The 57117-nt window shown below is 45.3% G+C and carries 59 protein-coding genes and 1 other annotated feature (2 of these 60 running past the window's edge); of the genes, 25 read left to right on the plus strand and 34 right to left on the minus strand.

Going from position 1 to position 57117, the window contains the following annotated elements; genetic code table 11:
• Positions 1 to 674, minus strand: the 5' portion of a protein-coding gene (locus tag AC07VD_RS03750) for a GNAT family N-acetyltransferase (RefSeq protein WP_125121061.1). It extends 472 nt beyond the left edge of the window; the window shows 674 of its 1146 coding nt (coding positions 1–674); its start codon is at positions 672 to 674; its stop codon lies off the left edge, out of view.
• 227 nt (positions 675 to 901) lie between these two features.
• On the opposite strand from AC07VD_RS03750, the gene ywcE reads away from it, so the two are divergent.
• A complete protein-coding gene (ywcE, locus tag AC07VD_RS03755) occupies positions 902 to 1165 on the plus strand; it encodes a spore morphogenesis/germination protein YwcE (RefSeq protein WP_003227411.1) in 264 nt (87 codons plus the stop codon).
• Between the two features lie 41 nt (positions 1166 to 1206).
• Here ywcE and qoxD read toward each other — a convergent pair whose 3' ends face one another.
• The 4 genes from qoxD to qoxA are packed head-to-tail and all read right to left on the minus strand — an operon-like array spanning position 1207 to position 5153.
• Positions 1207 to 1581 carry a cytochrome aa3 quinol oxidase subunit IV gene (qoxD, locus tag AC07VD_RS03760; RefSeq protein WP_015384989.1) on the minus strand — a complete coding sequence of 125 codons (375 nt, stop codon included), beginning with the start codon at positions 1579 to 1581 and terminating at the stop codon, positions 1207 to 1209.
• A 1-nt stretch (position 1582) separates the two neighbouring features.
• Positions 1583 to 2197, minus strand: coding sequence for a cytochrome aa3 quinol oxidase subunit III (gene qoxC, locus AC07VD_RS03765; protein ID WP_003227409.1), 615 nt, complete (start codon positions 2195 to 2197; stop codon positions 1583 to 1585).
• Positions 2198 to 2210: 13 nt separating this feature from the next.
• Positions 2211 to 4160 (minus strand): cytochrome aa3 quinol oxidase subunit I, encoded by a 1950-nt coding sequence (gene qoxB, locus AC07VD_RS03770; RefSeq protein WP_003227407.1) that lies wholly within the window; start codon positions 4158 to 4160, stop codon positions 2211 to 2213.
• A gap of 27 nt (positions 4161 to 4187) precedes the next feature.
• Positions 4188 to 5153, minus strand: a complete 966-nt coding sequence (gene qoxA / locus AC07VD_RS03775; RefSeq protein WP_010886637.1) for a cytochrome aa3 quinol oxidase subunit II — start codon at positions 5151 to 5153, stop codon at positions 4188 to 4190.
• 515 nt (positions 5154 to 5668) lie between these two features.
• On the opposite strand from qoxA, the gene AC07VD_RS03780 reads away from it, so the two are divergent.
• Positions 5669 to 5914, plus strand: a complete 246-nt coding sequence (locus tag AC07VD_RS03780; RefSeq protein ID WP_009968363.1) for a GlsB/YeaQ/YmgE family stress response membrane protein — start codon at positions 5669 to 5671, stop codon at positions 5912 to 5914.
• 70 nt (positions 5915 to 5984) lie between these two features.
• Here the strand turns inward: AC07VD_RS03780 and galT are convergent, their stop codons facing one another.
• The 4 genes from galT to slrC all read right to left on the minus strand — a co-directional run bounded on the left by galT (position 5985) and on the right by slrC (position 9855).
• Positions 5985 to 7526, minus strand: a complete 1542-nt coding sequence (gene galT, locus AC07VD_RS03785; RefSeq protein WP_212128916.1) for a UDP-glucose--hexose-1-phosphate uridylyltransferase — start codon at positions 7524 to 7526, stop codon at positions 5985 to 5987.
• A 3-nt stretch (positions 7527 to 7529) separates the two neighbouring features.
• Positions 7530 to 8702, minus strand: coding sequence for a galactokinase (locus AC07VD_RS03790; RefSeq protein WP_494721539.1), 1173 nt, complete (start codon positions 8700 to 8702; stop codon positions 7530 to 7532).
• 80 nt (positions 8703 to 8782) lie between these two features.
• Positions 8783 to 9166, minus strand: a complete 384-nt coding sequence (locus AC07VD_RS03795; RefSeq protein ID WP_003227398.1) for a GtrA family protein — start codon at positions 9164 to 9166, stop codon at positions 8783 to 8785.
• 17 nt (positions 9167 to 9183) lie between these two features.
• Positions 9184 to 9855, minus strand: a complete 672-nt coding sequence (gene slrC / locus AC07VD_RS03800; protein ID WP_003227396.1) for a transcriptional regulator SlrC — start codon at positions 9853 to 9855, stop codon at positions 9184 to 9186.
• A gap of 354 nt (positions 9856 to 10209) precedes the next feature.
• On the opposite strand from slrC, the gene slrA reads away from it, so the two are divergent.
• From slrA to AC07VD_RS03815, 3 genes are all read left to right on the plus strand, one after another.
• The gene (gene slrA, locus AC07VD_RS03805; protein WP_003243648.1) at positions 10210 to 10368 is read left to right on the plus strand and encodes a transcriptional regulator SlrA; all 159 of its coding nucleotides are present in this window, start codon (positions 10210 to 10212) and stop codon (positions 10366 to 10368) included.
• 442 nt (positions 10369 to 10810) lie between these two features.
• Positions 10811 to 11119 (plus strand): DUF485 domain-containing protein, encoded by a 309-nt coding sequence (locus tag AC07VD_RS03810; RefSeq protein WP_003227392.1) that lies wholly within the window; start codon positions 10811 to 10813, stop codon positions 11117 to 11119.
• A complete protein-coding gene (locus tag AC07VD_RS03815; RefSeq protein WP_326224479.1) occupies positions 11116 to 12657 on the plus strand; it encodes a solute symporter family protein in 1542 nt (513 codons plus the stop codon). Before AC07VD_RS03810 ends, AC07VD_RS03815 begins: the two co-directional genes overlap by 4 nt.
• A gap of 11 nt (positions 12658 to 12668) precedes the next feature.
• Here the strand turns inward: AC07VD_RS03815 and AC07VD_RS03820 are convergent, their stop codons facing one another.
• The 7 genes from AC07VD_RS03820 to cidR all read right to left on the minus strand — a co-directional run bounded on the left by AC07VD_RS03820 (position 12669) and on the right by cidR (position 19800).
• The gene (locus tag AC07VD_RS03820; protein WP_014478353.1) at positions 12669 to 13289 is read right to left on the minus strand and encodes a DsbA family oxidoreductase; all 621 of its coding nucleotides are present in this window, start codon (positions 13287 to 13289) and stop codon (positions 12669 to 12671) included.
• Between the two features lie 89 nt (positions 13290 to 13378).
• Positions 13379 to 14629, minus strand: a complete 1251-nt coding sequence (gene efeB / locus AC07VD_RS03825) for an iron uptake transporter deferrochelatase/peroxidase subunit (RefSeq protein ID WP_494721538.1) — start codon at positions 14627 to 14629, stop codon at positions 13379 to 13381.
• 18 nt (positions 14630 to 14647) lie between these two features.
• Positions 14648 to 15805 (minus strand): iron uptake system protein EfeO, encoded by a 1158-nt coding sequence (gene efeO, locus AC07VD_RS03830; protein ID WP_015384997.1) that lies wholly within the window; start codon positions 15803 to 15805, stop codon positions 14648 to 14650.
• On the minus strand, positions 15802 to 17247 hold the full coding sequence (efeU, locus tag AC07VD_RS03835; RefSeq protein ID WP_129092801.1) for a ferrous ion permease EfeU: 1446 nt from the start codon (positions 17245 to 17247) through the stop codon (positions 15802 to 15804). The genes efeO and efeU overlap by 4 nt, the downstream gene beginning before the upstream one ends.
• A gap of 156 nt (positions 17248 to 17403) precedes the next feature.
• The gene (gene thiE / locus AC07VD_RS03840) at positions 17404 to 18072 is read right to left on the minus strand and encodes a thiamine phosphate synthase (protein ID WP_494721537.1); all 669 of its coding nucleotides are present in this window, start codon (positions 18070 to 18072) and stop codon (positions 17404 to 17406) included.
• On the minus strand, positions 18069 to 18887 hold the full coding sequence (thiM, locus tag AC07VD_RS03845; RefSeq protein ID WP_129092803.1) for a hydroxyethylthiazole kinase: 819 nt from the start codon (positions 18885 to 18887) through the stop codon (positions 18069 to 18071). The genes thiE and thiM overlap by 4 nt, the downstream gene beginning before the upstream one ends.
• A 7-nt stretch (positions 18888 to 18894) precedes the next feature.
• Complete coding sequence (cidR, locus tag AC07VD_RS03850; protein ID WP_003227377.1) at positions 18895 to 19800, minus strand: cidABC operon transcriptional activator CidR; 906 nt, start codon at positions 19798 to 19800, stop codon at positions 18895 to 18897.
• 105 nt (positions 19801 to 19905) lie between these two features.
• Here cidR and AC07VD_RS03855 point away from each other — a divergent pair, with 105 nt between their 5' ends.
• The 4 genes from AC07VD_RS03855 (at position 19906) to AC07VD_RS03870 (ending at position 22488) form a co-directional block, all read left to right on the plus strand.
• Complete coding sequence (locus tag AC07VD_RS03855; protein WP_003227375.1) at positions 19906 to 20292, plus strand: CidA/LrgA family holin-like protein; 387 nt, start codon at positions 19906 to 19908, stop codon at positions 20290 to 20292.
• Positions 20274 to 20951: a CidB/LrgB family autolysis modulator gene (locus AC07VD_RS03860; RefSeq protein ID WP_003227371.1), complete on the plus strand. Its 678-nt coding sequence runs from the start codon at positions 20274 to 20276 to the stop codon at positions 20949 to 20951. The genes AC07VD_RS03855 and AC07VD_RS03860 overlap by 19 nt, the downstream gene beginning before the upstream one ends.
• Positions 20952 to 21054: 103 nt before the next feature.
• On the plus strand, positions 21055 to 22257 hold the full coding sequence (locus AC07VD_RS03865; RefSeq protein ID WP_129092804.1) for an MFS transporter: 1203 nt from the start codon (positions 21055 to 21057) through the stop codon (positions 22255 to 22257).
• A gap of 33 nt (positions 22258 to 22290) precedes the next feature.
• Complete coding sequence (locus AC07VD_RS03870; RefSeq protein ID WP_003227367.1) at positions 22291 to 22488, plus strand: YwbE family protein; 198 nt, start codon at positions 22291 to 22293, stop codon at positions 22486 to 22488.
• A gap of 33 nt (positions 22489 to 22521) precedes the next feature.
• Here AC07VD_RS03870 and AC07VD_RS03875 read toward each other — a convergent pair whose 3' ends face one another.
• The gene (locus tag AC07VD_RS03875) at positions 22522 to 23709 is read right to left on the minus strand and encodes a class I SAM-dependent rRNA methyltransferase (RefSeq protein ID WP_124059408.1); all 1188 of its coding nucleotides are present in this window, start codon (positions 23707 to 23709) and stop codon (positions 22522 to 22524) included.
• A 120-nt stretch (positions 23710 to 23829) separates the two neighbouring features.
• Between AC07VD_RS03875 and glxA the strand changes: the two genes are divergently transcribed.
• Positions 23830 to 24210, plus strand: a complete 381-nt coding sequence (gene glxA / locus AC07VD_RS03880; protein WP_003227362.1) for a glyoxalase GlxA — start codon at positions 23830 to 23832, stop codon at positions 24208 to 24210.
• Positions 24211 to 24248: 38 nt separating this feature from the next.
• On the opposite strand, the gene AC07VD_RS03885 is transcribed toward glxA, so the two are convergent.
• Complete coding sequence (locus AC07VD_RS03885) at positions 24249 to 24926, minus strand: DUF2711 domain-containing protein (protein WP_124059410.1); 678 nt, start codon at positions 24924 to 24926, stop codon at positions 24249 to 24251.
• 77 nt (positions 24927 to 25003) lie between these two features.
• Positions 25004 to 26338, minus strand: coding sequence for a PTS cellobiose transporter subunit IIC (gene celB, locus AC07VD_RS03890; protein ID WP_124059412.1), 1335 nt, complete (start codon positions 26336 to 26338; stop codon positions 25004 to 25006).
• A gap of 227 nt (positions 26339 to 26565) precedes the next feature.
• On the opposite strand from celB, the gene epr reads away from it, so the two are divergent.
• From epr to sacY, 3 genes are all read left to right on the plus strand, one after another.
• Positions 26566 to 28503 (plus strand): minor protease Epr, encoded by a 1938-nt coding sequence (gene epr / locus AC07VD_RS03895; protein ID WP_124059414.1) that lies wholly within the window; start codon positions 26566 to 26568, stop codon positions 28501 to 28503.
• A 426-nt stretch (positions 28504 to 28929) separates the two neighbouring features.
• On the plus strand, positions 28930 to 30309 hold the full coding sequence (sacX, locus tag AC07VD_RS03900; protein WP_124059416.1) for a SacY negative regulator SacX: 1380 nt from the start codon (positions 28930 to 28932) through the stop codon (positions 30307 to 30309).
• 53 nt (positions 30310 to 30362) lie between these two features.
• Positions 30363 to 31205: a transcription antiterminator SacY gene (gene sacY / locus AC07VD_RS03905; RefSeq protein WP_003244589.1), complete on the plus strand. Its 843-nt coding sequence runs from the start codon at positions 30363 to 30365 to the stop codon at positions 31203 to 31205.
• A 52-nt stretch (positions 31206 to 31257) separates the two neighbouring features.
• Here sacY and AC07VD_RS03910 read toward each other — a convergent pair whose 3' ends face one another.
• Together AC07VD_RS03910 and AC07VD_RS03915 are read right to left on the minus strand one after the other, a co-directional pair.
• On the minus strand, positions 31258 to 32118 hold the full coding sequence (locus AC07VD_RS03910) for a glycosyltransferase family 8 protein (RefSeq protein WP_015714932.1): 861 nt from the start codon (positions 32116 to 32118) through the stop codon (positions 31258 to 31260).
• Between the two features lie 109 nt (positions 32119 to 32227).
• On the minus strand, positions 32228 to 32941 hold the full coding sequence (locus AC07VD_RS03915) for a YwaF family protein (protein ID WP_124059418.1): 714 nt from the start codon (positions 32939 to 32941) through the stop codon (positions 32228 to 32230).
• Between the two features lie 149 nt (positions 32942 to 33090).
• On the opposite strand from AC07VD_RS03915, the gene ywaE reads away from it, so the two are divergent.
• The 3 genes from ywaE to ywaD all read left to right on the plus strand — a co-directional run bounded on the left by ywaE (position 33091) and on the right by ywaD (position 36621).
• The gene (ywaE, locus tag AC07VD_RS03920) at positions 33091 to 33606 is read left to right on the plus strand and encodes a tyrZ transcriptional regulator YwaE (RefSeq protein ID WP_019712840.1); all 516 of its coding nucleotides are present in this window, start codon (positions 33091 to 33093) and stop codon (positions 33604 to 33606) included.
• Positions 33601 to 33815: a binding site (T-box leader), on the plus strand. (Overlaps the previous gene by 6 nt.)
• Before the next feature lie 41 nt (positions 33816 to 33856).
• Positions 33857 to 35098 carry a tyrosine--tRNA ligase gene (gene tyrS, locus AC07VD_RS03925; protein ID WP_494721536.1) on the plus strand — a complete coding sequence of 414 codons (1242 nt, stop codon included), beginning with the start codon at positions 33857 to 33859 and terminating at the stop codon, positions 35096 to 35098.
• A gap of 155 nt (positions 35099 to 35253) precedes the next feature.
• Positions 35254 to 36621, plus strand: a complete 1368-nt coding sequence (ywaD, locus tag AC07VD_RS03930; protein ID WP_217017270.1) for an aminopeptidase YwaD — start codon at positions 35254 to 35256, stop codon at positions 36619 to 36621.
• 48 nt (positions 36622 to 36669) lie between these two features.
• Here ywaD and AC07VD_RS03935 read toward each other — a convergent pair whose 3' ends face one another.
• The 6 genes from AC07VD_RS03935 to AC07VD_RS03960 form a co-directional block, all read right to left on the minus strand.
• Positions 36670 to 37509, minus strand: a complete 840-nt coding sequence (locus AC07VD_RS03935; RefSeq protein ID WP_019712842.1) for a helix-turn-helix transcriptional regulator — start codon at positions 37507 to 37509, stop codon at positions 36670 to 36672.
• A 67-nt stretch (positions 37510 to 37576) separates the two neighbouring features.
• Positions 37577 to 37960 carry a carboxymuconolactone decarboxylase family protein gene (locus AC07VD_RS03940; RefSeq protein WP_019712843.1) on the minus strand — a complete coding sequence of 128 codons (384 nt, stop codon included), beginning with the start codon at positions 37958 to 37960 and terminating at the stop codon, positions 37577 to 37579.
• 6 nt (positions 37961 to 37966) lie between these two features.
• Positions 37967 to 39160: an MFS transporter gene (locus AC07VD_RS03945; protein WP_217017272.1), complete on the minus strand. Its 1194-nt coding sequence runs from the start codon at positions 39158 to 39160 to the stop codon at positions 37967 to 37969.
• Positions 39161 to 39288: 128 nt separating this feature from the next.
• Entirely contained in the window at positions 39289 to 39921 is a 633-nt protein-coding gene (gene ywaC, locus AC07VD_RS03950; protein ID WP_003244564.1) for a GTP pyrophosphokinase YwaC, read from the minus strand.
• Between the two features lie 141 nt (positions 39922 to 40062).
• Entirely contained in the window at positions 40063 to 40998 is a 936-nt protein-coding gene (locus AC07VD_RS03955; protein WP_015714937.1) for a 1,4-dihydroxy-2-naphthoate polyprenyltransferase, read from the minus strand.
• A gap of 163 nt (positions 40999 to 41161) precedes the next feature.
• Positions 41162 to 41296 (minus strand): hypothetical protein, encoded by a 135-nt coding sequence (locus AC07VD_RS03960; protein WP_003227332.1) that lies wholly within the window; start codon positions 41294 to 41296, stop codon positions 41162 to 41164.
• A gap of 149 nt (positions 41297 to 41445) precedes the next feature.
• Here AC07VD_RS03960 and AC07VD_RS03965 point away from each other — a divergent pair, with 149 nt between their 5' ends.
• The 7 genes from AC07VD_RS03965 to AC07VD_RS03995 all read left to right on the plus strand — a co-directional run bounded on the left by AC07VD_RS03965 (position 41446) and on the right by AC07VD_RS03995 (position 47820).
• Positions 41446 to 41595, plus strand: coding sequence for a teichoic acid D-Ala incorporation-associated protein DltX (locus AC07VD_RS03965; protein ID WP_003227330.1), 150 nt, complete (start codon positions 41446 to 41448; stop codon positions 41593 to 41595).
• A gap of 17 nt (positions 41596 to 41612) precedes the next feature.
• Positions 41613 to 43124 carry a D-alanine--poly(phosphoribitol) ligase subunit DltA gene (dltA, locus tag AC07VD_RS03970; protein ID WP_217017274.1) on the plus strand — a complete coding sequence of 504 codons (1512 nt, stop codon included), beginning with the start codon at positions 41613 to 41615 and terminating at the stop codon, positions 43122 to 43124.
• On the plus strand, positions 43121 to 44308 hold the full coding sequence (gene dltB / locus AC07VD_RS03975) for a D-alanyl-lipoteichoic acid biosynthesis protein DltB (RefSeq protein WP_003227327.1): 1188 nt from the start codon (positions 43121 to 43123) through the stop codon (positions 44306 to 44308). The genes dltA and dltB overlap by 4 nt, the downstream gene beginning before the upstream one ends.
• 16 nt (positions 44309 to 44324) lie before the next feature.
• A complete protein-coding gene (dltC, locus tag AC07VD_RS03980; protein ID WP_003227325.1) occupies positions 44325 to 44561 on the plus strand; it encodes a D-alanine--poly(phosphoribitol) ligase subunit 2 in 237 nt (78 codons plus the stop codon).
• Positions 44561 to 45739, plus strand: a complete 1179-nt coding sequence (dltD, locus tag AC07VD_RS03985; RefSeq protein ID WP_144500462.1) for a D-alanyl-lipoteichoic acid biosynthesis protein DltD — start codon at positions 44561 to 44563, stop codon at positions 45737 to 45739. The genes dltC and dltD overlap by 1 nt, the downstream gene beginning before the upstream one ends.
• A gap of 90 nt (positions 45740 to 45829) precedes the next feature.
• Positions 45830 to 46588 carry an SDR family oxidoreductase gene (locus tag AC07VD_RS03990; RefSeq protein ID WP_041850366.1) on the plus strand — a complete coding sequence of 253 codons (759 nt, stop codon included), beginning with the start codon at positions 45830 to 45832 and terminating at the stop codon, positions 46586 to 46588.
• A gap of 140 nt (positions 46589 to 46728) precedes the next feature.
• A complete protein-coding gene (locus tag AC07VD_RS03995; RefSeq protein ID WP_003244231.1) occupies positions 46729 to 47820 on the plus strand; it encodes a branched-chain amino acid aminotransferase in 1092 nt (363 codons plus the stop codon).
• Positions 47821 to 47853: 33 nt separating this feature from the next.
• On the opposite strand, the gene licH is transcribed toward AC07VD_RS03995, so the two are convergent.
• The 7 genes from licH to AC07VD_RS04030 all read right to left on the minus strand — a co-directional run bounded on the left by licH (position 47854) and on the right by AC07VD_RS04030 (position 54205).
• Complete coding sequence (gene licH / locus AC07VD_RS04000) at positions 47854 to 49182, minus strand: 6-phospho-beta-glucosidase LicH (RefSeq protein WP_003244285.1); 1329 nt, start codon at positions 49180 to 49182, stop codon at positions 47854 to 47856.
• Entirely contained in the window at positions 49179 to 49511 is a 333-nt protein-coding gene (gene licA, locus AC07VD_RS04005; RefSeq protein WP_003227313.1) for a PTS lichenan transporter subunit IIA, read from the minus strand. The genes licH and licA overlap by 4 nt, the downstream gene beginning before the upstream one ends.
• Positions 49512 to 49529: 18 nt before the next feature.
• Positions 49530 to 50888, minus strand: coding sequence for a PTS lichenan transporter subunit IIC (gene licC / locus AC07VD_RS04010; protein WP_014481302.1), 1359 nt, complete (start codon positions 50886 to 50888; stop codon positions 49530 to 49532).
• Between the two features lie 15 nt (positions 50889 to 50903).
• The gene (gene licB / locus AC07VD_RS04015) at positions 50904 to 51212 is read right to left on the minus strand and encodes a PTS lichenan transporter subunit IIB (protein WP_003218755.1); all 309 of its coding nucleotides are present in this window, start codon (positions 51210 to 51212) and stop codon (positions 50904 to 50906) included.
• Between the two features lie 128 nt (positions 51213 to 51340).
• Positions 51341 to 53266, minus strand: coding sequence for a transcriptional regulator LicR (gene licR / locus AC07VD_RS04020; protein ID WP_217017276.1), 1926 nt, complete (start codon positions 53264 to 53266; stop codon positions 51341 to 51343).
• 161 nt (positions 53267 to 53427) lie between these two features.
• Positions 53428 to 53553, minus strand: a complete 126-nt coding sequence (yxzF, locus tag AC07VD_RS04025; RefSeq protein WP_003218759.1) for a small protein YxzF — start codon at positions 53551 to 53553, stop codon at positions 53428 to 53430.
• A 61-nt stretch (positions 53554 to 53614) separates the two neighbouring features.
• On the minus strand, positions 53615 to 54205 hold the full coding sequence (locus AC07VD_RS04030) for a DNA-3-methyladenine glycosylase (RefSeq protein WP_029318640.1): 591 nt from the start codon (positions 54203 to 54205) through the stop codon (positions 53615 to 53617).
• 128 nt (positions 54206 to 54333) lie between these two features.
• Here AC07VD_RS04030 and katX point away from each other — a divergent pair, with 128 nt between their 5' ends.
• Complete coding sequence (gene katX, locus AC07VD_RS04035) at positions 54334 to 55977, plus strand: catalase KatX (RefSeq protein WP_494721535.1); 1644 nt, start codon at positions 54334 to 54336, stop codon at positions 55975 to 55977.
• A gap of 101 nt (positions 55978 to 56078) precedes the next feature.
• Positions 56079 to 57117, plus strand: partial view of an MFS transporter gene (locus tag AC07VD_RS04040; RefSeq protein WP_345805785.1) — the 5' portion only. 161 nt of this gene lie beyond the right edge of the window; 1039 of the gene's 1200 nt are visible here — the first part of the coding sequence; the start codon lies at positions 56079 to 56081; the stop codon falls past the right edge of the window.

Here is a 57117-nt window from a genome sequence, read left to right on the forward strand (position 1 = left end):
CTGTTCAAATAAACAAATTCCTCAACCCGCATCGTTTTATTTTTGATGTCATACACAAGATATCCACAGGGCACCCCATCTTCAGAGATGTACATAGCTTTCATTCCATGGATCTTCTCTGTCCAATGCTCCTTTGAACGCTTCATCAGCCCATTATGCTTCGTTCTGTACTGATTATAGATGGCATTCACTGCATCTGTTTCATCCTTTTGAAGCCTCCTCACGTCCCCAGGGGCATCGCCTAGTTTTTGAAACTGTTCTTTAAGGTAAGTCAGGCGTTTTTGATAGAAACAGAGTTCCCAGCCAAATTTGCGGTAAAAGGAGATCAGGAACGGATGCAAAAAGCTGATGGTTTGGTTTCTTTTCTTCATAACCGCTAGAGCGTCTAGAATAAGTTCCTTTACTGTTCCTTTTCTTCTGTATTCTGGCCAGGTTGCTACCCCTGCAATACCTCCCATCTTCATCTCCTGCTCTTCCAGCATAACAGAAAAGGGAATGATGTGAAGCTTAGAAAGGAGTTTCTCTTGTTCTTTGATTCCGATGATGTAATGGTTCTCTAAAGCTTTTACTTTCTCTTCTCGTTCCTCAACACTAAGTTCTTTCTGAAAAGCATATTCAGACATACTGATTACTTCCCGCCAGTCTTCTTTTTCAAGCTTTATTACCTGATACATCTACATTCCCCCTGTTCTAAAAGAAAGCTCCGTACAATCTCCTATCTTATAAAGCATAAAAATAAGACAATAGGTCTAACTCATTTTCACGAAAACGTGTATCAATTTCTGGAAAACATGGTATAATAATTGTAACAGAATGTTCAAAAAACAATCACAAAACAGACACAACTCAGTTCCTCTATTTCATTTTTGTAAACGTTATCACAAAATGAAAGGAGACGGGTATGATGGACATGTTTTTTGCTTACTTATTGGTTGCCAGCGCAACGCCTCTCTTTATTTGGCTTGATAACAAAAAAGTCGCACTCTCAGCTATTCCGCCAATCATTTTAATGTGGGTATTCTTCTTCTTTTACGCAACAGAAAGCCTTTCTCCACTAGGACACACTCTCATGATTATCTTGTTTGCCGTCAACGTCATTGTCGCTCATATCGCCGCATTTATCATTTACGGCCTTCCGTATCTTCGCAGAAAGCGAAGCAGCTGAAGACAGCAAAAAACCCTCTTCCAATGAAGAGGGTTTTTGTATTATTCGTTATGGCCTGAATGCTCTGAGTGTTCAGCGCCTCCAGGAGGATTTCCGTCCATATGGTCACCATGGTGATAGTGAGCCGCGAAAATCCAGATGGATCCAAGTACGATAACGATCGCGCCAAAGAATCCGAACAGCGTGTTTCCAACTTGGATTGTGCCGTTTTCGCTCTCTGTCATGTGCATGAACATGAGAAGCTGCAGCGCCGCCTGAATGAAGGCGAAACCGAAGATAATCCAAAGTTTTGCTGATGAGCTCAGGTCAGTGTACACCGCTACCCATAGAGCCAGCAGGGTCAAAACGATAGACAGTGCAAAACCTACAATGTGCTTCCATGGAAAGTGACTGTGTTCAGCAGATTTGTTTGCCATTTTACAGACCCCCCAATCCCATGAGATAGACACCTGTAAAGATGAAAATCCATACAACATCTAAGAAGTGCCAGTACAAGCTTGAGATAAAGATTTTAGATGAAGTTTGCGGAGTTAAGCCGCGTTTCTTCAACTGAATCAGAATTCCTGTGATCCAGAAAATCCCGATTGTTACGTGAGTTCCGTGAGTTCCAAGTAAAACAAAGAATCCAGACCAGAACGCACTTGTACTGAGAGCCGCTCCTTCATGTACATAGTGAACAAACTCGTTGATCTCGCATCCGACGAAGCCGGCACCGAGAAGAAGAGTGATAATTGTCCAAATGACTACGCCTTTTAAACTTCCGCGGCGCATTTCATGAACAGCGATCCCGCAGGTAAAGCTGCTGATCAGCAGCAAGAACGTCATAATCATTACCAGATTGACTTCAAATAGTTCGTCTGGCAAGACACCTCCAGCTGTTCTGTTTTTAAGAACGAAGAAGGTTGCAAATAGTGTTGAGAACAACACAATTTCTGCCCCTAAAAAGATCCAAAACCCGAGAATATTAAGTCTGCCGGTTTCAGATTGATATTCCATAGGCGCGTTAGAATTGCCGTGTTCTGCATGTTCCATAACTCACGCCTCCTTATTCGGAAATCTTTCTTTCCGTCTCTTTTATTTCATCAACACTAATGTAGTAGCCGTTGTCGTATTCGAATGAACGCAGAACCATGCAGAGCAGGACTCCGATCAATCCGACTACGCCCATCCAGTACCATTCAAATACCAGTCCAAAGCCAGCGAGACCGAAGGCAACAGACATAAAGAACGGTCTGCCTGAGTTGCTTGGCATATGGATTTTCTTGAATTTGCTTTCAGGGTATAATTCAGTTTTTTCTTCTTTCATATGCAGGAATGCATCTTGAGATTTGACTTCAGGAAGCACCGCAAAGTTGTAATGCGGCGGAATCGCAGAAGAAGTCGCCCAATCAAGCGTACGTCCCACACCCCATGAATCTCCGCTGATTTCACGAGTAGAGTAACGGAAGCTGTAGTAGATGTTATAGCAAAGGATTAAGAATCCTACACCCATCATGAAAGCTCCGACAGTTGAGATAAAGTTCAATGTTGTCCAGCCGTCGTTCGGTCCGTATGTGTAAATACGGCGAGGCATGCCTTGAAGCCCCAAGAAATATTGCGGGAAGAAACAAATATTGAACCCGATCATAAAGATCCAGAAGAACCATTTTCCGATTCTTTCGTTCAGCTTGTGGCCGAACATTTTTGGATACCAGAAAATAAATCCGGCGAAACAAGCAAATACAGTACCCGCGATCAGCACATAGTGGAAGTGAGATACAAGGAAGTACGTATTATGGTATTGATAATCCGCTGCTGCCATCGCAAGCATAACCCCTGTAACCCCGCCGATAACGAAGTTAGGAATGAACGCAAGCGCCCACAGCATAGGTGTTGTAAAGCTGATTCGGCCTTTATACATTGTAAAGAGCCAGTTAAAGATTTTAACCCCGGTTGGGATTGAGATTGCCATTGTCGTAATTGAGAAGAATGAGTTAACGGACGCACTGTTCCCCATTGTGAAGAAGTGGTGAGTCCAAACTAAGAAACTCAATACAGAGATGGCGATAATAGAACCAACCATCGCTTTGTAACCAAACAATTGTTTTCTTGCAAAGCTTGAGATGATTTCTGAGAAAATACCAAACGCCGGAAGAATAACGATATATACTTCAGGATGTCCCCAAATCCAGAACAAGTTAGCCCAAAGCATCGGCATACCGCCTGCTTCCAATGTGAAAAAGTGAGCGCCGAACAAACGATCAAATGATAAAAGTGCTAATGCTACTGTAAGTACAGGGAACGCAAACACGATAATAACCATTGTGATCAGTGTTGTCCATGTGAACATTGGCATACGCATTAATGTCATGCCTTTTGTTCTCATTTTTAAGATTGTTACCATAAAGTTGATCCCTGTCATCAGGGTACCGATACCGGCAATCTGAAGTCCGAGGAGGTAGTAGTTCTCACCCGGCCCAGGGCTCATGTCGTTACTTGCAAGCGGCATATAACTCGTCCAGCCTGCGTTCGGAGAACCTCCGATAACGAAAGAAATATTGAAAAGCATCGCCCCTACAAAGAACGTCCAGAAGCTCAGGTTGTTCAAGTAAGGGAACGCAACGTCGCGGGCACCGATTTGAAGAGGTACAACAACGTTGATAAGACCGATTAAGAACGGCATCGCCATGAAGATGATCATGATTGTACCGTGAGTTGTAAAAATTTCATTATAGTGGTTTGAGTCTAAAAAACTGTTATTCGGAAGCGCTAGCTGGGCACGCATCATCAGACCGTCGACACCGCCGCGGAATAACATAATTACAGCAGATATAATGTACATGATTCCGAGTTTTTTATGGTCAACAGTAGTTATCCATTCAGACCACAGCCATTTCCACTTTTTGAAGTAAGTCAGTACAAAAATAATGGCAATGGTTGAAAGCGCAATGGAAACTTGTGCGCCCAGAATTAATGGGTCACCAGTTACGAAAAATTCGTCCCATTTGAATTTCATGCAGGCTTCCTCCTTTCCTGATCAATATCATTCTTCTGTATCATCAGACTTCTTAAATTCGTTTTTCTTTACGTTTTCAAACGGATCTGTTTTAGAGTGCGGTGAAACGGCTTGATAGCCAAGGCGTTTGCGCGCCTCCATCGCGTACTCAGCGTCTTGTCCGTGATCAACGTATTTCAAGTGAGTAGAAGAGAACGTTAATTCGTCCACATTTTCAGGAAGCATCAATTCATCATACTTCTCTTTTGTCAGCTTAGGAGCCTCGTTCTGAGTCTTTTTCACCCAGCTGTTAAAGTCTTTTTCTGTAACTGCATTCACATCAAACTCTTGGTCTGCAAAATGTTCACCTGTGAAGTTCGCGTTGCGGCCTTCGTAAGTACCCACTTTGTCAGCCTGTAAGTATTGATCCATCAGCATTCCTGCCATCGCATATTTTTGCCCTCCAAGCTGAGGAATCCATAGCGAAGCCATTGAATCTGCAGATGAGATTTTGAACAAGATCGGGCGGTCGACAGGAATGTTTAAGTAGTTGACCGTTTCAATATCCTGTTCAGGGTAGCTGAATACCCATTTCCAGTCTACCGAAGTAGCATAAACAACAAGAGGCTCTTTATCTTTTGTTGCTTCAGGAGCTTTTTCTAACGAATATATCGTCTGTACTGTTGGCACAGAAAGTGCAATGACGATTAAAATTGGGATCACTGTCCAGACTACTTCTAAAAACGTGTTACCGTGAATTTCTGGGTTATAAGATCCATTATCTTTGCCTTTACGGTCGCGGTATTTTACTAAAATAATGGTAAATAGAACAAAGACGACCCCGACGATAAACAGCATAAATCCGATAGATAACAGGATTAAATCACTTTGCTGTTCAGCTACAGGTCCTTTCGGATCTAGTACTGAAGCATTGCTGCATCCCCCAAGGACGAAAACCACAGTTAACAGCGCTAATACAAGCAACGGTTTTAATGCTCTGAACAAGAAGATCACCATCCTTCCTATTGATGTAATAAATCTGAAGTGCATACTTCCTCAAAATCTTTTCTCTACTTTGTTATGCTATCAAAAACTTCACTTATTAGCTTTATTTTTTTATAAACTTCATCCCATTTTCGCTTAAATGTCATAAAATCGACAAAAATTGCTCCAACTTTATTCACATCTATCGCTTAAGATGAAAAGTTTCTAGTTATTTCCGCATATAAGTAAAGAAAAGATGATGAAGAACTAATTCTGACAAATAAAGGTTTACCACAATAAAAAACTTAGGTCAATCAAAAATTTCATTTTGTTAAACTTTCTAGATAGAAATTATTTTTTCCTTGTCTAGCATCTTTTCACACGGTTACCATTTTAACGCATCAAATATTGAAAGAAAAGGCGCAATGAAGAGCCAATATGCTCTGAATTGTCCGTATTTTTTAATGAGAGCATCCAGTTGTTTATCTTATACAAAAAAGAGGAATGATATAAGCAAATAAATAAAAAATAGGATGTGTTGCATGATGAGTTTTCTTATTTCACTTATCGTCGCTATTATTATCGGATGGCTTGGAAGCCTGTTTGTAAAAGGAGATATGCCCGGAGGAATTATCGGGTCTATGATCGCAGGTCTTATTGGCGCCTGGATCGGACACGGGCTGCTTGGAACATGGGGGCCGCACCTAGCCGGATTTGCCATTATTCCAGCGGTAATCGGTGCAGCCATTGTTGTCTTTCTAGTAAGCCTGTTAACCAGAAAAAGAGGATAAAAGCAGCAGCACCCGAAGCGTCAGCGCTTTGGGTGTTTGTTTTGCCATAAAAATCGAAAAAGCCTCAACCCTAGCGGTTGAGGCTTTTGACTGGTTTGACGCCCAACTGGTCGATAAACCTTCTGAAGGCCTGTTTTCCTTCTGTTGTCTGTTTAAACACACCGGCGTGTTCAAGAATGCGAGCGAATACATGTCCCAGCTCTTCTTTTATGACTAGATCTGCATTCTCTTTTGTTATGGTTCTTTTTTCCATCATCCGAATAGCCCACTCACTATGTTTTGCCGTGAGCGGATTTTGTTCTAAAGCTGTTTTCGGATCAGCAGAGCATAGCGCCGCTGCCGTTTCTTTCATTTCCTCCTGTAAGCGGCCCGGCAATATCGCCAATCCCATGACCTCAATCAGGCCGATATTTTCTTTTTTAATATGGTGAACTTCCTTATGGGGATGAAATATCCCTAATGGATGCTCCTCATCCGTCCGGTTGTTCCTCAGTACGATATCGAGTTCGTACAAGCCTCCCCTGCGCCGCGCAATCGGTGTGACCGTATTATGGGGCGTATCGCCTGTATAGGCGGCAATGGCGGCTTTTTCATCGGAATACGTCTGCCACGTGCGGAAGATATGGTCAGCAGCTTCGGCGACGTGACCCGGTTCGTCTCCTTGGAGCCTGAGCACAGACATCGGCCACTTCACTAAGCCCAGCGACACGCCGGGATAATCTTTTAATTCATAAACGTCTTCCGCTTCTGCACGTGCCATTGGAAAATCATGCGCGCCGCCTTGGAAATGATCATGGCTTAGGATGCTGCCGCCGACAATCGGCAGATCCGCGTTTGAACCGATAAAATAATGCGGATACTGCCCGAGAAATGACAGCAGCCTTTCAAATGTTTTTTTGCTGATCTCCATCGGTTCATGTTCACCTTTTAAGACAATGCAGTGCTCCGGATAATAGACATATGGCGAGAATTGCAGGAACCATTGTTCGTCCTCAAGGGTGACCGGAATGATTCTGTGATTTTGCCGGGCTGGATGATTCACGCTTCCCTCGAACCCGACATTTTCTTTACACAGCAAACACATCGGATAATTTGTCTGTTCCTGCTCTTTTGCAGCCGCAATCGCTTTCGGGTCCTTTTCAGGCTTTGATAGGTTAATGGTCATTTCCAGTTCGCCATATTCGGTCGGCACCGTCCAATGAACATTTTTGGCGATTCTGTCAGTCCGTATATAATAGACATCCTCTGAATATTGATAGAATTCCTTTGTCGCCTGTTTTGGGCCGTATAATGCTTTTGTCTCTTCAAATTTGCGAATGACCTCTGACGGAGCAGGTACAAAACAGCCCATCAGCTTTGCGCTGAGCAGGTCACGGTACGTATCTGTATCCGCTTCCATTCGGCCGGTTTCGGCAGCCCATTTATAGATGGGAGCGAGCAAGTCCGGCAGGCTTTGTGACTGCTTGATGCAGATGCCGGAGACCGGCTCGGGATGTGTGATGGCCAGCGCTTCATAAAGACGGTTTCTCGTATATTCCCGATCCCAGATCGAAATCAATTTTCGTTCCAGGCCATACTCAAGCAGCTGTTCCAGATGTTCAATAATACTCATATGTCACTCCCCCTTTAGTTCTCTCGCTCCCTCTCCGATATCCGCGACATAAAAATCCGCTCGGAGCCCTGTTTTTTCTTGATATCTGTCTCCAACCTTCTGAATAAAATCATCAACGAACTCATCTTTTACTATGCTGATGGTGCATCCGCCAAAGCCTGCTCCCGTCATTCTTGACCCAATTACACCTTCGTGATCCCATGCCGCAAACACAAGCTCATCAAGTTCAGGGCATGTTACTTCATAGTCATCCTTCAATGAAAGGTGGGATTCCTTCATTAACTGCCCGATTTCATCTATATTGTTCTCTTTGAACATATGGGCCGTCTTAATAGCACGATGATTTTCGTATACAGCGTGCTTTGCCCGGCGTCTGTTCGTTTCATTTTGGATCAGGCTGGAATGCGCATCGAAATCAGAAGGCTTGATGTCGCCCAGTGCGGCAATATCGAGGCCTTTTTTCAGATCAAGCAATGCATCAATGCATTCTTGGCGTCTCGTATTATAGCTGGAGTCAGCCAATGTCCTTTTTTTGTTCGTGTTCGCGATGACCAGCGCGAGGCCTGAGACATTGAGTTTGCTATATTCATAGTCAAGCGTGTCGCAGTTCAGCAGCATCGCATGATGTTTTTTCCCCATTCCAATTGCAAATTGGTCCATAATTCCGCAATTGACGCCGATAAAATGGTTTTCCGCATGCTGCGCCATTTTCACAAGCTCAAGCGCATCTACTTCAGGATGAAAATAGCTTTGGAGCACGACCCCCATCAGCAGTTCAATAGAAGCGGAAGACGACAGCCCCGCCCCGTTTGGAATATTCCCTGAAAATACAATGTCAAAGCCATGGGGAACTGCATATCCCCTCTGTTGAAATTCATAAATCACGCCTTTTGGGTAGTTCGCCCAGTCGTCTTCTTTTTGATAGCGAATATTGTCAAGGCTGCATTCCTTGATGCCTGCGTTTTTAAAGTTATCTGAATACATCCGGACAAGCCCGTCTTTTCTTTCTGCAACAGCAGCATATGTACCCATTGTCAGCGCGCACGGAAAGACATGCCCGCCGTTATAGTCTGTATGTTCTCCAATCAGATTCACTCTTCCAGGTGCGAAAAAAAACCGTAACCCCTCTTTTTCTCCGAATACACTTGCAAATATCCCCTTTAGCTCTTCCCGCATGTGCAATCACCTTTCTGGTTTTTATTTTTTATTCCCCTTATTTCTCCATAGAAAACGGCAGATCATATGCTGCAGTCCTCTCATACCCCTTCTTCCTTTGTTTTTTTAAAGACGAGCCATTTGCTCGCAACATAGTTGACGACAACAATGACCGCGTTGTCGAGTATTTTGGCCAAGGTTTCATTTGTATTGAACTGGCCGACAAGAATGATCATCATGCCTAAATCTATGCCGAGAGACAGGACCCGAACGCTGAAAAAAGCAGTGAGCTCTTTCAGCAGGCTCTGCAGATCATGTGTTTTTTGCTGAAACACATATAATTTATTTGTTATGTAAGCAAACAGCACGGACAAAATCCAAGCGGCGACAGTGGCGGCTTTGTAATCCACATTCATGATCTCTACCAATATATAAAAGCTGGCGATATTCACAATGGTTGTGAAAACCCCCATAATGATATACATAATTATTTCTCTATACTTCACTGATGTTCCTCGCTTTCTGAAAAACTTTTCAAAATTCTTGGCCTCTCGTGCTCTCTGTCTAAAGTAAAAAATACCGAGAGTGCGTCTAAAAAGCTGCGGAAGGTGGCTGGCTGGCCCAATACATATGATTGTTTGATGATTCCGTCGAGGACTGCACATATTATTTTAGCCGTATATTCAGGATCAATACAGGCGTCAATCAGCTTTCTCTCCTTCAGCCACTTAATATATAACACATTTTCTTCCACCCACAATTCGTACAGCCGGACATAGGCCTTGCATTTCTTTAAGACTTTATATGTCGGCATGTTCATGGCAAACGAGGTGATGTCCCACGACGGCTTATTTATGTAATAGGAATAAAGCAGTTCTGCAGCGTGTTTTGCAGCCTCGTCCAATGTCAGCGATTTCACTGACTCCCGCTCCATTTGATCAAGATACCCTATAATGATCTTTTTTTTCATCTGACGTTTTTCGAGAAGGTACAGCAGAAAATCGTCCTTGCTGACAAAATGAACATAAAATGCTCCTTTGCTGTACCCGGCGGCTCTGCTGATATCTTCTACAGAAACCGGATCATACGCTCGGTCAATCAACAAATTCACGCCAGCGTCTATAAAACTTTCAAATGTTGCTTCTCTTTTAATTTGAAATTTGTTTTTTTTCATATTTTTCTCCTGGCGGTAATGATTACCCTTATCTTACACCGGATCAATCTTTAGCGGTATTTATTTCTTTGAACGGTTATGCTATTCGGTTTCCCAGGGGTCATTTTTAATAGGCTAAATGATTTATTTTCATTTACATACTATCCAGTCAGTATTTAATTGTTTATTATTATAAATAAGGTCCATTGGTTATATTAGTCATTTTTTTAGGGAATAGGTAGGTGGTTTTTCCTTCAGTTTGTGAACACCGAGCAACTATGTGTGAAATTTGTTGTACTCGCCTCATCATCGCGCTGGCTTGTCTTTTATTGCCCGCATGTTGCAGGAAAACATTTTATACAATTGGAGGTTACTATGAAAACTCATGTTAAAAAAGATTTGGACAAAGGTTGGCATATGTTAATTCAAGAAGCTAGATCCATTGGATTAGGCATTCATGATGTGAGGCAGTTTTTAGAATCTGAGACAGCATCGAGAAAGAAAAACCACAAAAAAACCGTCCGGCAAGACTAGTCCGAACAGGCGGATCTATTTACCTCTGGCTTTTCTATCACCTGATCTGAGTTTTCACCATATCCTCTATTCAAAAGCAAATCGCTGCGCTGAGCTTGAGGACAAACGGTGTGTCAGCTAACTACGACAGACAGCCGGTGATGCGATCACCTCTTGGCACATGCATTGTCATAAAGAGGTGATGCGAACATGATAACCGTGCTCTGGTAAACAGCAGCTTTGCTGAGAACAAGCTGCATTCGGTGAGGTTTTGAAAGCAAACTCGTTTATACACGGCCGAGCTTGAAAACCTTCGCCTGTCTTTAGACCACTGTGTTCACCTCTTCACGACTTCCTTCTTTTTTCATCCTCCAGATATTGTTCAACGCATAAATCGGACTTTCAGTACATACCTATTGGTGTACCTTTTTGCTTACGTTTAGCGAATAAAAGGAGGAAAGCCATGTACAAAGCTGATTATAAACAGATTGCTGCAACGCCGTCTTTTCAAGCTTTTTTAAAGCAGAAACGCGCTTTTATTGTTCCTTCTGCGATTTTCTTTTTTGTTTTTTATTTTTCACTCCCTGTTTTGACATCTTATTTCACCTTTTTGAATGCACCGGCCATTGGAGCTGTTTCATGGGCTTGGCTGTTCGCCATCGCCCAATTCGCTATGACCTGGATACTGAGTACTGTGTATTCCCGGAGAGCCGCCCATTTCGATAAGTATGTAAGCGCTTTAAAAGAGGATCTGAAGGGTGAACAGACATGAATATGACTGCTTTTTTATTATTTTTGGCGATTGTTGGCCTGACGCTTATTATCACGTATTTTGCCGCGAAGCGGACGAAAACGACGAGTGAGTTTTATACGGCGGGCGGCGGGCTCACCGGCGTTCAGAATGGACTGGCAATTGCCGGTGACTACATGTCTGCCGCCTCGTTTCTCGGGATTGCCGGAATGATTGCGTTATATGGATTTGATGGCTTCTTTTACAGTATCGGTTTTCTGGTGGCTTATCTCGTTGTCTTGTACATCGTGGCGGAGCCGCTTCGGAATCTTGGAAAGTACACGATGGCAGACATGATTGCCGCTCGCTTTAAAGAAAAGAAAATCCGCGGTGTCGCGGCTCTCAATACCATTGCCATCTCTACTTTTTATATGATCGCCCAGCTCGTGGGGGCGGGTGCGCTGATCAAACTGCTTCTAGGGCTGGATTATACCGCGGCTGTCCTCATCGTCGGAGTGCTGATGACCATTTATGTCGTGTTTGGCGGCATGATCGCGACAAGCTGGGTTCAAATTATTAAAGCCGTTTTGCTGATGGCCGGCACACTCGTGATTTCGATTATCGTGTTTTCAAAATTCGGCTTTAGCCTTAATACCATGTTTGAACAGATGAAAACGGCTACTCCGCTGGGCGCTGATTTTTTGAACCCCGGAAATAAATACAAGGTGCCGCTTGAGACCTTGTCGTTAAACTTGGCACTCGTGCTGGGAACCGCCGGGCTTCCGCATATATTGATCCGGTTTTATACCGTTAAGGATGCCAAGACGGCCCGTACATCCGTTGTGTCAGCGACATGGATTATCGGTGTGTTTTACATTATGACGGTGTTTCTCGGCTTTGGTGCCGCGGCATTTGTCGGTTTTGACGCGATTACGGCGGCTGATCAAGCGGGAAATATGGCGGCTCCGCTTTTAGCAAAAGCGCTCGGAGGAGACTTTCTGTTCGCGTTTGTATCAGCCATCGCCTTTGCCACCATTTTGGCTGTCGTGACAGGGTTGGTGCTGTCTGCCGCCTCAGCATTTGCCCATGATATTTACAGCCAGATTATCAGAAAGGGAGAAGCAACTGAAAAAGAACAAATGAAAGCGGCCAGATGGGCTTCTGTCGCCGTGTCAGTACTCTCGATTCTCCTTGCGATTTTTGCACAATCCTTAAATGTAGCGTTCCTTGTTGCACTCGCGTTTGCGGTAGCCGCCAGCGCAAACCTTCCGCTGATTGTGTTTACAGTCTTCTGGAAACGATTCAATGCCTCAGGCGCTTTATGGGGCAGCCTGACAGGCCTGATCAGCGCGCTTGTGCTGGTGTCGATGAGCCCTAGTGTGTGGGACCCGGCCGGAGGTGCTATTTTTACCGGTGATCCGCTCATTCCGCTGTCTAATCCAGGGATTATTTCCATCCCGCTTGGCTTCCTCGGCGCGTGGCTCGGAACGGTGCTGTCGTCTGATAAAACAATTGATGAAGATACGTTTGCGGAAATACAGGTGAAGGCGCATACTGGCATCCATATGGAACAGGAGTAAAAAAGCTCTCTTTATAGAGAGCTTTTTCCTTGTCTTTTCTTCTGTTCGTCAGAAATCGCTTTTTCAAATACATCCTTGCCGGCAGCACCTGGAATTACAGTGTCGCCGATAATAAAGGTTGGAACGGCTGTGATGTCAGCCTCTTCATAAGCGTGCTTCAAGGCTTGGCGCTGCACGTCCTGATATGTTCTTGTTTCCAGTGCTGATTTGAATGATGCACCGTCTAATCCCACTTCCTCGGCGAGCTTCGTCAAGATGTCAATATCGCCGATATTTTGGCCCTCTTGGAAAAACGCCTGAAAGACACGGGTGTTGTATTCATGTCCTTTATTGTATTCCTTCGCAAAATGGAAGCCTTCAAACGCAAGGTCTGTATACGGATGGGGCGAGACGTTTGGAAAATTGATCTCGACCCCTAATTTCTCCGCCATTGGCTGAATAGATGTCTGCCACATGTACTGTTTGGAAGGATCATTGACCGGATCAAGCTGAGGAGATGGGCTTGGGCGCAGTTCAAACGGCATCCACTCGACTTCAACATCCTTTCCTTTTATCGCTTCTTCAAAAGCGGCTTTTCCAACAAAACAAAATGGGCAGACGTAATCTGAATAAACTTTAATGTGTACTGTCATGATAATCTCCTTTCGTATAAATTGATTTTAAACTGTAACAATTAAAGTTACAACTGTTTTTTAAATAAAGAAGCCGATTTAGGCTTCTTTTATGATTCCAGCAAACGCTGGGCAATATATTCTCCTTTTTTGCAGCCGCCTGGGCATGCATATAAAGCAGAACCGATTGTTTGTGTATATTCGTTTAACGCATCCTTTGCTGAAAGAGCCTTCAGCATCGGGATAAACTGATTGTCGGGATTTTTTTGAAAACTGATAAACAGGAGACCTGCATCCATATAGCCGGTTTTCGGATCAAGTCCTTCTGTGTAAGAGAAAGCTCTTCGCAAAATTTGTTTTCCCGTAGATTTCGCTAGACTGACGTGTGAATTAGACGGAATTTGATTCAGCTTCACGGGATCTGTTTCCTTTTTCTGCCCAAAAGGCGCCCCTGAGCTTTTTCTGCGGCCGAAGGTATCCTCTTGGTCCTTAAGGGAAGAGCGGTCCCATATCTCAAGGAACATTTTGATTTTCCGGAAAGCCATATAGGTGCCGCCCGTCATCCAGTCAGGCTCACCGGACTGAACCCACACGATCGAGTTCATCAAGCTGTCATCCTCCGTGCTCTGGTTGCCTGTTCCATCTTTAAACCCGAAGAGATTGCGCGGTGTTTCGCCATTTTTTCCTCCGCTTAAAAAGCCTTTGTTCACAAAGCGGACCTCACAAGTGCCGACCGCTTGATTTAGCAGGTTACGTAGCGCGTGAAACGCCACTTGCTCGTCGTCTGCACATACTTGAATGCAGATGTCCCCGCCTCCCTGCTTTTCATCCAGGTTGTCATTGGGCATCGCTGGAAGAGCGGCTAGGTGCTTCGGTTTTTTGCTTTTCAGCCCGAAGCGGTCCTTTCCGTCTTTTTCAAAAAAGCCAGGACCAAATCCGAATGTGACCGTTAAGTTGGAAGGGGATAAATCAGCAGACTCACCTGTATCCTGCGGCGGCAGATATTGATTTCTCTGCTCAGCTGACATTTTCTTGCCAGACGTCAGCATCTGTGTGAGACTTGTCCAGTTTCTAAATAACGTAATGATGTCGCTTTTGTCTTTTGCTGTTACATCCAGCGCAGCAAAATAGACATACGTTTGATGGGTAGTTGTGATTCCGGCCTGATGCTTTCCGTAAAACGGAACGACCTGATCATCCTCTTTTTCATCCTTTTTCGATGACTTGGCCGCGGTCTGCACAAGCGGAGCGAGTCCGCCGAGTCCGCTGGCACCAATCGCAACGGCTGCCCCCGCCATTGCCCCCCATTTTAAAATGTCCCGTCTGTGAATTTGTTCTGGCTTTTTTTGTTCATCGCTCATGCTGTTACAAAACTCCTTTTATAGCACATTCGCAATCTTCGACATGGTTTCAGAAAGAGTCGTCAGCTTTGTGCTCAGCTCTCTGATTTGCTTTTCACTTAATTTATCATAAGACGTATAGGACTGATCATTTGTTTTGTATTTTGCCATTAAAACTTCAAATTCGCTGAACTCCGTATCCAGTTTTTCCGTCAAGTCGGAGTGATCTTTTACAAGCGCGCTTTTCACTGTTTGATAAACGGCTTCGGAGCCTTCCACATTTGCCATAAGGTCCACTAGATCAATTCGTGAGTAGCGCTCTTCTTCTCCCGTGATTTTCGAAATTCCGGCTTCGTTCAGAAGCTCCATCGCGCCTGCAACAATTTGTTCAGGTGTTAATTTCAGTGATTGAATTGAACCGTCAAGCTCTTTTACATCCTTGAGAAGCTGGTCAGCTGTTGCCTTTTCCCCGGAAATATCTTGATCCTTCCAAATGGCCTTCTCAAGCTTATGGAAGCCTGTCCATTTGTCTCCTTCTTCAACATCGTTTTCTCGAGCATCAATTTTCGGGTCAAGATCTCCAAGGCTTTCAGCGATCGGTTCGATACGCTCGTAATAAACACGCGCTTTCGCATATAACGTTTTAGATTTTTCGATATCGCCGGATTTCACAGCACTCGTAAATGCTTCAGTCGCTTTGACAAGCTGGCCACTCTGCTTTTTGACATAGCCTTTATACTCATCCGCTGCTTTTGCCAGCTGATCGCTAGCCTTTTTGCCGCTCTTCTTCGCTTCTGTCAGGTCTTCTAAGGACGCTTTCAATGACTCGGATTCTGTCTTGATTTTTGCTGTATCCGGTTTGTCTTTTTGCGCTTCTGTGTAGATTGGCTGAAGATGTTTTTCGATTTCTGTATATTCGAATGGATAGTCGCTGCGAATATCGTTTTCAAAGGAAAGCCAGTAGCTGTTTAACTCTTTCCCCTTCTTTTCAATCTCTTTTTGGTCTCCTTTTTCCGCTGAGTCATTCAGCTTGGAAATGATGGTTTCCATTTTATTTACGGATGCGGTGATTTCTTTAGTGACCCCGCTTTTTTCAGATGAAGCTTTTTCTTTGGTTGAAGATGTGTCGTTGGCTCCGCAGCCTGCGCACAGCGCAAGGATGCATCCGGCTGATACAGCGATTTTTGTGAAATTCATTTTGTCAGTTCCTTTCCGTTTGTAAAATGTTTTGCCGCTTCTGAAACAAGCGCAATCAGTAAAAAGAGTAAAATCAATATTTGCGGAATCGTGCTGTACACAGACGGATAAATTCCTAGCACCGATACAGACGGCAGCCAGCTTTCTGCATCAGACGGAAGAATGCCCGCCAGTTGAAGGCTGTGAACGCCGGTTCCGAGAAATTTCACGCACATATACAGGACAACCGCCATTGATAGAAGAAAAAACGGCTTCAATGGAATGCGCATTCCGAGCTTGATCATCAGAACACCGACGATGACGAGAACGATAAGCCCTGCGGCAGTTCCGCCGATCAGTTCAGTGAGCGGGAGCTTCCCGACAAGCCCGATGAAAAAGATGACCGTTTCGAGACCTTCTCTTACAACTGCCAGAAATGCAATGAGCGCAAAGGAAAGCAGGCTTCGTTTTTTTAGTGCCTGTGACTTCTGGATATTGATTTTTTCTCTCCATTTATCCATTGAGGCATTTCTGTGCAGCCACACCCCGACATACAAAAGCATGACAGCGGACAGTACGCCGGTAACGCCGCCAAGCAAGAAATTGTTTTCTCCGAATACACTGGAGGAGAACAGAACCGTGACACCGATGCCGGCTGCTAAGGAAACAGCCATGCCGGCGGACGCTCCGCCCCAGATCCATGTCGAGGAACGCGTAACCCGCGCTTTTTTTGTCATGGTTAATAGCGCTCCGATGACAAGGAGGGCCTCCATTCCTTCACGAATCGGGATCAGCGCCGCATCCCACCAGCTGTAGCTGCTTGAAGCGATCGGCTCGAGCAATTGAATCATTTCGTCAATTTGCTTTGATACCTTTTCAGGATGGCTGCCGATCTCCGCCTTCATCAGAGCCAGATTTTCCTCCGATGTCGTATAGGCTTCTTTCGATTGGGAAACGACGTCTCCCTCAACAGCGAGCCAGGATGTAACTAAATTGTCGATTGCGGATGACGCTTCATCCAATTGCTTTTTTTCTATGAACTGTTTTGTGTCTTTCAAGCTTTGTATATAGGCTGTTAAGGACGCCCTTGATTGACCTGAGGATGTCTTTTTCAGCACGACAGCCTGCTGATAGGTTTCTAAATGAGACGCAAGCTCTTCAAGCTGTGTTTTGAGCTTACCTGCGTCTTGATTGATAAAAGAAAGAGAAATCATCGCGATATTCGCGTCCATTTCACTGTGAAAAGAAAGGTTTTCTTTCTTAATAGAAGGTTCTTCTTTTTTCCACTTCGCTTTGAAGGTTTCAAACGTTTGTTGTGCCGAATCCATATCCCCGTCTTTTACGGATTTGATCATTTGCTTGTTTAATTGAATTAATGCGGCGATCGGATCATCTTCCGCATGTGCCGCAGAACCGAAAACCATCAACAAGCTGAATAGAATAAGTGCCAGCCCCCGAGCCATCATGTTCCTCCTATAATTGAAAATGATTATCATTGTATAACATAATCATAGCCAGTTCCTGTCCTTTGTCAATTAAAATTTGAAGGTCTGAAAACCTTGATGGAAAGCAAAAAAGCTGTCCTTTTACAGAACAGCCTTTTGAAGGAAGAAGAACGTTTATCTTCTTGTTTTATACGTTTGAATTTCTTCATGAAACTTGAATGCAGCACTCTCAGGATCCTCCGCCTGACTGATGGCGCTGATCATACTGACACCATCGGCCCCCGCTTGGATAACAGGTGCGGCATTATCTATTGTGATGCCGCCGATGCCGACAATTGGAATGCTGATGCCTTGACGGCGCACTGCTTCGATAAGAGATACACCCTGTACCGCTCTCGTATCCTTTTTCGTTTCAGTCGGATAGATCGGCCCAAGCCCGACATAATCCGCTCCGTCTTCTTCGGCTTGCTTCACCTCAGACATCGTATGAGCGGAAACGCCGAGAATCATATCACCTATGGCAGCTCTTACCTCTTTCGCATTTGCGTCTTCCTGGCCGATGTGGATACCGTCAGCTTTCAGCTTCAGAGCCAATTCCAAATCATCATTGACAATGAACGGAACACCAGCTTCACGGCAGGCTGCCTGCGCTTTTTCAGCAAATTCAATCCGAGCCTCTCCTGTCAGCGCATCCCCGCCTTTTTCACGGAACTGGTACAGGGTGGCACCGCCTTTTAACGCTTTTTGTACAACTGCAACAGGATCGGCTTTCGTATTGTTTGACCCCATAATGAAGTAAACAGATAAAAACTCTTTCATCATTTCCCGAGAAATACGAGTCATGAGACAGTCACCCTTTCTATAGTCGCCCATTCTTGGACGTCTTGTTCAGTAACAGTTGAAAGCTTGTTCAACAATTCAATCTGAAAGCTTCCAGGGCCTTTGTCAGCCGTCTGCTGTGCGGCAAGCTGAGCTGCGACTCCATACGAGGAAATGGCCGCGATAGCAGCAAACAATGGATTTTCTTCCACAGCGCAAAACGCACCGACGACGGAAGTCAACAGGCAACCAGCGCCTGTCACTTTTGTCAGCAGCTTGTGGCCGTTATGAAGGGTATATACATTTGATGTATCGGCAATGACATCGACTTCACCAGTAATCGCAATGACCGTGTTTAGCTTTTGTGCCGCTTGCTGAACCAGCCGGATGATGTCGCCTCCGCCTTCACCCGCATCAACACCTTTGATCCGCCAATCCGTCACACCGACGGTATGGGCAATTTCCGCCGCATTTCCTCTGATTGCAGCAAGGCGAACCTCACGAATGATGTCACGTGCCGATTCAGTTCGGAACGGTGTTGCTCCGGCACCGACAGGATCAAGAATGACGGGAACGCCATGTTCATTAGCTGATTTTCCCGCGATGATCATCGCTTCGACTGACTCCTTGCTCAGTGTTCCGATATTTAAAACGAGTGCACCCGCAATTTTCGCCATATCGGCGACCTCTTCTTTTGCGTACGCCATAACGGGCGATGCGCCGAGGGCGAGCAGGCCGTTTGCTGTGAAATTCGTTACGACATTGTTGGTTATGCTATGCACCAGTGGGCTGTGCCGGCGGACAGCCGTAAGACATTTTGCTGCTGATTGTGCATCCATGTTTGCATCATCCTTTACTATCTTTTTTCGGGTCCCATAAATACGATTTCGTATGTTCGAGCCAAGCTCTGGCGGCAAACGACAAGTACCGGTCCTTTCTCCAAATAATGGCGAGGTGCCAAGGGATGACCGGATCAACAAGCGGAATGACTTTCACTTTTTCCGGGTCAAGGCCGCGGCAGATCCGTTCCGGCAAAAGCCCGATCCCAAGGTTGGCTGATACCATCTCACTAATAAAATCCCATTGTGATGTTTCATAAATGATATGGGGTCGGAACCCAGCCTTGATACATTCCGTCATAATTCGGTTGTGCAGGACAAAATCCTCCCTGAAGAAAATAAAAGGCTCGTCCTTCAACTCACGCAGCTGACATTCTTTCTCATCAGCCAGCCGGTGGGAAGGGTGAACGACAAGCATTAAGGTTTCTTTTACGATTGTAAACGAATGAAAGATATCTTCGTTTGCAGGAAGGACCACAACGCCGATATCAAGAGAGCCGTCCCCGACACCTTCTTGGACTTTTATAGAACCGTCTTCGACTAGCTGAAAGGTGACATTCGGATAGTTTTCACGGAAATCGCCGAGCACTCTCGGGAAAAACCCCGATCCAATCATCGGCGGCAGTCCAATCCGTACGTGCCCTTTCTTGACTTCCATAATATCATTTAATTCTGACGTCAGGTTTTGAAATGATTTAATGATTTCCTGCGCCTGCACATACATGCTATGACCGGCATCAGTCAGTTCCACCTGCCTGCCGTTTCGGTAAAACAGTTCAATTCCGAGCTCTTCTTCTAAATTTTTGATCATTTTTGATATCGTCGGCTGAGAAACATAAAGGGATTGGGAAGCCTTCGTAAAACTTTTTAAACGGGCGACTTCCAAGAAATATGTTAAATGGCGGATATCCATGTGCTTCACCCTTTCTATAGACAAAAGGAATACTTCTTATTCTTAATATATATTTTACCTATAGCGAGACCTTATGTACAATAAGTATATAAGGGAGGCATCAATATGAAAAAACTGTTGCTAACCGTTATTCAAATCGCTCTGTTATTTATATTTGCTCGGCTGATTAATTGGGTGACAGCCCTTCTTCATATAAATATTCCCGGCAGTATAATAGGGATTGTGATTCTTTTCACATTATTGCACTTTAACATTATCAAGCTTGAATGGATAGAGCTTGGTGCAGCGTGGCTTCTCGGGGAGCTGCTTTTATTTTTTATCCCGTCTGCCGTCGGAGTGATTGAATACGGAGACATTATGTCGAAATTTGGTGTCAGCATTCTGCTTGTTGTCATCATCAGCACGTTTGTCGTGATGGTGTCTACAGGAACGCTTACACAACTCATTGCAAAGAGAAAGGAGAAAAAGCATACGTGTTCATCGGAATTGTAAGTTTGTTTTTAACGGTTTTGGTGTATTTAGGAGCAAAAAAGGTATATCAACGCTTTCCGCGTGTTTATACGTCGCCGCTATTGGTGACGCCCGCTGTGTTAGTCGGTCTGCTGCTGCTGGTGAATGTCCCGTACGAGTCCTATAATCTCGGCGGCGGATTGCTGACCGATATGCTACAGCCGGCCACCGTGGCATTCGCGATCCCGCTATATAAATATTTCCCTGTTTTAAAGAAATACGCAGTGGAAATTATTTTGAATGTGGCCGTCGGTTCATGCATCGCGATTATTTCTACCGCTCTTATTGCGAAATGGCTTCACCTCGGCACCGGCTTAATTGACAGCCTCGTCCCGAGATCAGTGACAACGCCGATCGCGATGAACGTATCTGAAATGATCGGCGGAATGCCTGCCGTCACAGCCGTGTTTGTGATTTTAACCGCTTTGCTCGGCACAGTGATCGGCCCGATGGTCATCCGTTATTTCCGCATTGATAACGAAATTGCGCGGGGCGTGCTGCTTGGCACAAGCGCGCACGGAGCGGGAACGTCAAAGGCATTTGAGCTTAGCTCTGTGTCCGGCACGATTTCCAGCGTATCGATGATCTTAGCTGCGATTATGACGCTTTGCGCGGCGCCGTTTTTGCTTTCATTTATGTAAAAAACTGTCCTCTCGAGGGCAGTTTTTTTTATGTGCTTCCCCTTATTGAAAAGCTGGCGAATTCCAATATAATGTATTTGTGGATACCAAAGGAGGCACCCTGATGCACAACTTGCAGGTGAGGCGGCATTACGCCGCGTTAAAAGGATTTTATTTGTTTGCTTTTCTCGGTACGGGCAGCATGATTCCCTTACTCAGTATGTATTTAACGAAGGAACAGCATTTAAGCGGATCACAGGTCGGCTTGATCATGTCACTGGGCCCGATTGTGATGATTTTCTTTCAGCCGTTTTGGGGCATGCTGAGCGACTATACGCAAAAAACGAAAGGCCTGCTGGCGGTTTGCACATCAATCACAGGCATCATTGGATTAGCCTATATTGCATTTGACAGTTTCCCTCTGTTTATTTTGATTGCGGCCTGTTTTGCAGCCTTTCAAAGCACGATTATTCCACTTTCGGACAGCATTTCACTAAGGTACACACAAGAAACAAACGGCAACTACGGCGGAATCCGCCTGTTTGGTTCTCTCGGCTTCGGCGTCGCGGTGTTTGCCATGGGACAGGTGACGAACCAGCTGTACCCCATTCACGTGATCTTTATCTTTGGCTGTGCCTTTCTGTGCATTGCCGCCATATTGGCTTCACAAATGCCCGGCCAGCAGAAAACAAAAACAAAGGTCAATATCCGCAAAGGATTCCGGGAGCTTATCAGCAACAAAACCTTCCTCATCTTTATGATCATCACCTTTACGACATTTGCTCCAAACTTAGCGAACAATACGTATTTCAGTCTTTTTCTGGACAAAAGCGGCGCATCTCTCTCCGCTATCGGCATTTTATTTTTCATCGGCGTGATTTCAGAAATACCATTTATGCGGTTTGCCCAAACATTTATAGATAAAATGGGGCTGCTCAACGTCATTATGCTGTCAGGCGGAGTCTCATTATTCAGGTGGGCGCTCTATTTCACGGCGCCTTCACTATGGATCATTTATGCGACGGTCTTTCTTCAGGGAGTGGCCATCGGTTTATTTATCCCGGCGGCGCTTCAATATGTGAAAAAGATTACCCCAAGACACGTTGAAGCGACGGCGCTGACCATGTACGCCGCCATAGGCAACGGGTTCGGCAACTGGTTCTGCACATTTGCAGGCGGGTACATTTTTGACTACGTGTCGATTTTCGCGGTCTACATGCTTTTTGGCATTCTGAGCATAGCAGGCTTTGGCCTGACATTATATTTAATGAAGGCTGAAAAAAACAAACATACACTTCATCAGCCGGCTGTTACTTTTAAACCATAATGACTATAATGAACAAAAGAAAGGATGTGCGTTATGAACGGGCAAGAGCGAAACAGCATTTCGAAAGGGTTGCAGGTTGATATTGTATTGAAAGCAGATCAAAAAACAGGAAAACTGACGAGAGGGACAGTGAAGGATATTTTGACGAAATCAAACTTTCATCCGCATGGCATTAAAGTCCGTCTTGAAGATGGCCGCATTGGCCGCGTCCAGCAGATCATTTCTACATAAAAAAAGCTGCCCCTGAACAGGGCAGCTTTTTCATTATTTTTTCTGCAGAAGGACCACTTTCAGGTAGTTGCCTTCCGGAAATGCCGAAATCGTTTTGAAATCCTCCGGCAGCGTAAATTCCTCAATGATGGTGTAGCGTTCGTTTGTTTCTTTAAATGCGGCATCGATAAAGCCTTTGAATTTCTTCATGCCAAAGGCGCTGCTGTTTGTAGAGGCAACAATGACACCCTTGTCAGCAGTGATGGCGATCGTTTCCTTCAGCAGGTTTTTATAATCCTTGGCCGCGCTGAAGGTGCGTTTTTTTGTGCGCGCAAAGGAAGGCGGATCGAGAATAATCAGATCAAAGCGCAAATCCTTTTTTGCAGCATATGAAAAATAGTTAAACACGTCCATCACTTTAATGTCGTGCGCTTCGTAATCCAGCTTGTTCACGCTGAATTGCTCGATCGTTTTGGCCAGACTTCGGTTTGCCACGTCGACGCTTGTTGTTTTCTCCGCTCCGCCAAGCGCCGCCGCCACGGAGAATGCACCCGTATAAGAAAATGTATTTAAAACGTTTTTCCCTTTTGCATAGCGGTCTCTGATCGCCTTGCGCACATGTCTCTGATCCAAAAAGATGCCCGTCATGGCGCCTTCATTCAGATCCACCGCGTATTGAATGCCATTCTCCTGGATGATGATCGGGAACTCGCCTCTTCTCCCTTTCACGAAGTCATCATCTTCAACGTATTGTCCAGCCGTGTCGAAGCGTTTCTTCTCGTAAATCGCTTTATAATCAAGATCCATCTCATCCAATGCGGAAATCAGCATGTCTTTAAAGGTGTAAATTCCCTTGCTGTACCATTGAATCAGCAGGTAGCCGTCATAATAGTCGATGGTGACGCCGCCGACACCGTCGCCCTCACCGTTGAACAGGCGGAAAGCTGTTGTATCTTGAGCCTCAAATAGTTTGGCGCGCGCTTGGGCCGCTTTTGTTAATTTGGTGAGAAAAAATGCCTGGTCAACCTGTTCATATTTATTGCGGGTAAGCGTCCAGCCGACCCCTTTGTTTTGCAGGCCATAATAGCCCCGCGCGAGAAACTCGCCGCTCTCAGACACGATATCAACGAGGTCTCCTTCTTTCATGTGCCCCGCACTCCCTGCGAGAGCTTCTTTTTCGATAAGGGGATAGCCTTTTTTGATTTTGGCAGCGTGTGCTTTCTTTAGGGTGAGTAGCTTCATATATGTCGTCCTCTTTCTGTTTGCTTTCTCTTATCGTACCACAAAACGCCAAGATGTCTGCATTGACAGAAAGGAAAGGTTTTTCTACGATAGACAAAAAGAGTTTCGAGGAGGAGCAGCATGCCAAAACGAATTGACCATACAGGCATCATGGTAAGAGATATTAACGCGTCCATCACATTTTATGAAGAGGTACTCGGCATGAAATTGAAGGATCGCATCACACACACGAACGGTGTAATCGAGCTTGCATTTCTTGGCTTTGAAGACGGCCCGGAAACAGAAATTGAACTGATTCAAGGCTACAGCAGCGAGCTTCCCGCTGAAGGAAAAGTGCACCACATTGCCCTGCTGACTGATGACATCGCGGCTGAATATACAAAAGCGGAAAAAATGAACGCAAAATTTATCGACGAGGAGATCACAACACTTCCAAACGGATACCGTTATTTCTATATCGAAGGCCCTGACGGTGAGTGGATTGAGTTCTTTCAGCGATAAAAAAAAAGAACGTACATTTTGTGATGTACGTTCTTTTTTTATCTATACCAACTGATATACGTTGACTCATCGCAAATCATGGCTTCCCAGCCCATACGCTGAACCAGGTCATTGATGTTTTTATCTTTTGCTAAGAAGACATTAATGAATGAGTCATACACACTCATAAACACAAAGTCCATTTTCTCATCAGTCAAAACGAGCTCTGCTGCGGCTCCATCAAGAACCGTCCGCAAGTTGGCCTCAGTTATGTCCAAAACGCCACGGTTTTCCACAATCGGTTCTGCGTAATAAAACCGATTGGGTCCGTTCGCACCTAACACCTTTACCAAACTCGGAATATGAAAATTTGAAATATGATCCTCACTGGGATAATAGAGGTCTCCACTTATGTTTTCATGTAACACCTCAGCCAAATCCTCTCTCGCGAACTCGTCCCTTAAAGCGCCTATCGACGTCATTAAAGCCAGCGCCAGCTCAGCATGTGTTTGAAAGCCGCAAGAAGACATAACCTTCTTCCAGGAAACAGCCTTGCCTTTTTCTCTGATTTCATCATCGTTTGGATAAATATGCTCGTAATCATGTTTTCTCTTTGCTTTCTCCCATCCTTCAGGCATTTGGATAAAAGGAGAAAAAATAAGAGCAGCAGATGAGTATTCAACAGGTATTTGTTGTAAGATCGGTGATTCGTCATCGAACCATATATAATCTAGCATGCGCACCTCCTTTACATATTCTAACATTCCCTTTCATTTGAAAGAAGATGATCAGCCTATGACAGGCTGATCATCTATCACATCACATTTTTATCCCCAGATTCAACCGCACTCTCTTCCCGCCATTTTTGATGATCCCATATTCTGAAAAACGGATAGTAGATGGCACAGGTGATCAGCAGATTTACCAGCTGCATAACGGCGCCCGACACCTTTCCGCCTGTCGCCAGGTAACCTGATATGAGCGGCGGCATCGTCCATGGCACCGCGATTCCGGCCGGTCTTGCCACCAGCCCGGTGCTCATGCCGATATAAGTCGCGGTAATCGTGAGGAGCGGTGCAATGATAAATGGGACAATAAGGAGCGGATTCATGACAATCGGCATGCCGAAAATGATCGGCTCGTTGATATTAAAAAGCGCGGGCCCAATCCCTAATCGGCCAAGCTGCTTCATTTGTTTGCTGCGAGATCGGACAAGCATCGTCAGGACAAGCGCCAGTGTCGCTCCGCTCCCGCCGACATTGATCCAAATTTGAAAAAACTGAGTCGTAAAAACACTCGGCAGCGCCTCGCCCGCTTGGAAAGCAAGACGGTTGGCATCCATCGCGCCGTACCAAATCGGCGACATGATTCCGCCAATGATGGAAGCCCCGTGAATCCCGCACGACCAAAGCAGCATCTGTACAAATTCAGCAATCAGGCTTCCGCCGAGACTGCCGCCAAGGATGGAAAGCGGTGTGCCAAGCAGGTCTCCTACGACATTGTGCAGACTCTGAAAAGGTGTCATTTCAATCAGAAGACGCGCCAGCCACACGAGAAACACAATGATAAAGCCGGGAATCAGCGCGACAAACGATTTGCTTACCGCAGGCGGCACACCGTCTGGCATTTTGAAGACGATATTTTTTTGAATAATGTACCGATAGATTTCGGTTGAAAACAAGGCGATCAGCATGGCGACAAATAAGCCCTTGCTGCCAAGCAGCGTGATCGGGATTCCGCCCCCTACCATGATGGACTCCGTTGAGCCATCCGGTGTAAACGGCACCTCAAACGGCGTTGCCAATAGAAATGCGGCAATTGAAATCGCTCCGGCCGAAAGGGCATCAACACCATAGCTTTCCGCCAGCCGATAAGCGATCCCGAAAGCGGCGATCATCGCCATAATATCAAACGAAGCATTGACGGGATATCCGAGCTTATCAGCCCACTCCTTCCCAAACACACTCGCCATGAAATCAGCATACCCCGGAATCGGCAGGCTCGTTAAAATCAAGAAGACAGACCCGATAATAATCAGCGGCATGGTCAGGATAATTCCGTCACGCAAAGCGCTGAGGTGCCGCTGTCCGGCAATTTTCCCGGCGACAGGCATTATTTTTTCTTCCATTACCCGAGTGAATGCGCTCATCTTAAAAGCCCCCTTTTCTCATTGCTTTGTGAACAACCTCCGCAATGTTTTCTTTATCTTATTTTGAAAACGCTTACAAATTCATTTGAAAAATTTCCTCTTTATGCGGAAAAAATCTGCATTTTGCTAAACAACCCTGCCCATGAAAAATTTTTTCCTTCTTACTATTAATCTCTCTTTTTTTCTCCGATATATATATCAAACATCATAGAAAAAGGAGATGAACCATGAAAAACATGTCTTGCAAACTTGTTGTATCAGTCACTCTGTTTTTCAGTTTTCTCGCCATAGGCCCTCTCGCTCATGCGCAAAACAACAGTGAGAAAGAGGTTATTGTGGTTTATAAAAACAAGGCCGGAAAGGAAACCATCCTGGATAGTGATGCTGATGTTGAACAGCAGTATAAGCATCTTCCCGCGGTAGCGGTCACAGCAGACCAGGAGACAGTAAAAGAATTAAAGCAGGATCCTGATATTTTGTATGTAGAAAACAACGTATCATTTACCGCAGCAGACAGCACGGATTTCAAAGTGCTGTCAGACGGCACTGACACCTCTGACAACTTTGAGCAATGGAACCTTGAGCCCATTCAGGTGAAACAGGCTTGGAAGGCAGGACTGACAGGAAAAAATATCAAAATTGCCGTCATTGACAGCGGGATCTCCCCCCACGATGACCTGTCGATTGCCGGCGGGTATTCAGCTGTCAGTTATACCTCTTCTTACAAAGATGATAACGGCCACGGAACACATGTCGCAGGGATTATCGGAGCCAAGCATAACGGCTACGGAATTGACGGCATCGCACCGGAAGCACAAATATTCGCGGTTAAAGCGCTTGATCAGAACGGCTCGGGGGATCTTCAAAGTCTTCTCCAAGGAATTGACTGGTCGATCGCAAACGGGATGGACATCGTCAATATGAGCCTTGGCACGACGTCAGACAGCAAAATCCTTCATGACGCCGTGAACAAAGCATATGAACAAGGCGTTCTGCTTGTTGCCGCAAGCGGTAACGACGGAAACGGCAAGCCAGTGAATTATCCGGCGGCATACAGCAGTGTCGTTGCTGTTTCAGCAACAAACGAAAAGAATCAGCTTGCCTCCTTCTCAACAACTGGAGATGAAGTTGAATTTTCAGCGCCTGGGACAAACATCACAAGCACTTACTTAAACCAGTATTATGCAACAGGAAGCGGAACATCCCAAGCGACACCGCACGCCGCTGCCATGTTTGCTTTGTTAAAACAGCGTGATCCTGCCGAGACAAACGTCCAGCTTCGCGAGGAAATGCGGAGAAATATCGTTGATCTTGGTACCGCAGGCCGCGATCAGCAATTTGGCTACGGCTTAATCCAATATAAAGCACAGGCAACAGATTCAGCGTACGCGGCAGCAGAGCAAGCGGTGAAAAAAGCGGAACAAACAAAAGCACAAACCGATATCAACAAAGCGCAAGAACTCGTCAGCCAGCTGCCGGGCTCCGACGCCAAAACTGCCCTGCAAAAAAGACTGGATAAAGTACAGTCATACAGAAATGTAAAAGATGCGAAAGACAAAGTCGCAAAGGCAGAAAAATATAAAACACAGCAAACCGTTGATACAGCAGAAACTGCCATCAACAAGCTGCCAAACGGAACAGACAAAAAGAACCTTCAAAAACGCTTAGACCAAGTAAAACGATACATCGCGTCAAAGCAAGCGAAAGACAAAGTTGCAAAAGCGGAAAAAAGCAAAAAGAAAACAGATGTGGACAGCGCACAATCAGCAATTGGCAAGCTGCCTGCAAGTTCAGAAAAAACGTCCCTGCAGAAACGCCTTAACAAAGTGAAGAGCACCAATTTGAAGACGGCACAGCAATCCGTATCTGCGGCTGAAAAGAAATCAACTGATGCAAATGCGGCAAAAGCACAATCAGCCGTCAATCAGCTTCAAGCAGGCAAGGACAAAACGGCATTGCAAAAACGGTTAGACAAAGTGAAGAAAAAGGTGGCGGCGGCTGAAGCAAAAAAAGTCGAAACTGCCAAGGCAAAAGTGAAGAAAGCGGAAAAAGACAAAACAAAGAAATCAAAGGCATCCGCTCAGTCTGCAGTGAATCAATTAAAAGCATCCAATGAAAAAACAAAGCTGCAAAAACGGCTGAACGCCGTCAAACCGAAAAAGTAACCAAAAACCTTTAAGACTTGCATTCCAGGTCTTAAAGGTTTTTTACATTCTAAGAAAATCGTACACAACCTTTTTCCCATCCGCCTCACAGGCTTTTCATACTATTGCTATACAGCCATGAACAGCATAAAATGAACGTTATTACAGTTATCACCACATATGGCGGGATTGTGACTGGGCAGGCAGGCAAGACCCAATGATGCAAAGGGAGTATTAGTGCCTAAAAAGCAGGGCATTTTAACTCTTCTTTTCGTGTTGGGCTCATAACGGCGCCTTGGACAACCCCTATTCTCATGCTCCGTCGTCGACGCGGGCATTTTTGTCATTTTCAGCCGGTATTTCTCACTTTTTTCATTTTGATTGTCAACTTTTCATTTGATACGATGAACAAGCCGACTTTTCTTCAGCAAAGGAGGTTTTGATTGCTTGCATAAAGAGATTGCAAAAGAATTACTGCTGCTCGCAGGAGGAAAAAACAATATTATCAGCATCAGCCATTGTACGACCCGTCTTCGTTTTGATGTAAAGGACGAGACGAAAATTGATATACATGCCATTGAGAACCTGCAAGGTGTGCAGGGCACCATTTTCCGTTATGGGCTTTTCCAGATTATCTTCGGAGCAGGCGTCGTCAACAAAATATATAAAGAAGTCGTTCATGTATGGGAGACCGCGCCTTCTGAAGAACCTGTCCACCAGAAAAAAGCCAGCCGGAAGCTGAACCCTGCCGCAGCTTTTGCGAAAACACTGTCCGATATTTTTGTGCCGATTATTCCGGCAATAACAGCAAGCGGCCTGCTCATGGGGCTGATCGGCATGATTAAGGTGTTTCACTGGTTCGCTGCCGGCAGCCCATGGATTAAAATGCTCGACCTCGTGTCCAGTACAGCCTTTATTTTACTGCCAATTTTAGTCGGCTTCAGTGCCGCACGGCAATTTGGCAGCAACCCATACCTAGGGGCAGTGATCGCGGGGCTTTTGACGCATCCTGATCTGCTGGACCCGTCTATGCTCGGCAGCAAAACCCCGTCTTCTTTAGACATATGGGGGCTTCATATCCCGATGATGGGGTATCAGGGTTCCATGATACCGATTCTTCTCTCCGTTTTTGTCATGAGCAAAATTGAGAAGCTATTAAAATCGATTGTGCCGAAGTCACTTGATGTCGTGATTATTCCCTTTATTACGGTCATGGTGACAGGGTGCCTCGCGCTGATTGTGATGAATCCCGCCGCGTCCATCATCGGCCAGATCATGACACAATCGATCGTCTATATCTATGATCACGCCGGCATTGCCGCCGGAGCCCTTTTCGGCGGCATCTACTCCACCATCGTCCTATCTGGATTGCATCATAGCTTTTATGCAATTGAGGCAACGCTGCTTGCTAATCCGCATGTCGGTGTCAACTTTTTAGTGCCGATATGGTCGATGGCGAATGTGGCCCAAGGCGGAGCGGGGCTTGCGGTATTCCTCAAAACGAAACAATCAAGCCTGAAGAAAATTGCGCTCCCCGCTTCTCTGACCGCGTTTTTAGGCATTGTTGAGCCGATTGTATTCGGGGTAAATCTCAAATTGATCCGTCCCTTTATCGGAGCAGCCATCGGCGGTGCTATTGGCGGAGCATACGTGGTTGCGGTACAAGTTGTGGCAAATTCCTACGGGCTGACAGGCATTCCGATGATTTCAATTGTGCTGCCGTTTGGCGCCGCGAATTTTGTTCATTATATGATCGGTTTCTTGATCGCAGCCGTCTCTGCTTTTATAGCTACATTGTTTCTCGGGTTTAAAGAAGAGACAGAATAACTGGATTTATTCGTTTTCATTCATAAAACGGGGGATGAAAGGACAAAAAAGCTATGAAAATTAAAAGAATCTTAAATCATAATGCTATCGTCGTAAAGGATCAAAATGAAGAGAAGATTCTCTTGGGTGCAGGAATTGCGTTTAACAAAAAGAAGAATGACATTGTCGATCCGTCAAAAATAGAAAAAACCTTTATCAGAAAAGATACACCTGACTATAAGCAGTTCGAAGAGATTTTAGAAACATTGCCTGAAGACCACATTCAGATTTCTGAGCAAATTATCTCTCATGCCGAAAAAGAGCTGAATATCAAAATCAACGAGCGCATTCATGTCGCTTTTTCAGACCATCTTTCTTTTGCGATTGAACGCCTGAGCAATGGGATGGTTATCAAAAATCCGCTGCTGAATGAAATCAAAGTCCTTTATCCAAAGGAGTTCCAGATCGGCTTATGGGCCAGAGCACTGATTAAAGATAAACTGGGGATTCACATTCCTGATGATGAAATCGGCAATATCGCCATGCATATCCACACAGCAAGAAACAATGCCGGCGATATGACACAAACGCTTGATATTACAACAATGATCCGTGATATTATCGAGATTATCGAAATTCAACTGTCTATTAATATCGTTGAAGATACCATCTCTTATGAACGGCTTGTGACCCATCTCCGCTTTGCCATTCAGCATATCAAAGCAGGCGAATCCATTTACGAGCTGGACGCAGAAATGATCGACATCATTAAAGAGAAGTTTAAGGATGCCTTCCTGTGTGCCCTAAGCATCGGCACCTTTGTGAAGAAGGAATACGGCTTTGAATTTCCTGAAAAAGAATTGTGCTACATCGCCATGCATATTCAGCGGTTCTACCAACGGTCAGTCGCACGCTGAGACAAACAAAAAACGCTTTTGATCATCTCAAAAGCGTTTTTTTATATCTGTATTATTGGTTGATCGCCGGATTCCCAATCGTATTCCACTTCGTATAGGACATGTAATGGAAATACTCATCGCGATACGGATGTTTTGTATTGGAGTTCCAAGGCTTTTCTCCGCCGCAGAAGTGCACGATTGCCGGGTTTTCTCTTGTTTCATTATATTGCTTCCGCCCTAACAGAGTAGATGGGGTTTTCAGCTTTAACATGATATAGGTTTGAGCGTTCCAGCGCGGATGAAGTTCATACCACTGATCATATAAAATCGCATTCAGTGCATCTTGGTCATGCAGCACAAGAAAGTCTTCGTCTGGGTGTTCATTGATAAAGTTGATGACTTTTTCTGTGATGTTTTGCTTTCTCCAAGACTCAAAATCAATAATCATGATACCTGAGTTAAAATACTTCCCTGTATCAGTGACGTTCATTTCTTTCAGGCGTTCATGCTGCCCCGCATCCTCAACAGCGGCTACGGTGTATGGCGCAATGTCTAAGTCCCATAGCTTAGAAATATCCTCTAGGACAAGCGCATCACAATCGATGTAAATCATTCGTTTGATGCTTTCATCCTTAATTAAGTCGGGAATCGAAATGCGGTAATACGCGGCTTTTGTAATATGGCTGCTCTCTACCGCATGTTCATACATTTTGGTATCCACTTCTAAAAACTCAATCGGCACTCCGAATTTCAAAGTGGTTTCTTCCAGTCTTTTTTTGTTATCAGGCTTAATTCCGCCATCAATGACGTATAATTTTACCTCTCTCTCCTGATCCATGTTAGTCAATAAAGAAACGAACATCCCACCTAAATGACGAGCATAATTATCATCTGCGCATGATACGATATGCATGATTTCATCTTTCCTCAATGGTATTCATCTCCCTTTTTGTTGTACAAGTTACATACCCTTTTTCAAAAAAATAAACACGTTCTCCGACATTTTTTAAAACAGAATGTGTGATACAACAAAAAAGGTGTCATTTTTTGAAGATGCGATAAAGCCAATAAAGAATGAAAAAGCTTGCGATTGTGATGGCTTCAGCCGAGACGATATACCACGGCCATGGCCCGAGAACATCTAAGAGAGAGGATCCGCCCGGTTTTTTCGTCAAATACATATAATTCGCGCCAAGCCAGCGATCAATCTGGAAAATACAGACGCCGTACACATTAACAAGCAGGACTGTCACCCATAACGAGCGCTGGCCCATTCTGTAGGTGCCAATCACAGCCATCAGCAGACAGGATAAAAACACAGACCCGTGAGAAATAAAAAAGAGGATATATCGGATATGCGGAAATGAAAACATTCCAAGGTCAGGAGTGGCAAGAGCCTGAATCGAACTGCCGATGCCGGCAAAAAACAAAAACACAAACAGCTTTCTGCTTTTTGTCACTAACATAATAGCTGACAAATACACCGACAGGTCACTAAGCTGGAGAGGCAATGAAGTGCGCACCGACCACCTGCCCGTGGCGACCATCCATATTTGATAGCCGATTTGCGAACCAAGCAAAAGAAACACAAACAGAGAACGCAAAAACCGACTGGCCCTCGGCTGCTTGACCCCATCTTGGAACAAAAACAACAGAATGGCCAAAAGGGCGATAATCGCTAACGTCACTACATGCTCTGTCGAAAACAGATGAAACGGATCATGCTTATAGACGGATTGAACATATTTTTGCAAAACTGCACCCCCGTTTGCGGGTTTTTGTTTATTTTGGCGTTGTTTGGGCTTTTTTTATTCACCGATATATGGGCTTGAAGTTCACATCAGACTCTGTTACAATTCGTTTCATAGCTAATGATTCTGATAATTTAAGGCAGGCCTAAAAAATGGAACGTTCACATCAACATCAGCAGCTTCGGAAGGAAGAACACGATACACTTTCTAAGCTCAAACAAATGCCCGTCGAGTCACTCAACCTGGAAGCCATTTCGATCGCTACGAATCTGTATCGGTCTGCGCAAAGGCTCCGTGTCAAAATGGAGACTGAGGTTCTTTCTTCCTATAACCTTTCTTGGACCGCTTTCTCCATTCTTTATGATCTATGGGTATGGGGAGCGCTCGAAACGAGAAAAATCGCTGAGCTGTCAGGGATATCTACAGCTACAGCAAGCAACGTGATCAAAACGCTCGAAAAAAAGAATTTTTGCCGTAAAAGCATCGACACAAGAGATCGGCGACTCGTGTTTGTCTCTATCACCGATTCCGGCAAACAAGCAATCGAAGAACTCTACCCGGAGTTTCACAAAGGGGAAACAGAGCTCATTGCGGGAATGACGAAGGACGAACAGAAAATATTGACAGGGCTGCTTAGAAAGGTAGCTGACAATCTTCATACAACATAAGCTTTGACGGGAATCCAGTAGCGGTTTGTCTCCCTGTTTCAGAGAGCCGGCGGAAGGTGCGAGCCGGCACACAGCAAACGTGAATTACCTCCCCGAGCTTTCTTTGTGAACCTTAAAAGTAGCAAAGAACGGGAAACCGTTATTCGAATGAGCGGAAGACGATGTCTTCAACCAGGGTGGTACCGCGTGCATTGAGCCACGTCCCTTATCGGGATGGGCTCTTTTTTGTGTTTGTAAAAAAGGAGGAAAAATGATGAGAACATTTGAGCAGCTCACAGCGTCACAGCAAAAAGAGGTAGAAAGACAGCTTCAGCTATACATGACAGGCGCCCACGAAGTCATACCGCCGGAGGAATTAAAGGCAAAGCTCGTGAAATCAATTTCCACGGGCACGCCGCTTAAAATTAAGCTCGGATTAGATCCGTCTGCACCGGATGTACATTTGGGCCATACGGTTGTGTTAAATAAGCTTCGCCAATTTCAAGAAAACGGCCACATTGTCCAGCTGTTAATTGGGGATTTCACAGGAAAAATTGGTGATCCGACCGGAAAATCGGCAGCCAGAAAGCAACTGACTGATGAAGAAGTTCAGCACAATGCCAAAACCTACTTTGAGCAATTCGGAAAAGTGCTTGATCCAGAAAAAGTCGAGCTTCACTATAACTCAAAATGGCTGAAAACATTGAATCTGGAAGATGTCATTGAATTAGCAGGGAAAATAACGGTAGCCCGCCTGATGGAGCGCGACGACTTTGAAGAACGCATCGCCATGCAAAAACCAATCTCACTGCATGAATTCTTTTACCCATTGATGCAGGGATATGATTCTGTCGTTCTCGAAAGTGATATTGAATTAGGCGGAACGGATCAGCATTTCAATGTCCTCATGGGACGGCATTTCCAAGAACGATACAACAAAGAAAAACAAGTCGTCATCCTTATGCCGCTCTTGGAAGGCTTGGATGGCGTCGAGAAAATGTCGAAGTCGAAACACAACTACATTGGCATTAACGAACATCCAAACGACATGTATGGAAAAACGATGTCACTGCCCGACAGCCTGATGAAAAAATACATCCACTTGGCGACAGACTTAGAGCTTGAAGAGAAAAAACAGCTCGTAAAAGACTTAGAAACCGGCGCCGTTCATCCGCGTGATGCCAAAATGCTTTTAGCCAAAACAATCGTCCGAATGTATCACGGAGAGAAAGCAGCAGAAGCTGCCGAACACTCGTTTAAAACAGTCTTTCAGGAAAACAGCCTGCCGGAAGATATACCGGCCGTAAACTGGAAAGGCGAAAAAACGATAGCGATGATTGATCTGCTCGTCAAGCTAAAACTCCTCTCTTCGAAGAGCGAGGCGCGCCGCATGATTCAAAACAGAGGTGTACGCATCGACGGAGAGAAAATAACAGATGTTCACGCCAAAGCAGAGATAAGAGAGAATATGATCATCCAAGTCGGCAAACGCAAGTTTTTAAAGCTCCAATAGTCTGATATTCCGAAACGCTTATGACCCTTCATTCATAAGCGTTTTTTTGCAGGTATAAAGCACTGTCTTTTCAAAAACGCTCTCCATCTTGCAGGAAACTCCTTTAGCATCCCGAAATATTCCCCAACCATACATTTAGGGGAGGTTTATTTTTGATGAAAAAGCTTTTGACTGTCATGACGATGGCTGTTTTAACTGCCGGCACACTGCTCTTGCCGGCACAGAGTGTCACCCCTGCCGCGCACGCTGTACAAATATCAAATAGCGAGCGCGAGCTTCCATTCAAAGCAAAACATGCGTACTCTACCATTTCTCAGCTAAGTGAAGCAATCGGCCCCAGAATAGCCGGAACTGCAGCTGAAAAAAAGAGTGCCCTATTGATCGCCTCATCAATGAGAAAATTAAAGCTTGATGTGAAGGTTCAACGATTCAACATTCCTGACCGGCTTGAGGGAACACTGTCTTCAGCAGGACGCGATATTCTTCTCCAAGCGGCGTCCGGCTCAGCTCCGACTGAGGAACAAGGACTGACGGCCCCGCTTTACAATGCGGGATTGGGCAATCAAAAGGACTTTACCGCTGACGCCAAGGGCAAAATCGCCTTAATTTCCAGAGGAGACCTGACTTATTACGAGAAAGCCAAAAATGCCGAAGCCGCCGGAGCAAAAGCTGTCATCATTTATAACAACAAAGAAAGCCTCGTGCCTATGACGCCAAACCTGTCGGGAAATAAAGTCGGCATTCCGGTCGTCGGCATTAAGAAAGAAGACGGCGAAGCACTTACCCAGCAAAAAGAAGCCACTTTAAAACTAAAAGCATTCACAAACCAAACCTCCCAGAATATCATCGGAATCAAAAAACCAAAGAACATCAAACATCCAGACATTGTGTACGTGACGGCCCATTACGACAGTGTTCCTTTTTCACCCGGAGCAAATGACAACGGCTCAGGAACCTCTGTTATGCTGGAGATGGCGCGTGTCTTAAAAAGCGTTCCATCTGATAAAGAAATCCGCTTTATCGCTTTCGGCGCCGAAGAGCTCGGCCTGCTCGGCTCCTCTCACTATGTAGATCATCTATCAGAAAAAGAGCTGAAACGAAGCGAAGTGAACTTCAACTTAGATATGGTAGGCACAAGCTGGGAAAAAGCGTCTGAGCTGTATGTCAACACATTGGATGGCCAATCTAACTATGTTTGGGAATCCAGCCGTACGGCTGCTGAAAAAATTGGGTTTGACAGCCTGTCTCTGACACAGGGAGGATCATCTGATCATGTGCCATTCCACGAAGCCGGCATTGATTCCGCCAACTTTATTTGGGGAGACCCGGAAACAGAAGAAGTTGAGCCGTGGTATCATACCCCTGAAGACTCGATCGAACATATCAGCAAAGAACGCCTCCAGCAAGCAGGCGATCTTGTGACAGCCGCAGTCTATGAGGCTGTGAAAAAAGAGAAGAAACCGAAAACCATTAAGAAACAAATGAAGGCCAAAGCAACTGACATTTTTGAAGATATCAAATAAAAAAAGACGGCACTTGGGTGCCGTCTTTTTTTTATAATGATCAGCTGTTTAGCCGTCTATAAGTAAAGCTTTCAGTTTATCAACTGTATTTTCTTTTTCTAACGGGCGATAAATGGTCAGTTTCAAATCAGGAGAGTCATATATTTGTAATGTCATATGCTCCATCACCATTGTTCCGGCTGCCGGGTGATGAAGTACTTTTTCTCCTGCGTGTGTGCCTAATACTTCGTGGTGGTTCCACCATTTTTTAAATTCGGGGCTTCTTTCAGTTAACTCATCGATCAGCTCTTTTATCCATGCTTCCCCAAGAAACCGGCTGGCTGTCGATCGAAACTGTGCGATAAGTTTTTTGGCGTGGCTTTCCCAGTCGTCAAGCAGATCCCGATACTCCTTCGAGGTGAAACATCGCCATATGGCATTCCTTTCCTTACTGCCCATTTGGCCAAAATTGCCGAACACAGCACAAGCTGCTGTGTTCCAAGCAATAACGTCCCACTTTTCGTCAGTCACATAAACAGGGCAATTGGTTAAATGATCAATAAAGTGCCGCACAGCCAGAGGAAGGCTCTTATTATCTTCATCCTGATCATCTAAAGGAACATGATGGCCAGCCAACAGAAAGACATGACGCTTTTCCTCATAATTCAATTTGAGCACTCTCGATATGCTTTCCAGTACCTGTGTCGATACCCGAATATCCCTTCCCTGCTCCAGCCATGTGTACCATGTGACACCTATACCGGACAGCTGGGCTAATTCCTCTCTTCTCAAGCCTGTTGTTTTCCTTCTGGTGCCCATAGGCAATCCAAACTCTTGCGGAGAAAGCTGTGCCCTTTTAAGTTTTAAAAACTCCCCTAGCTCTTTCCGTTTTTCTGCCATACTGTCCACATACACACTCTCCTTCTGCATAGAATTTCCTATTAGTATTCTACATAAAAAGGAGAAGGTTTTTATATTATTTGTTTCGTTCTGCAAATACTTCCGCGGCCACAGGAAGAATGGTATTCAGTGCATTCGGGAAACCTGAGTAAATAATCATCTGCATCATGACTTCTATGAGTTCTTCTTGTGTCCATCCGACATTCAGGGCTCCGTTAATATAGAATTTCAGCTGCTGGGTATTGCCCAATGCAGTCAATCCAGCAACGGTTGCTAATAATCTGGATTTCAGATCAAGACCTGGTCTTGAAAAAATCTGACCGTAGTTAAACTCCACGGCAAGCACACCAAGGTCAGGAGCGATGGAATGTTTAAAATTGTCCACGATCGCTTCATAGTTCTCCTCATCAATTTGTTTCAGAATATCTAACCCTTTTTTATAACGTTCACTTGTTCGCACCAGCTTCTATCTCCCTTCCAATATCGCTTTTTCAGTAGTACGATTTATGGTAATCCTTGAACTGAAGGCAATACCGACCATGATCATCCCCAGGATACAAACACCGTTCCAATGAAACAGCATCCAGACCGCACCCCCTGCATACGATCCCAAGGCGCCGCCTAAAAACGTGCTGACCATAAAGATGCCATTCAATCTGCTTCTCATTTCAGCCGACAATTGGAAAATCTCCGCCTGACACGCCACCTGATTCGCCTGAATGCCCATGGTGATGAATAAAGCGCCCAATACAATCACAATCAATGAAGTCTGGCCTGCCATTAATAAAACAAATGACAATAAGGTAAAAGACATACAAAGCTTGTTGGAAAAAGCAGCTCCTTTTTGATCAATAATCCGGCCGATCAGCGGAGTTGCAAAAGCCCCGCCAATTCCCACCAAACCGATTGTTCCGGCAGTCTGGCTGCCAAACGAAAATGGAGGTTCACTCACCATAAACACTAACGTCGTCCAAAATAAACTGAAAGCGCAGAACATGAAGCCTTGGTTTACACATGCTTTTCTTAACACTTTCTCCTTGATCAAAAGCGGAAATAATGAAGAAATGAGTTTTCCGTAATGAAATGCATGTGTCCCTTTGCTTTTCGGAAAGCAGAAGTGAATGATCAACATAATGATGACGGCTGCTGCACAGGCAATCCAATACATTAAGCGCCAGCCATAATGGGCATCTATCGCCCCGCTGACCACTCTCGCCCCTAAAATTCCGCAAACCAAGCCGATGGCTACGTTTCCGAGTACTTTTCCTCTGTTCCTGTCATTTGCTAAACCTGCCGCAAACGGCACAAGGATTTGAGGAATAATCGTGAAGAATCCCAATAATAAATTTGTGATGACTAGCCATGGAAAGCTTACAGCTAACGCTGAAGCGGCCGAACAAACCCCCACTAAGAATAGCAGGCTCACAATTAAGCGGCGGCGTTCAAAAAGATCTCCCAATGGAACAAGCAGAAGGTTCCCCGCCGCATAGCCAATCTGCGCCAATGTAGCAATCATCCCAGCTTGTGCCGGCGTCACATGAAACGTGCCTGCCATGCTGACAAGCAATGTTTGATTGATATAGACATTAGCTACCGTAAACCCGCTAGTCACCGCTATAAGAAAAATCAAACCTCTCGATAATGAAATGGAATGGTTCATGTTTACCTCCTTTCCCATGCATGATAAAGCAGGTTCAATCATGGAAACAGAAGTGAGTTTATACTGGTATAAAAAGTACTAGCAAGCAAAGAAAAAAAGCGAAACCCTGTCAGGCTTCGCTTTTGTTATCAATCCACTTCTTTCTTAATCCCCAGCATTTTCTCATCTAGGTAATGGGCAATCTCCGCGGCTTCCTTCAGCTCATCTGTTAATTGCTTAGGAACGTCATTGTTCAATTTATAATAAATTTTATGTTCAAGGCTCGCCCAGAAATCCATCGCGATTGTCCGGATTTGAATTTCTGCTTTGACGTATTCCACACGGTTCGTTAAATTCACAGGCATCTCAATGATTAAATGCAGGCTTCGATAGCCATTCGGTTTGGGTGTCTGGATATAATCCTTTACCTTTACGATTCTCAAATCTTCATGCTGCTTCAACACATTCACGACATTATAAATGTCAGAAATAAAGGAACAGATGATGCGCACGCCGGCAATGTCGTGAATATGCTCCTTCATTTCCTTCGTCGTAATCTCACAGCCCTTTCTCATTAACTTATTCACGATGCTTTCAAAGCTTTTGACACGGGATTTTGTATGTTCAATTGGGTTGTGTCCGTGAATGAGGTTATATTCCTGGCTAATAATTGAAAACTTTGTATCGAGCGCATCTAGCGCAAATTTATAAACTAATAATTCATTTTTCCAGTCTTCCATTACTGTTTTTAAATCGTCCATATGTGTTACAGATAAATCCATTTTCGTCATCTCCTTTAACGGAACTTTATCCGCTGTCCATGTACTAGACGTCCCTGTCTGCTGCAAGGTTCTATGAATTTTTTTACAAAATGCGGTCGATTGTAACAAAAAAAGACCGCACGAAACGAGCGGTCTTTTTTATTATCGGAAATAGCTGATCAATAATCCGATCGAGAGCAGGAATCCGAAAAATGTATTTGTTTGGGCTGTTGATTTCATTGCGACAATCATATTCATCGGCATTTCGTTCTGGACGAAGCCCTTCACTGCCTGAACCGGCTTAGGCACGCTCAAAAAGACGACAAACAGCCATGGGCTTGCGGCACCGGTAATAACCAAGCCGACAACCCAGATATAAGCGACGGCAAACGACGCAGCTAACAGAGTAACAGCTCCCTTATGCCCCATCAAAATCGCCAATGTTTTGCGGCCGCCTTTTTTGTCCTCTTCAATATCACGAATGTTGTTCGACAGGTTAATCGCGCCGACAAGAATCGCAATCGGGATGGAAATCAAAATGCTTTGCGTGTTGATCATATCTGTCTGAATGAAAAACGAAATCAGCACAAACACCGAACCCATGCAAATGCCTGAGAATAATTCACCGAACGGCGTGTACGCAATCGGCAGCGGCCCGCCTGTATACAGGTAGCCGATCGCCATGCCGACAAGGCCGATCAGCGCAAGCCACCAGCTGCTGCTCGCACAAATATAGACACCGAGCAAAATGGCAATCCCGTATGATGCGAGAGCTAATTGCAAAATCGTTTTAGGCTTCATTCCGTGGCGTACAATTGCCCCTCCGATTCCGACTGATTCTGCTGTATCTAACCCGCGTTTAAAATCATAGTATTCATTAAATAAGTTCGTCGCGATCTGGATCCATAGGCAAGAAAACAGCATAGCCAAAAACAGCAGCAGATCAACCTTCACATAAAACATCGCCAAAACGGTTCCGAGCAGCACAGGCACAAACGATGCGGTTAACGTATGAGGACGGGTTAACTGCCAAAGGATCTGCCCCATGCTTTCTTTTTGCGGCGCTGTCTGACCCTCACCCTTATTTGTTTGGTTCATCTTCCTCTTCCTTTCTATTAAAAGGCTTACTTTTTTTCAGCCGGCAGCTTGATAAAAACTCCTTTTTTTGCTTCCTTATCTATCATAATGACTTCTCCCCTATTTCACAAGATACCGCAAGAAGGCGTTTTCTTTCTTATTATACGCTTCCGCCCCGATTTCATTAGGTTTCTGCTTTCACTTGAACGAACAGGTACAGAAAAATTTTTTTAAGTACATTACACTTTTTAAAAGTTAAAAAGATCTTTTGACTCCAGGTATCTTTTCCTTTATTATGAATCAGCTCGAAACATTCCATTCTTGCCCTTGCAGGTATAAAGATTCATTTTCAAAAACATACGCCGATATATTAATTTGAGGGAGATTAGGGAAAAAATGAAACTTTTTGAGCATCTGATCGTCAAATACTCATGTGATTGTCGAAAAAACGGGAAGGGAATTTTTGATATGCTGCAATTAATGAAACAGCTGTATGAAAAACCCGCTGTCAAGTGGACATGTCATACAGGCTTTTATTTGATGATACTGCTTGTTTTGTTTTTTATGTATGGTTTTCACACCGCGAATACCGGTTCATATATTTATAACGATTTCTAATTGGAGAGAGAATAACTATGAAACTTTTACATGCTATTCAAACACATGCGGAAACTTATCCGCAAACCGATGCCTTCCGCTCTCAAGGCCAGTCGCTCACGTATCAGGAATTATGGGAGCAGTCTGACCGCGCGGCTGCCGCGATCCAAAAACGCATTTCTGGGGAAAAGAAATCTCCTATCCTTGTGTACGGCCACATGGAGCCGCACATGCTTGTTTCCTTTTTGGGAAGTGTCAAAGCGGGACATCCTTATATTCCGGTTGACCTGTCTATTCCGCCTGAACGGATTGCGAAAATTATCGAAAGCTCTGGAGCAGAATTGCTGATCCATGCAGCAGGACTCTCAATTGATGCAGTCGGCCAGCAGATTCAGACAGTTTCTGCGGAAGAACTGCTGGAAAACGAAGGCGGCTCTGTCAGCCAAGATCAATGGGTTAAGGAACACGAAACGTTTTATATCATTTACACTTCCGGGAGCACAGGAAATCCGAAAGGCGTGCAGATTTCCGCTGCGAATCTTCAAAGCTTCACAGACTGGATTTGTGCAGACTTTCCAGTCAGCGGAGGAAAAATATTTTTAAACCAAGCACCGTTCTCATTTGATTTGTCTGTCATGGACCTATATCCGTGCCTTCAATCAGGCGGGACTTTACATTGCGTGACAAAGGATGCTGTGAACAAGCCGAAAGTCTTATTTGAAGAGCTGAAGAAGTCCGGGCTGAATGTGTGGACATCAACACCTTCCTTTGTTCAAATGTGCCTGATGGATCCGGGTTTTTCACAGGATCTGCTGCCTCATGCGGACACATTTATGTTTTGCGGAGAGGTTCTTCCGGTTTCTGTGGCAAAAGCGCTGCTTGAGCGTTTTCCGAAAGCGAAGATTTTTAATACGTACGGCCCGACTGAAGCGACAGTGGCTGTCACATCGGTTGAAATTACGGATGACGTCATCAGCCGCAGCGAATCGCTTCCAGTGGGCTTCGCCAAACCAGATATGAACATTTTTATTATGGATGAAGAGGGACAGCCGCTTCCTGATGGAGAAAAAGGAGAAATCGTCATTGCAGGGCCGAGTGTAAGCCGAGGCTACCTTGGTGAGCCAGAGCTGACGGAAAAAGCGTTTTTCTCTCATGAAGGCCAGTGGGCATACCGAACTGGCGATGCCGGCTTTATTCAAGACGGTCAGATTTTCTGCCAAGGACGTTTGGATTTTCAGATTAAACTTCACGGCTATCGAATGGAGCTGGAGGAAATCGAGTTCCATGTCAGACAGTCACAGTACGTTCGTTCTGCTGTCGTGATTCCTTATCAGCCAAACGGAACAGTTGAGTACCTGATCGCTGCTATTGTGCCTGAGGAGCATGAGTTCGAGAAGGAATTCCAGCTGACAAGCGCTATTAAAAAAGAGCTTGCCGCTTCTCTTCCGGCATATATGATCCCGAGAAAATTTATCTATCAGGATCACATTCAAATGACGGCTAACGGCAAAATTGACCGAAAACGCATTGGCGAAGAGGTTCTTGTATGACGCCTTACAGCTCGTTTTTATTCTTTATACTGCTTGGCATTCTTCTTCTGCCGACGATCATTCTCGGCTTAAACGGAAAAAGATTTCAAGCATACAACATGTTCATATCTATCATTATATTGGCTTTAATTTTTTCGCACGACTTACACGGGGTCATCGCGCTGTGCCTGTTTACAATATGGCAGGTGCTCCTGATCAGCGGCTATCTGGCATACCGGCAGAAAGCGAACAGCGGCTTTGTCTTTTGCGGAGCTGTTATCGCGTCTATTCTGCCTTTATTTCTGTCAAAAATATGGCCGTTTCTTTCACACCCGCAGCCGCATCATCCGCCGCATAACCTGATCAGCTTTTTAGGGATTTCATATTTAACCTTTAAAGGCGTTCAGCTGATTATGGAAGCAAGAGACGGACTGCTGAAAGAACAGCTGCCATTGCACCGCCTGCTGTATTTCATCCTGTTTTTCCCGACGATTTCCTCCGGCCCGATCGACAGATACCGCCGGTTCGTCAAGGATGAACAGAAGGCTTGGACGAAAGAAGAATACGCCGACCTGTTGTATACGGGAATCCATAAAATCTTCATCGGTTTCCTGTATAAATTTATTATCGGCTACGCGATCAATACGTACTTCATCATGAATCTTCCCGCAATCACGCACAATAAGATTCTTGGGAACCTGCTGTACATGTATGGCTACAGCATGTATTTATTCTTTGATTTCGCCGGCTACACGATGTTTGCCGTCGGGGTCAGCTACATTATGGGCATTAAATCACCAGAAAACTTTAATAAACCATTTATCAGTAAAAATATTAAAGATTTCTGGAATCGCTGGCATATGTCTCTGTCATTTTGGTTCAGAGATTATGTGTTTATGAGATTCGTATTTTGGATGACTAAGAAAAAGTGGATCAAAAACCGTATGGCCGTCTCTAACATCGGGTATTTCCTGCTGTTTATGCTGATGGGGGTTTGGCACGGGCTCGCGCCGCAATATATCATCTACGGCCTTTATCACGCCGTGCTGATGACATGTTACAACTTTTTTGAGAAGTGGAATAAGAAATATAAATGGCTGCCGTCCAACCGCTGGACAACCATTCTCGCTATTGTGATCACATTCCATTTCGTTTGCTTCGGGTTTTATATTTTCTCAGGAAAACCATTTCATCACCACCATTAAAGGAGATTAGAAAGCTATGGATTTTAAACAAGAGGTATTAGACGTTTTAGCAGAGGTTTGCCAGGATGACATCGTAAAGGAAAATCCTGATATTGAAATTTTTGAAGAAGGTTTGCTTGATTCTTTTGGAACAGTAGAATTGCTGCTTGCGATTGAAAACCGTTTTGATATTTTAGTGCCGATCACTGAATTTGACCGGGACGTTTGGAATACACCTAACAACATTGTAAATCAGCTGTCTGAGTTGAAATAATGAAAAAGCGTTTTTTCGGTCCAATTATTTTGGCGTTTATTCTATTCGCAGGCGCCATCGCAATTCCATCTTCATGGCTGACAGGCTTCATCACCGATAAGCGTGTGAAAGAGTCAGCAACAGCCTTGAATCCGAGTATGTTTCAAGGGCTATATTTACAAGATCAGATGCTCAAAGATCCGACATATCTTCCGATTTACGGGTCTTCTGAGCTTTCTCGGCTGGACGAGTTCCACCCATCTAATTATTTTCAGGTAAACAATGAGGGATTCACGCCATACCTTGTCGGCAAAGGCGGATCCCAGTCATTGATTCATTCTTTAAACTTCGCTGCCCATATGGATCAGCTGAAGGGCAAAAAAATCGTATTCATCGTGTCTCCGCAATGGTTTATTAAGCGCGGGTCTGATGAACAGCATTTCGCGCCGAACTATTCTGCGCTGCAAGGGCTTGATTTAGCATTTAACGATAAGATCGACCCTGAAATTAAAAAGAAAATGATGAAACGCATGCTGCGCTTTAAGGCTGTGCAAAACGATGCCATTCTTTCTGAGCTGTACAAAGCAATGGTAAACGGCCAGACGTGGAAAGTGAACGCGCTGAAGCCGGCGGCGAAAGTGTATTACAGCATGCTGGAAAAGAAAGATCTGTATTATTCAACGACAGAATCATCCGGGCCAAAGCGCTATATCTCGCAGTCAGTAAAGGATAAGTCATGGTCTGAATTGAATAAACTAGCGGATCAATCGGGCAAACGCCACTCCGGTTCTAACGATTTTCACATCGACAACCCTGTCTATAAAAAGCTGAAGCCGAAAGTGCCTAAGCTGAAAGGGAAAAACAAAGGAAGATCGTATGCGGTGTCACCGGAATATGGCGACTTTGAAATGATGCTCGATATCCTGAAGGATGCGGGCGCAGAGCCTATGTTTGTCACCATTCCTGTTAACGGGAAATGGTACGATTACACGGGCTTCCCGAAAAAAGGACGCACTGACTATTACAAAAAGGTAAATAAACAAATCAGAGCGAAGGGCTTCCAGGTTGCTGATTTCTCAGGGCATGAATATGACCCGTATTTCATGAAAGACACCATTCACATCGGCTGGAAAGGCTGGGTGTATGTCGATAAAGCAATTGACGAATTTTATAAAACCGGAAAAGTCACTTCATCCTGAGCATCTCATAGGACGCGGCTGCATATTTCCTGCTAAGATTTGAAATAGTAAAGGAATCACAGCCAACTTAATTAAGAGGTGTTACATCCAATGAAGATGACAGGCAATACGGTTTTAATCACAGGGGGTTCTGCTGGCATCGGGCTTGAACTGGCCAAGCGCCTGCTGGAAATTGGCAATGAAGTTATCATTTGCGGACGCAGCGAAGCACGTCTTGCAGAAGCGAAGCAGCAGCTCCCAAACATCCATACAAAGCAATGTGATGTTGCAGACCGTTCGCAGCGGGAAGCATTGTATGAATGGGCTTTAAAGGAATATCCGAACTTGAATGTCCTCGTCAACAACGCCGGCATTCAAAAGGAAATTGACTTTAAAAAAGGGACAGAGGATCTTTTTGTGGACGGTGATGAAATTGAACTTAATTTCCAAGCGCCTGTCCATTTATCCGCCCTTTTCACACCTCATTTGATGAAGCAGCCTGAAGCGGCAATCGTTCAGGTCACATCCGGGCTTGCGTTTAACCCGTTAGCTGTTTATCCGGTGTACTGCGCAACAAAAGCAGCACTTCACTCGTTCTCGCTTACGCTCAGACACCAGCTCCGCGACACGAGCGTGGAAGTGATTGAAATGGCACCGCCTATGGTGGACACGGGCTTAAACCAAAAATCACGCGATAAACAAGGCCTGACGTACCGGGGCATTTCATCTGAAGAATATGTTCAATATTTCTTGGACGGCTTGAAGGAAGGCAAACAGGAGATTACAAATGAACGTGTTGAAGGTCTTCGGGATGCCACTCGCGCCGATTATGACAGGTTATTCGAGCATATGAACACGCAGGAGAATTAATTTCTCCTGCTTTTTTCATATGAATTTCTTACAAATTTGAGCAAACCTATTGCGATTATTTGTTGAAGGTATACAATAGAATATAATTATTTTCAAATAAGTTTGATAATATAAACAATTTAACAGCAGGGAGATTGACCATGACTAAACAAACGATTCGCGTTGAATTGACATCAACAAAAAAACCGAAACCAGACCCAAATCAGCTTTCGTTCGGAAGAGTGTTTACAGACCACATGTTTGTAATGGACTATGCGGCAGATAAAGGTTGGTACGATCCAAGAATCATTCCTTATCAACCCTTATCAATGGATCCGGCCGCAATGGTCTATCACTACGGCCAAACCGTGTTTGAAGGGTTAAAGGCTTACGTGTCAGAGGATGACCATGTTCTGCTTTTCAGACCGGAAAAAAATATGGAACGCCTGAATCAATCAAACGACCGCCTCTGCATCCCGCAAATTGATGAAGAACAGGTTCTTGAAGGCTTAAAGCAGCTTGTCGCAATTGATAAAGACTGGATTCCAAATGCGGAGGGCACGTCCCTTTACATCCGTCCGTTCATCATCGCAACCGAGCCTTTCCTTGGTGTTGCGGCATCTCATACGTATAAGCTCTTGATCATTCTTTCTCCGGTCGGCTCTTATTACAAAGAAGGCATTAAGCCGGTCAAAATCGCTGTTGAAAGTGAATTTGTCCGTGCGGTAAAAGGCGGAACAGGAAATGCCAAAACCGCAGGAAACTATGCTTCAAGCTTAAAAGCGCAGCAGGTAGCCGAAGAGAAAGGATTTTCCCAAGTGCTTTGGCTGGACGGCATTGAGAAGAAATACATCGAAGAAGTCGGAAGCATGAACATCTTCTTCAAAATCAACGGTGAAATCGTAACGCCGATGCTGAACGGAAGCATCCTGGAAGGCATTACGCGCAATTCAGTCATCGCCTTGCTTAAGCATTGGGGCCTTCAAGTTTCAGAACGAAAAATTGCGATCGATGAGGTCATCCAAGCCCATAAAGACGGCATCCTGGAAGAAGCCTTCGGAACTGGTACAGCAGCTGTTATTTCCCCAGTCGGCGAGCTGATTTGGCAGGATGAAACACTTTCGATCAACAACGGTGAAACAGGGGAAATCGCAAAAAAACTATATGACACGATTACAGGCATTCAAAAAGGCGCTGTCGCAGACGAATTCGGATGGACGACCGAAGTCGCAGCGCTGACTGAAAGCAAATAAGAAAAAAGCCGGCCCATTACAGGCCGGCTTTTTTTACGCTTCAATTTTGTTGAAAAACTGCGGCAGATACGCTTTGTGCGCCTCCAGCATTTCGTCTAAAATCTGTTTGGCCACAGTATCGGACGGGACAAGCGGGTTAATCGTCATGGCAAGGAGTGCAGTTTGGTAGTCACCTGTAACTGCCGCTTCTGCCGCGACACGTTCAAAGGATTTGATTTGCTGGACGAGGCCGCGGACAGACACCGGCAAGTCGCCGACAGCAATTGGCTTAGGGCCAGTTTTCGTCATCACACAGTTCACTTCAACTGCGGAATCGTCTGGAATGCTCGCTATTGCACCATTATTGATTGTGTTCACCGGCTGAATGTCATGTTTATCATTATAAATGGAGCTGATTAAGTTACATGCTGCATCACTGTAGTAAGCTCCGCCCCGTTTTTCCAGCTGCGGCGGTTTAATCGCAAGGTTTGGATCTTTATAAAGCTCGAACAGCTCTTTTTCGACCTTCTGCACGACTTCAGCGCGGGTGCCCTCCGTTTGTGATGCTTCCAGTTCGTGCTCCAGCATCTCTTTTGTTTTGAAATAGTAACGGTGATAGCCGCAAGGGATTACATTGAGCGCTTTTAAGAAATCCGGTTCCCATTCGGCGCCTGAGATATTTTTCATTGTCATCGCGTTTTTCGGGTCGCCCATCGCCTCGATGACTTGCTCCTTCACACTTACGCCGTCCAAGAAAACATCCAGCCCAAATACCATATGGTTCAGTCCGGCGAATTGGACTTCTACGCGGTCCACATCTACATCAAGCGCTTTGGCTACGCCCATTTTGATGCCGATTGGAACATTACAGAGACCGACGACTTTCTTCAGGTTGGAGTAGCGAAGCAAGGCTTCTGTTACCATGCCGGCAGGGTTTGTGAAGTTAACAAGCCAAGCGTTCGGGCAAAGCTCTTCTATGTCCTTTGCGATCTCAAGGATGACCGGAATTGTGCGCAATCCTTTAAACAGGCCTCCCGGGCCGTTTGTTTCCTGGCCAATTACACCATATTTTAGCGGAATGCGCTCATCCTTTGCTCTTGCCTGCAAAAGTCCGACGCGGAATTGGGTCGTGACAAAGTCTGCGTCTTTCAGCGCTTTTCTCCGGTCGAGCGTAAGATGAATGTCAATCGGGACGCCAGCTTTTTCAACCATCCGTTTGGCGAGTGTGCCGACAATATTCAGCTTTTCTTCGCCCTCGGGGATATCGACAAGCCATAATTCACGGACAGGCAGCTCATCATACCGTTTAATGAACCCCTCCACTAGCTCGGGCGTATAGCTTGAACCTCCACCAATCGTTACAATCTTCAATCCTTTTGTCATATGCTTGCTCCCCTTTGCTCGGTGATTTTTTCATATAACTCAATGATCTCTGCAGCCATATCCTTCACTGTCATTGCATTCATTAAATGATCCTGTGCATGAACCATCAGAAGCGTCATTTCCGTCTTTTCTCCGCCCGCTTCATTTTGGATCAGCTCTGTCTGATAATGATGGGCTTTTGACAATTCTTCAGCAGCGTCTTGAAGCTTTTTCCGCGCTTCTTCTGCGTCACCGCTTTTCGCAGCGGCAATGGCCTCCATTGCGGAGCTTCTACCGTTTCCTCCGTGAAGGATGATTTGAAAAATGATTTGTTCCATTTCCTCATTCACGCGATTCACTTCCTTTCTCTACAGAGCCGCTTCTTTGTCATCTGATGCTGCAGGCGTTTTGACCAGCTCCAGATCGTTTTCTTCTTTCAGCTTCTGCTTATCCCACATTCTGAAGAATGGATAGTAGACAACAAAGGACACGGCAATATTAATGGCTTGCATGACCGCGCCTGAGACTTTTCCTCCAGTCGCCAAATAGCCTGAAAAGATCGGCGGCATGGTCCACGGCACTGCGATACCCGCCGGTTTGGCGACAAGGCCGGTGCTCATTCCGATGTACGTGAGTGTCACTGTGACAAGCGGCGTGATGATAAACGGAAGTAAGAGCATTGGGTTCATGACGATCGGCATTCCGAATATAATCGGTTCGTTAATATTGAAGATGGCCGGGCCGACCGCAAGCTTGCCGAGCTGCTTCATTTGTTTGCTTCGGGCGCGCAGGAACATCGTGACAACCAGTGCCAATGTGGCGCCGCTTCCGCCGATATTGACCCAGATATCGAAAAATTGCTGGGTGAAAATCTTAGGAAGCTCCTCACCGGCTTGGAATGCGATCCGGTTGGCATCCATTGCGCCGTACCAAATCGGTGCCATGACGCCGCCGACAATGTTTGCACCGTGAAGGCCGCAGGCCCATAAAAGCATTTTGACGGCTTCGGCGACAAGGCTTCCTCCAAGGCTTCCTCCCAGAATGGAAAGCGGAGTCCCCAATAAAACGCTTACAATATTATGAAGGCTTTCAAACGGTGTCGCTTCAACAATCAGCCGGGCTGCCCAAATCAGGAAGATGACGGCAAAGCCGGGGATTAACGCGACAAATGACTTGCTTACCGCCGGCGGAACACCGTCCGGCATTTTGAAGACTAAATTGCGCTGGATAATGAGGCGGTAAATCTCTGTGGACACCATTGCGATAATCATGGCGACAAACAGGCCTTTGCTTCCCATGAGCGAAAGCGGAATCCCGCCGCCAACCATGATTTCTTTCGTCGCGCCATCCGGCATAAACGGCACTTGATAAGGTGTTGCTAATAAAAATGCCGCAAGGGAAATGGCTCCGGCCGACAAGGCATCAACGCCGTATTTCTCGGCGAGCCGGTAGGCGATGCCGAACGCGGCGACAAGACCCATAATTTCAAAGGTCGCGTCGACTGGGTAGGCCAGTTTTTCAGACCAGGAGCTGCCAAACGTTTTTGCCATAAACTCAGCGTATCCCGGGATCGGGAGGTTGCCAATGATGAGGAAAAAGGAACCGATGATAATCAGGGGCATCGTGAGGATGATACCATCACGCAGCGCCTGCAAATGACGCTGTCCCGCAATTCTTCCCGCTATAGGCATGACCTTTTCTTCTAAGATCTGATTGACTTTATTCACATAGCCCGCCCCTCTCTATGACACATGTCCAAGCTGTTCAGCTGATTTCAGCACTTCCGCCCCATTGCACGTGCCATAATGGACGGTATTAATGACGTCTACCGGAACCCCCTTTGACTCTCCTAATTTTTTGAGCTGCGGAAGCATGTAACGGACTTGCGGACCGAGAAGCAATACATCCGCTTTATCGATATGATTTTGTACAGAATCGCCTGAAACTGCCCAAATGGTATAGTCTTTTCCCTGTTCCTGCGCACTTTTTTCCATCTTGCTCACCAGTAAGCTAGTAGACATGCCTGCTGCACAAACGAGTAATATATTCATGTAAAAGACCCCCTAGAGTTTGATCAATTTTGTAATATCCTGCTGTTGCTATCATCATATTATGAAATCGCTTTCATAAACACTCAGGGTTTTTCCGCAGGCAACGGAAAAAAGGTATATACAGGCTGTCAGCTCAGCATTTTTTGGTCAAACACATCCGAAAGCTCTTGATACGAACGGCATTTGACCAGCTGGTTCACCGCCGCCGGGTCATCCAAAATGCTGCCAAGCAGTTTATACATGCTTTGCAAATCCGCTTTGTTCTCCTTTTCGACACAAAGCAGGCAGACAAATTGAACTCGCTGACGCTCCCAATCGATCGGTTTTTTGAGCGTACAAACAGCCCAAAACGTTGTTTTCGTCTGCGGAACAAGCGGGTGCGGGATGGCAACTAGATTGCCAAAACACGTTGGCGACATGTCTTCTCTTTCAAAAATGGAATCTATGATTTCTTCATCGGCAAAGCCGCATTCGACCGCTTTCTGCCCTAAAAATTGAATCACTTCTTCTTTTGAGCGCAGATCCTCCTGAAAAAAAACGAGTTCTTTTTTTAGGTAGCGATTGGCTTTTTCCTTTTCATCACTCAGAATAGATTCTATTTTTGTAAAGTCAGTTCCGCCTAAGATGGTGTTAACCTTCAGTACTGGTACAGGGAGCTCTTTTTTAATCGGAATGGTGCTGATGACAAAATCAATTGATTCGTAGGACATTTGATCAAGACTATAATATTCAGCCGTTCCAAGAATATCGAGCCGCTTGCCGAAATGGGAACGCAGTTTTTCGCGCAGAAGCTGGGCGCTTCCGGCACCCGATGCGCATACAATGATACAGCGTTTCGGCGGACTTTCTGTTTTTTTTCGTTCAATCGCGGCGCCAAAGTGGAGAGCCAAATATCCAATTTCGTTTTCATGAATCTCAATACCCGTTTGTTCCTTTATCACGATTCCGGCAATGATCCCGGCTTCAAAAGCGAGTGGATAATGTTCCTTGATCGCTGCCAGCATCGGATTTCGAAGATTCATGCCGTATCGGTTGCGGCTGATCGCCGGCTTCATATGCAGGGCCAAGCCGATTTTCAGCTCTTTGTCATGCAGGATGCCAAGCTTCAGTTCACGATCAACAGCTTTGATCATGGCAAGTGTCAGCTGATCGGTTTCCTCTTCTATTGAAAATGTGTCCTCTCCGCATTGTGATTGTGTCATTCGTTTTGTGCCAAGGAGATGCATGGTGATGTAGGCCGTCTCGTCTTTCGGAAACGTAACGGCAAGCGCTGATTCCAGCTCTTTTACGATGGCTTCTGCAGCCTGGTACTCCTTTTGATGCAGGATATGATCCATATCTTTCGGGAAAAGAGAAACATAGTTTTCCGTTCTGATCCGTTTACAGGCGATAGCGATATGGATAATGAGGTTATTCAGTCCCATGTTGGACAGAGGGATGCGGTCGTTTTTCATTTTTTTCAAGATGGCGGAACGGATGATCTCAATTTCTTCTTTTGGCAAAATATCAGCCTTTTCATTTAAAACATCTATCTCCGTTTCTCTTTCATCAACAATGTACTCCGCCATGCAGTACCTCATCTGCACCTCGTTCCCGCGCAGCTTGAAGCCGTAATTCGGACGTGTTTCCATGACGATGCGGTAAGGCAGCAGACGTTTCTTTACTTCCTTTAAATCCGTTTGGAGTGTAGATTTTGAGATAAATAGTTCTTCAGCAAGTTCATCGAGCTTGAGATAATGGTCCGCCAGCAGCAGACGTTTCATAAGATAGGCCATTCTCTCCTCCGGCAATACCGGCAGGCCCTTTTTTTGCTGAAATACATCTTGCAGCAGTGTTCTGAATACTTGCTCGTCATCAATGCGGAGCTTGTAGCCGGAGCCTCTTACAGATTGTACAAAGGCACCGTGGCCGCTTAGCACACCTTGCAGTTCCTTTATATCATTGCGGACTGTCCGCGTCGTTACGTTTAATTGCGCGGCAAAAAACGAACTTGTCACCGGGGCTTCAGCCGCCATCAGCAAGCGCAGAATATCACGAAGTCGCCCATGAAGCATGAGAAAAACCTCCTATCTAGTAGATGCAGGGATTCAGTGAATAGGCAGAAAGGATGATGAAGGGATGCGAAATGTATATAAATTCTATAATGGAGAGAATGGCAAGTCAATGAGCATCCGGAGGACTAGAGGGAAAACTGACCTATAAAAAACAGCCGGGGTCAGCCGGCTGTTCTAGATGCGGACATATTCTTTTGTTTAGACGCCTTGCGGTCCTTCATGATTTTTCGAACAATCGGGTAAATGACCGGCGCCCATTTGATAACGGTTTTGATCATCTTTTTCAAAGCTCCGATTCTCCCTTCTTTTTTCTCAACCATTCCCCTGATTGCCTCTTCCTTAAACATGCTAACGCGACACGTACCTGTTTCCCGTCACCCAGAAACGCCATGGATAATCGCGTGCCTCCCCGCTGTTGTCAATGCCGATGCGCGGGCCGGTTGAAATTGCTTCCGGTGTGTACCCGCTTTCGATGTAAAGCGGCTGTTCCGTGATCCAGCGTCCGTAGTCATTCATCGTAACGCCAAGCGCTTTCGTCAGCTTTCCGGGTCCGTTTGTCCATTCCCTCGGACTCCTGCCCGGCCTTCTCTCCTCCATTAACAGCTGGCCTTCATGCGGCTCAATCGCCCTGATTAATACCGCTTGCGGAACATCCTCTTCCGCGGCAACGACATTCAGCAATGTATGGGTGTGCATCACATATGTATATACCCGCCCAGCTTCTGCAAACATGATCTCAGTCCGCTTCGTTCGGCGGTTGTTAAAGCTGTGGGCCGCTCTGTCTCCAGCCCCCATATAGGCCTCTGTTTCCACAATATAGCCTGAGGCTATACCTTCGTCTGTTTCTTTTACAAGAAGGCAGCCCAGAAGCGATGGGGCAAGCTCAAGAGCGGTTTTTTGATAAAACGTGATGGGCAGCGGATTTTTTTCTCTCGTCACGAATCGACCTCTCCTTTTACCGATTTTTGTACATTGTACCATTCCCGAAGCAGATCAAAAAAAACGGCTGTTTTAAAATCTTTCCATTCAGGGAATATTGTTACCGTTCAAAAAAGGAGGGCCAACCATTGAAAGATGATCATCAAAACAAGCAGCACCAATCAAATGCCCAAGGGAGCGAGGAAGCGCTTTCTCATAAGACAACCGGGAAAAACGAGTCAGAGGATACCTTAACGAATAGGCAGGGGCATCCTGTTACTGACAACCAGAATGTGAGAACCGTCGGGAATAGAGGGCCTACAACACTTGAGAACTATGATTTTCTCGAAAAGATCAGCCACTTCGACCGGGAACGCATCCCAGAGCGGGTTGTTCATGCCAGGGGAGCAGGTGCACATGGATATTTTGAAGCGTACGGAAGCTTCGGAGACGAACCGATTTCAACATACACACGGGCCAAGCTCTTTCAGGAAAAAGGCAAGAAAACACCGGCATTTGTCCGTTTTTCAACTGTGAATCATGGAAAACACTCGCCTGAAACATTGAGAGACCCGCGCGGTTTTGCTGTAAAGCTATATACAGAAGACGGAAACTGGGATTTGGTCGGAAACAACCTGAAAATCTTTTTTATCCGCGACCCGCTGAAATTTCCGGATCTTGTACACGCATTTCAGCCTGATCCAGTGACCAACATCCAGGATGGTGAACGTATTTTCGATTTCATTTCTCAATCTCCTGAAGCGACACACATGATCACCTTCTTGTTTTCGCCTTGGGGCATTCCGGCCAACTACCGGCAAATGCAGGGTTCAGGCGTACATGCCTATAAATGGGTGAATGAGGAGGGCAAGGCCGTTCTCGTGAAATACCATTTTGAACCGAAGCAGGGCATCCGCAACCTGACACAGAAGGAAGCAGAAGAGATTCAAGGGAAAAACTTTAACCATGCCACACAGGATTTATATGACGCGATTGAAAATGGCGATTATCCAGAGTGGGAAGTGTATGCTCAAATCATGAGTGATGATGAGCATCCTGAACTGGACTTTGATCCTCTTGATCCGACAAAACTGTGGTATAAAGACGATTTCCCATGGAAACCGATCGGCAAATTGGTTCTGAACAAAAATCCGGAAAACTACCATGCGGAAGTGGAGCAAGCTTCATTTGGAACGGGAGTGCTTGTCGACGGGCTTGATTTTTCAGACGACAAATTGCTCCAGGGGCGTACGTTTGCTTATTCTGATACGCAGCGCTACCGTGTAGGCGCAAATTACCTGCAGCTTCCGATCAACTCGCCGAAAAAGCATGTCGCCACCAACCAGGAAGGCGGGCAAATGCAATATCGGGTCGATAGAGCAGAAGGACAAAACCCGCACGTCAACTATGAGCCATCCATTATGGGCGGGCTGAAGGAAGCGAAGCAGGACGGAAAAGACCATACGCCGCATGTCGAAGGTGATGTAAAGCGTGAAGCGATTGACAGAACAAACAACTTCGGACAGGCTGGAGAAACGTACCGGAGATTTACTGAATTTGAGCGGAACGAACTGATTACGAATTTGGTGAATACGCTTTCTACGTGCCGAAAAGAAATTCAGGATCAAATGATTGAGAATTTCACAAAAGCTGATCCTGACTACGGAAAACGCGTAGCAGAAGGGCTAAAAAAGGTTTCCGAAAACAACAGCAACGGGCCGATCGGCACAACTGAAACGGAACAGGCTGCAAAGCAGGCTGAACAGGAGAGCCATCCGTCAGATCCGTATTAAAAACAGCGAACAGGGCTTTTTTTGAAGCCCTGTTTTTTTATTTCTATTGAAACGCTTTCAACAATTGTGTTGTACTGGAAGGAAAGGGGTGGAGAGATACGATGGAATTACAGCAGGACTTGATTCCTCATAAAAAAACAATCGGCGCCTTAGATCACGCCGTTTTTTTATGCATGGTATTTTGTTTCTGGTTTTCAGGCTATATTTACGTTCCTGTATTCAGCCTGTATTTGGAGGATCTGCACTTTTCATATGGCGCAATCGGCATCATTCTCGGCAGCTACGGGGTCACGCAAATCCTTCTGCGATTCCCGCTCGGCCTTTTGTCAGACATCCTGTTTTCCTTGCGCAAGCAATTGTTAATTGCCGGGTTCGGCTTTTCTGTCCTCAGCAGCCTGCTTTTTCTGATGTTTGATTCTTTCTTCTTCGTGCTGGCCGCCCGGCTGTTCGCGGGAATCACTGCTTCTATGTGGGTGATGGCGACCATTTTATACGCACATTATTTCAACAATGGCAATGCATCAAAAGCAATGGGCATCATGCAGTTTTTTACCGTCATGCCTCAGTTTGCCAGCATTGTGTTCTGCGGGCTCGCCGCAGCCCATTTAGGGAGGCAGGTTCCTTTTTGGATAGCGCTGGCAGCTTCTGCCTCAGGTCTGGTGATCTGCTGCTTTATAAAGGATCCGTCTGCTCCTCCCGCAAACCGTGACATTCGTGTCAATCAGTACATCAAAGATACATTGCGGCTGCCAAAGCTGAAGCTTTTCACCATCCTGTCTATGACGGCCCATGCCGTATTATTTATGACAGTGTTTGGTTTTACGCCGCTTTACATGAATCAGCTCGGAATGGGCGACGCGGAGCTGCTTTGGGTGATGAGCGCCTTTTTCCTCCCACACGCAGCCGCCACATTAAGCTTTGTGTTTCTGCGCTTTACAAGCCGTATCGCTTACTCCGTGATGCTCATTAGTTTCGCTGTCACCGGGGTCTGTTTGCTATATGTTCCTTTTTCAGCTGCATTGTTCACGGTTTGCATCACACACGCCTGTATCGGACTGGCGCTCGGCTTCGTTTTTCCTCTGCTGCTAAGCCATGTCGTCGAAATCAGTTCTGCCCGTTTAAAAATGTCAGTGATGGGGT

Source organism: Bacillus sp. GW821-FHT01G09 (assembly GCF_059422205.1).

What these genes read in the sequence shown, in the direction of transcription:
- ywcE (WP_003227411.1), top strand. Translation starts at nt 902, where the DNA reads ATGATGGACATGTTTTTTGCTTACTTATTGGTTGCCAGCGCAACGCCT.
- qoxD (WP_015384989.1), bottom strand. Translation starts at nt 1,581, where the DNA reads ATGGCAAACAAATCTGCTGAACACAGTCACTTTCCATGGAAGCACATT.
- qoxC (WP_003227409.1), bottom strand. Translation starts at nt 2,197, where the DNA reads ATGGAACATGCAGAACACGGCAATTCTAACGCGCCTATGGAATATCAA.
- qoxB (WP_003227407.1), bottom strand. Translation starts at nt 4,160, where the DNA reads ATGAAATTCAAATGGGACGAATTTTTCGTAACTGGTGACCCATTAATT.
- AC07VD_RS03780 (WP_009968363.1), top strand. Translation starts at nt 5,669, where the DNA reads ATGAGTTTTCTTATTTCACTTATCGTCGCTATTATTATCGGATGGCTT.
- galT (WP_212128916.1), bottom strand. Translation starts at nt 7,526, where the DNA reads ATGAGTATTATTGAACATCTGGAACAGCTGCTTGAGTATGGCCTGGAA.
- AC07VD_RS03790 (WP_494721539.1), bottom strand. Translation starts at nt 8,702, where the DNA reads ATGCGGGAAGAGCTAAAGGGGATATTTGCAAGTGTATTCGGAGAAAAA.
- AC07VD_RS03795 (WP_003227398.1), bottom strand. Translation starts at nt 9,166, where the DNA reads ATGTATATCATTATGGGGGTTTTCACAACCATTGTGAATATCGCCAGC.
- slrC (WP_003227396.1), bottom strand. Translation starts at nt 9,855, where the DNA reads ATGAAAAAAAACAAATTTCAAATTAAAAGAGAAGCAACATTTGAAAGT.
- slrA (WP_003243648.1), top strand. Translation starts at nt 10,210, where the DNA reads ATGAAAACTCATGTTAAAAAAGATTTGGACAAAGGTTGGCATATGTTA.
- AC07VD_RS03810 (WP_003227392.1), top strand. Translation starts at nt 10,811, where the DNA reads ATGTACAAAGCTGATTATAAACAGATTGCTGCAACGCCGTCTTTTCAA.
- AC07VD_RS03815 (WP_326224479.1), top strand. Translation starts at nt 11,116, where the DNA reads ATGAATATGACTGCTTTTTTATTATTTTTGGCGATTGTTGGCCTGACG.
- AC07VD_RS03820 (WP_014478353.1), bottom strand. Translation starts at nt 13,289, where the DNA reads ATGACAGTACACATTAAAGTTTATTCAGATTACGTCTGCCCATTTTGT.
- efeB (WP_494721538.1), bottom strand. Translation starts at nt 14,629, where the DNA reads ATGAGCGATGAACAAAAAAAGCCAGAACAAATTCACAGACGGGACATT.
- efeO (WP_015384997.1), bottom strand. Translation starts at nt 15,805, where the DNA reads ATGAATTTCACAAAAATCGCTGTATCAGCCGGATGCATCCTTGCGCTG.
- efeU (WP_129092801.1), bottom strand. Translation starts at nt 17,247, where the DNA reads ATGGCTCGGGGGCTGGCACTTATTCTATTCAGCTTGTTGATGGTTTTC.
- thiE (WP_494721537.1), bottom strand. Translation starts at nt 18,072, where the DNA reads ATGACTCGTATTTCTCGGGAAATGATGAAAGAGTTTTTATCTGTTTAC.
- thiM (WP_129092803.1), bottom strand. Translation starts at nt 18,887, where the DNA reads ATGGATGCACAATCAGCAGCAAAATGTCTTACGGCTGTCCGCCGGCAC.
- cidR (WP_003227377.1), bottom strand. Translation starts at nt 19,800, where the DNA reads ATGGATATCCGCCATTTAACATATTTCTTGGAAGTCGCCCGTTTAAAA.
- AC07VD_RS03855 (WP_003227375.1), top strand. Translation starts at nt 19,906, where the DNA reads ATGAAAAAACTGTTGCTAACCGTTATTCAAATCGCTCTGTTATTTATA.
- AC07VD_RS03865 (WP_129092804.1), top strand. Translation starts at nt 21,055, where the DNA reads ATGCACAACTTGCAGGTGAGGCGGCATTACGCCGCGTTAAAAGGATTT.
- AC07VD_RS03870 (WP_003227367.1), top strand. Translation starts at nt 22,291, where the DNA reads ATGAACGGGCAAGAGCGAAACAGCATTTCGAAAGGGTTGCAGGTTGAT.
- AC07VD_RS03875 (WP_124059408.1), bottom strand. Translation starts at nt 23,709, where the DNA reads ATGAAGCTACTCACCCTAAAGAAAGCACACGCTGCCAAAATCAAAAAA.
- glxA (WP_003227362.1), top strand. Translation starts at nt 23,830, where the DNA reads ATGCCAAAACGAATTGACCATACAGGCATCATGGTAAGAGATATTAAC.
- AC07VD_RS03885 (WP_124059410.1), bottom strand. Translation starts at nt 24,926, where the DNA reads ATGCTAGATTATATATGGTTCGATGACGAATCACCGATCTTACAACAA.
- celB (WP_124059412.1), bottom strand. Translation starts at nt 26,338, where the DNA reads ATGAGCGCATTCACTCGGGTAATGGAAGAAAAAATAATGCCTGTCGCC.
- epr (WP_124059414.1), top strand. Translation starts at nt 26,566, where the DNA reads ATGAAAAACATGTCTTGCAAACTTGTTGTATCAGTCACTCTGTTTTTC.
- sacY (WP_003244589.1), top strand. Translation starts at nt 30,363, where the DNA reads ATGAAAATTAAAAGAATCTTAAATCATAATGCTATCGTCGTAAAGGAT.
- ywaE (WP_019712840.1), top strand. Translation starts at nt 33,091, where the DNA reads ATGGAACGTTCACATCAACATCAGCAGCTTCGGAAGGAAGAACACGAT.
- tyrS (WP_494721536.1), top strand. Translation starts at nt 33,857, where the DNA reads ATGATGAGAACATTTGAGCAGCTCACAGCGTCACAGCAAAAAGAGGTA.
- ywaD (WP_217017270.1), top strand. Translation starts at nt 35,254, where the DNA reads ATGAAAAAGCTTTTGACTGTCATGACGATGGCTGTTTTAACTGCCGGC.
- AC07VD_RS03945 (WP_217017272.1), bottom strand. Translation starts at nt 39,160, where the DNA reads ATGAACCATTCCATTTCATTATCGAGAGGTTTGATTTTTCTTATAGCG.
- ywaC (WP_003244564.1), bottom strand. Translation starts at nt 39,921, where the DNA reads ATGGATTTATCTGTAACACATATGGACGATTTAAAAACAGTAATGGAA.
- AC07VD_RS03955 (WP_015714937.1), bottom strand. Translation starts at nt 40,998, where the DNA reads ATGAACCAAACAAATAAGGGTGAGGGTCAGACAGCGCCGCAAAAAGAA.
- AC07VD_RS03960 (WP_003227332.1), bottom strand. Translation starts at nt 41,296, where the DNA reads ATGGAATGTTTCGAGCTGATTCATAATAAAGGAAAAGATACCTGGAGT.
- AC07VD_RS03965 (WP_003227330.1), top strand. Translation starts at nt 41,446, where the DNA reads ATGCTGCAATTAATGAAACAGCTGTATGAAAAACCCGCTGTCAAGTGG.
- dltA (WP_217017274.1), top strand. Translation starts at nt 41,613, where the DNA reads ATGAAACTTTTACATGCTATTCAAACACATGCGGAAACTTATCCGCAA.
- dltB (WP_003227327.1), top strand. Translation starts at nt 43,121, where the DNA reads ATGACGCCTTACAGCTCGTTTTTATTCTTTATACTGCTTGGCATTCTT.
- dltC (WP_003227325.1), top strand. Translation starts at nt 44,325, where the DNA reads ATGGATTTTAAACAAGAGGTATTAGACGTTTTAGCAGAGGTTTGCCAG.
- dltD (WP_144500462.1), top strand. Translation starts at nt 44,561, where the DNA reads ATGAAAAAGCGTTTTTTCGGTCCAATTATTTTGGCGTTTATTCTATTC.
- AC07VD_RS03990 (WP_041850366.1), top strand. Translation starts at nt 45,830, where the DNA reads ATGAAGATGACAGGCAATACGGTTTTAATCACAGGGGGTTCTGCTGGC.
- AC07VD_RS03995 (WP_003244231.1), top strand. Translation starts at nt 46,729, where the DNA reads ATGACTAAACAAACGATTCGCGTTGAATTGACATCAACAAAAAAACCG.
- licH (WP_003244285.1), bottom strand. Translation starts at nt 49,182, where the DNA reads ATGACAAAAGGATTGAAGATTGTAACGATTGGTGGAGGTTCAAGCTAT.
- licB (WP_003218755.1), bottom strand. Translation starts at nt 51,212, where the DNA reads ATGAATATATTACTCGTTTGTGCAGCAGGCATGTCTACTAGCTTACTG.
- licR (WP_217017276.1), bottom strand. Translation starts at nt 53,266, where the DNA reads ATGCTTCATGGGCGACTTCGTGATATTCTGCGCTTGCTGATGGCGGCT.